Below are 57,671 nucleotides of genomic sequence, written 5' to 3' on the forward strand. Positions count from 1 at the left end.
GGCCTCGTAGCCGCCCCGGCCCGCGAGGCGGGCGCTCGCCCGCAGGATGCGGCGGCGGCGGGCCTCCTGGCGCGCGGTGAGCGGCGCACCGGACGGCGGCGGGGGCGAGGGGGCGGCCGCTCGCGCGGTCTTGGCTTGCGCAGGCATCGCGTGGGTCCCGTTCCGTGACGTTCGTGCGGCGGTTCGGCGTGAGGGCGGTGGAGGTGCCGGCAGCGTAGACCCGCGCCGTGGCGGGAATCACCTGATCCAACGCTCACCGGCGGGCTACCTGCCGGTAGATTCGATGCTCCTCGAACGATCAAGTCTGAAACTTGTTCTACATTACCGTCCGAAGTAATCTCGCGGGAAAATGCTGGGAGAAGGGGTCCGAGAGTGACCGCTGAGGCCATGGAGGCGGGCCCCCGGGCGGGCTCGGCCGCCGACCGCGGCAGACCGCTGCGCATCGCGCTCCTCACCTACAAGGGGAACCCGTTCTGCGGCGGCCAGGGCGTCTACGTACGGCATCTCTCCCGCGAACTCGCCCGCCTCGGCCACCACGTCGAGGTCATCGGCGCGCAGCCCTACCCCGTGCTCGACGTCCTGGACGGCGACCGCGTCTCGCCGCTCCTCACCGAGCTGCCCAGCCTGGACCTGTACCGCCAGCCGGATCCTTTCCGCACGCCCCGGCGCGAGGAGTACCGCGACTGGATCGACGCGCTCGAGGTCGGCACGATGTGGACCGGCGGCTTCCCCGAGCCGCTGACGTTCTCCCTGCGCGCCCGCCGCCATCTGCGCGCCCGGCGCGGCGACTTCGACGTCGTGCACGACAACCAGACGCTCGGCTACGGCCTGTTGGGCGACCTCGGCGCGCCGCTGGTCACCACGATCCACCACCCCATCACCGTGGACCGACGACTGGAACTGGACGCGGCCGAGAACCGGCGGCGCAGGATGTCCGTGCGCCGCTGGTACGCCTTCACCCGCATGCAGAAGCGGGTCGCGCGCCGGCTGCCGTCCGTGCTCACCGTCTCCGGCAGCTCCCGCAGGGAGATCACCGAAGACCTCGGAGTGCGGCCCGACCGCGTCCACGTGGTCCACATCGGCGCCGACACCGACCTCTTCTCGCCGGACCCGGCCGTCGCGCAGGTGCCGGGGCGCATCGTCACCACCTCCAGCGCCGACGTGCCCCTCAAGGGACTGGTGTACCTGGTCGAGGCGCTGGCCAAGGTGCGCACCGAGCACTCCGGCGCCCACCTCGTCGTCGTCGGCAAGAGGCCCGCGGACGGGCCCGTCGCGCAGGCCGTGGAGCGCTACGGCCTCGCGGGCGCCGTGGAGTTCGTGAAGGGCATCTCCGACGCCGAACTCGTCGACCTGGTGCGCTCGGCCGAGGTCGCCTGCGTGCCCTCCCTCTACGAGGGCTTCTCGCTGCCCGCCGCCGAGGCCATGGCGACCGGCACGCCGCTGGTGGCCACGACCGGCGGCGCCATCCCGGAGGTCGCGGGCGCGGACGGCGAGACCTGCCTGGCGGTGCCGCCCGGCGACGCCGGCGCGCTGGCCGCCGCGCTCGGCCGGCTGCTGGGCGACGCCGAGCTGCGGGCCCGGCTCGGCGCCGCGGGCCGCGCACGCGTCCTGGAGCGGTTCACCTGGGCCCGGGCGGCCGAGGGCACCGTCGGGCACTACCGGGAGGCGATCGCGCGCTCCGCCGCGGGCCGGGGCGCCCGCCCGGCCGTCCCCGCCGCACCCGACGACGTCCCGCAAGCAGGCGGCGACCCCGCCGGAACCCCCGACCGCGAAAGCAGGGCCACGTGCTGACCGTCGACTTCTCCCGCTTCCCCCTCGCACCGGGCGACCGGGTCCTGGACCTCGGCTGCGGGGCCGGCCGGCACGCCTTCGAGTGCTACCGGCGCGGCGCCCGGGTGGTGGCCCTGGACCGCAACGGCGAGGAGATCCGCGAGGTCGCCAAGTGGTTCGCGGCGATGAAGGAGGCGGGCGAGGCCCCCGAGGGCGCCACCGCCACCGCCATGGAGGGCGACGCGCTCGCGCTGCCCTTCCCCGACGAGTCCTTCGACGTCGTCATCATCTCCGAGGTGATGGAGCACATCCCGGACGACAAGGGCGTCCTCGCCGAGATGGTCCGGGTGCTCAGGCCGGGCGGCCGCATCGCGGTCACCGTGCCCCGCTACGGCCCCGAGAAGGTCTGCTGGGCCCTGTCGGACGCCTACCACGAGGTCGAGGGCGGCCACATCCGCATCTACCGCGCCGACGAGCTGCTCGGCAAGATGCGCCAGGCGGGCCTGCGCCCGTACGGCACCCACCACGCCCACGCGCTGCACTCCCCGTACTGGTGGCTGAAGTGCGCCTTCGGCGTCGACAACGACAAGGCGCTGCCCGTGCGGGCGTACCACAAGCTGCTGGTCTGGGACATCATGAAGAAGCCGCTGGCGACCAAGGCCGCCGAGCGCGCCCTGAACCCGCTGATCGGCAAGAGTTTCGTGGCGTACGCGACCAAGCCGCACCTGCCCCGGGTGGACGCTTCGTGACCACGCCCCGGACGGAGCACCTGGTCCTGGCCGGCGTGCTCACCGCGGAGCAGGCCGCGCGGACCGTCCGCGGCATCCTGGCCGTGCAGCGCGAGGACGGCGCGATCCCCTGGTTCCGCGGGCACCACCTCGACCCGTGGGACCACACCGAGGCGGCCATGGCGCTGGACGCGGCGGGCGAGCACGCGGCGGCCGAGCGGGCCTACGCGTGGCTCGCGCGCCACCAGAACGGGGACGGCTCCTGGTACGCGGCCTACGCCGACGGGGACGCCGGCGACGTCACCGACCGCGGGCGCGAGACCAACTTCTGCGCGTACGTCGCCGTCGGCGTCTGGCACCACTACCTGGCCACCGGCGACGACGCCTTCCTGGACCGCATGTGGCCCGTCGTGTACGCGGCCGTCGAGTTCGTGCTGCGGCTGCAGCAGGCGGACGGGCGGATCGGCTGGAAGCGCGAGGACGACGGCACCGACCGCGCCGACGCGCTGCTGACCGGCTGCTCCTCGATCCACCACGCGCTGCGCTGCGCGCTCGCGATCGCCGAGCAGCGCGAGGAGCCGCAGCCCGACTGGGAGCTGGCGGCGGGCGCGCTGCGGCACGCGATCCGGTGCCACCCCGAGCGGTTCCTCGACAAGGGCCGCTACTCGATGGACTGGTACTACCCGGTGCTCGGCGGCGCGCTGACCGGCGCCGAGGCCAAGGCGCGCCTGGACGCCGACTGGGACCGCTTCGTCGTGCCCGGCCTCGGCGTGCGCTGCGTGGACCCCAACCCGTGGGTCACCGGCGGCGAGTCGGCCGAACTCGCCCTCGCGCTGTGGGCGACGGGCGAGTCCGACCGGGCCCTGGAGATCCTGCAGTCCATCCGGCACCTGCGGGACGAGGAGAGCGGCCTGTACTGGACGGGCTACGTCTTCGAGGACCGGGCCGTGTGGCCGGAGGAGCTGACCGCGTGGACCGCGGGCTCGCTGCTCCTGGCCGTCGCCGCGCTCGGCGGCGACGAGGCCACCTGCGCCGTGTTCGGCGGCGACCGCCTGCCGTGGGGCCTCGACCCCGACTGCTGCGGGTGAGGGCCCGCCGCCGGTGAGGGGCTGAGGGCCGCGCCGGGCCGCTGCGCCGACGGCCGGGAGCGGCCCGCGTCCCGGTGGCCCGACGGGGCCGGTCACCCGGTGGCCGCGCGGGTCAGTGGCGCTGCATGCGGCCCGCGATCGCGTGGCCGACGAAGAGGTAGACCACCGCGGCCAGGCCGTAGCCCGCGACCACGCGCGCCCACTCCTCGTCGAAGGTGAACAGGTCACGCGACCAGCCGGCCAGCCAGGAGGCCGCGTCGTGGACGAACTGCACCAGGTCGTTGCCCCGGTTGGCGTCCAGCAGGTACATCAGGATCCAGAGCCCGAGTATCACCGCCATGACATCGGCCACGACGGCGATGACCCGGCCCGCTTGGTTGCCGCTGCGGTATCGAGACATGCCCGTCGTCTTGCCCCTCGCCTTCGCTTGAAACCCGAACGGCCGCCGTGCGCAAGGGAGATGGGGAGTCCGGCGGCGCCGAGTGTTCCTGACGCAACGTCAGGTGCGGGTGTGTCTCCAGGGGTACGGGAACGGCCCCCGCTCCTCGGAGCGGGGGCCGTGATGACCTCGGAACGGGAACCGCGGGTCAGCCGCGCTGGATGCCCGTGGTGTCCTGCAGGACGCCGCGGCGGCCGTCCTGCGTCTGGGCCACCAGGTGCGCGCCGCGCTGCTCGACGGCCAGGTACCAGGTGCCGGGCGCGAGTTCGGCGATCTGGCTGGCGGAGCCGTCCTCCGCGTACAGCGGGCGCGGCACCGGCACCGCGAACCAGAACGGCGAGAAGTCCGCGGCCGGCGGCTGCTGCTGCGCCTGCTGCGGGGCCTGGGCCTGCTGCTGCGGCTGACCGCCGTACGGCTGCTGCGCCTGCTGCGGGTGCGCGCCGTAGGGCTGGCCCGGCTGCTGCTGGGCGCCCGGGTAGCCGTAGCCGGCCGGGGGCTGCGCGCCGTAGGGCTGCGGGGCCTGCGGGCGCGGGGCGCCGACGAGGGCGGCCTTGAGCGCCGGGACCATGGGGGTGGCGATCGCGGCGGCGGCCATGAGGAGCGTGGCGATCAGGGCGAGGATCAGGCCGATGCCGGCGCTGATGCCGCCGTCGCCGCCGGTGCCGATGTTGTCCACGCCGCTCGGCGGGTCGACGACGTTGGCGAGGGCGCTCCACGCGGCGAAGACGGTGAGGGCGGTGCCGAAGGGGGCGAGCTCCAGGCCGGCGATCTTCGGGGCGCGCGGCAGACCGTGCGAGAGGACGACGAGGGCGGCGCCGACGATGCCCGCCAGGACGACGCCCATCAGGATCGGGCCGCTTCCCCAGGCGTTGGGGGTGTCGAGGCCGTCCGGGGCCGTGTCGATCGAGTAGATGTCGAGGAACGACGCGATGAACAGCAATACCGCTGCTCCGATCACCACGCCGTCGCCTCGAGTGAGGGAGCGGATATTCACTTCAGGTCCTTCGTCGGTCGTCTCGTCGTAGGTGGAGGCGTCGCTGTCACCGTGTCGCCCTCCGGGATCTCACCGTGTGATCTCACCGTCTGCCCTGGGCCGGGGGTTCGAAGCGCGGGGGTGGCCCCTCGTCGCAGGGATGACATTATCGTCCGGTCCGTGGGGGTGTCCGCCGGGTTCGACGGGCCGATCACTACCCTCGCAGGAAACTCACGATTCCCTCAGAGATCCCGTGCGCCGCTTTCTGCCGCCACGCCCCGCTGGTCAGCAGGGCGGCCTCCGCGCCGTCGCGCATGTTGCCGCACTCCAGGAAGACCTTGGGGACGGTCGACAGGTTGAGCCCGCCGAGGTCCGTGCGCACGTCGAGCCCCGTGCCCTCGCCGATGTAGTTCGACGGCGCCGCCCCGGTCTCGCGGCGGAAGCCGTCGGCGATGCGTTCGCCCAGGTCGCGGGAGGAGCCGACGATCGGCCGGGTGTCGGCGGCGCCCGCGTGCACCGGGCCGGGCAGGATCACGTGGAAGCCGCGGTTGCCGGCCGCCGAGCCGTCCGCGTGGATCGACACGACCGCGTCGGCGTGCGCCGCGTTGCCGATCCGGGCGCGCTCGTCCACGCACGGGCCCCAGTCGCGGTCGCCGTCGTGCGTCAGCCGCACGGTGGCGCCCTGCTCCTCCAGGAGCGCGCGCAGCCGGTGCGCCACGTCGAGGGTGAACCGCGCCTCGGCGTAGCCGTCGTTCGTCGACGTGCCGGTGGTGTCGCACTCCTTGCGGCCCGTCCCGATGTCCACCTGCTGGTTGATCTCGGAGGTGTGCCGGGAGTTGCCGGGGTTGTGGCCCGGGTCGATCACGACGACCTTGTGCGCGAGCGGCGACGGCGCCGAGTCGGACGGGGAGACCGGCGGCTCCGCCGGGTCCGGCCGCTTGCCGTCGTCCGGGCCGGCCGGGGAGGCGGGCGCCGCCTGCCGCGGCGTCTGCGGGGCGGCCCGCGCGGCACCGCCGTCGTCGCCGACCGCCTGCCACACCAGCCAGCCGGCCAGCGCCGTCGGCACGAGCGCGGCGGCCGTGACGGTCAGCGGCCTGCGCAGGAGACGGCGCGGCGGACGGGGAGGATCGAATTCCGGACCTGCGTACGACACGCCTGCGACTCTAACCGCGAGGCGGTACGGCCGTGCCCGTTCGGCGCAGGACGCGCAGCGTGTCGGTCGCCGAGACCTCGGTGAACCGCCCGGACTCCAGGGCCCGCAGGTACACCCGGTAGGGGGCCTGCCCGGTGAACTCGTCCAGCTTCTGCGGGAACACGTCGTGGATCAGCAGCAGGCCGCCCTCGGCCACGTGGGGCGCCCAGCCCTCGTAGTCGGCGCCCGCGTGCTCGTCCGTGTGGCCGCCGTCGACGAAGACCAGGCCGAGCGGCGTGCCCCACAGGGCGGCGATCTGCGGCGAGCGGCCGACGAGCGCGACCACGTGGTCCTCCAGGCCCGCCGCGTGCAGCGTCCGGCGGAAGGCCGGCAGGGTGTCCATCCGGCCCACCTCGGGGTCCACCAGCGACGGGTCGTGGTAGTCCCAGCCGGGCTGCTGCTCCTCGCTGCCGCGGTGGTGGTCGACGGTGAGGGCGGTGACGCCCGCCCGGCGCGCCGCGTCGGCCAGCAGGACCGTGGACCGGCCGCAGTACGTGCCGACCTCCAGCAGCGGCAGCCCGAGCCGTCCGGCCTCGGTGGCGGCCGCGTACAGCGCGAGCCCCTCGTGCACGGGCATGAACCCCTTGGCGGCCTCGAAGGCGGCGAGGATCTCCGGCTCGGGCGCGGCGTTCATGGGGTCCTCCGGTGGTGCGGGGTCGAAAGGCAGGGGACCGGGCGGTACGCGGCGGTCGGCGCCCATCGTGCCGTACGCCCCCGCCGCGGGAGGCGACGGGGGCGTACGGGAGGCGGGGCGCCGCGCGGCCGGACGGGCCGGCGGCCGGACGGGTCAGGCGGGGACGCCGCTCGTCTCGCCCGGGAGCTCCAGGTCCAGGTCGACCGGGAGGGCGCCGCCGGGGTGGGTGGCCGACGCGGCGAGCGGGGCGTGGCCCGCGGCGGTGGCGGCCAGCACGTACGGGCCGCCGGCGGGGATCGCGAGCGTGTAGCTGCCGTCCTCGCCGGAGAGGGTGGTGCCCGCCCGGCGGCCGCCGCGGTCGATCAGTGTGACCCTGGCGCGGGCGACCGGGGTGCCGCCGGCGGCGACGACCCGGCCGCGGAAACCGCCCCGGACGGGCCCGGCCGCGAGGTCCTGCCCGCTCGCCGGCTCCTCGCTGCTCGCGCGCAGCCGCGGCTTCTCGGCGCGGCGCGCGGGCAGGAACAGCGCGAGGACCAGGCCGACGAGGACCGCGCCCATGGCGATCAGGAAGGAGACGCGGAAGCCGTGCAGGGTGGGGACGGCGGTGCCGCCCATGTCCTGCGCGGTGTTCGCCAGCACCATGCCGATGACGGCGCTGGACACGGAGGTGCCGATGGAGCGCATCAGGGTGTTGAGGCCGTTGGCGGCGCCCGTCTCCGAGGCGGGCACGGCCCCGATGATCAGCGCGGGCAGCGAGGAGTAGGCCAGGCCGATGCCCGCGCCGAGGATCACCGAGACGAGGACCGTCTGCCAGGCGGCGCTCATCAGGCCGAGGCCCGCGCCGTAGCCGACCGCGATGACCAGCATGCCGACGATGAGCGTGACCTTGGGGCCGTACCGGGTGGACAGCCGGGCGTAGACGGGCGCCGTGAACATCATCGTCAGGCCGAGCGGCGCCACGCACAGACCCGCGACGACCATGGACTGCCCGAGGCCGTAGCCGGTGGCGGCGGGCAGCTGGAGCAGCTGGGGCAGGACGAGCGAGACGGCGTAGAAGGCGACGCCGACCATGATCGAGGCGAGGTTGGTCAGCAGCACCTCGCGGCGCGCGGTGGTGCGCAGGTCGACCAGCGGGGCGGCCACGCGCAGTTCCATCAGGCCCCACAGGAGGAGGACGGCGAGGGCCGCGCCGAACAGGCCCAGCGTGGTGGCCGAGCCCCAGCCCCAGTCGCTGCCCTTGGTGATCGGCAGCAGCAGGAGGACCAGCCCCGCGGAGAGGCCGAGGGCGCCCAGGACGTCGAAGGTGCCCTCGGCGCGCATCGGGGACTCGGGGACGAGGAGCAGGGTGAGGGCGATCGAGACGGCGCCCAGGCCCGCGGCGAGGAAGAACAGGGCGTGCCAGTCCGCGTGCTGGGCGACCAGCGCGGCGACCGGCAGCGCGAGTCCGCCGCCGACGCCGATGGAGGAGCTCATCAGGGCCATCGCCGAGCCGAGCCGCTCGCGCGGCAGCCCGTCCCGCATCAGGCCGATGCCGAGGGGGATCGCGCCCATCGCGAAGCCCTGGAGGGCGCGGCCCACGATCATCACCAGCAGATCGCTGGTGAATCCGCAGATCAGCGAGCCGACGACCATGACGGCCAGGCTCGCGAGCAGCAGCCGGCGCTTGCCGTACAGGTCGCCGAGGCGACCCATGATCGGTGTCGCGACGGCGCCCGCGAGCAGGGTCGAGGTCATCACCCAGGTGGCGTTGCTGGGCGCCGTGCCCAGCAGCTCGGGCAGGTCCTTGATGACCGGCACGAGCAGGGTCTGCATCACGGCGACAACGATGCCCGCGAAGGCGAGCACCGGGACCATGCCGGCGCCCGCGGTCCCGGGCTGCCGGTCCGTCGTCGTCTGCGTCATCGTGTGGGGCCTCCAGGCGGAAGTGAGAAGAAGCGAGAACGGAAACGAAAAAGGTTGAAAAGGTGCAAACAAGGTGGATGGAGCGTGGGAGCTCCGTGCGGGTCCGTAGATGACGAACCTCGTCGGCCAAGGCAACTATTCCGATGGTTCGCCGCCCTAACGATTTCTTGACCTTCTCGTTAAGGAGCGGGGCACGGCGCGCGGCACCGGCGGGGCCGGTGGGGCGCGAGTTCTCGACGGTACGTCAGGAGGCGGACCGCGGACGCTGTCGGCGAAGGCCGTCCGCCGACGGAGGGCCGGCGGCCGCGTGCGGACGGTCGAAGCCGTGGGACCGGTCGGGGGTGTGGAGTCGGCCGGTCGAAGTCATGGGACCGGGCGGTCGAAGTCATGGGACCGGTCGAAGCCGTGGAACCGGACGGTGGGAGTCCGGGGCGGGCGGTCGGGGTCCCAGGGCCCGGGACGGACCGGCGGGGCGACGAAAATCCCATGTACGCGGTGTCGGCCGGTTGAAAGTATGGCCCCCATGCTCGGAGCCGCCGCAGATCCCCGTACCGCCCGCCGGACCGCGTCGCCGCTCACCTGGCTGGTGGTCGCCCTCGCCTGCGCGGGCCAGTTCCTCGTCGTCCTCGACGTGTCCGTCGTCAACGTCGCGCTGCCGTCGATGCGGACCGACCTGGGCCTGAGCGCGCCGGGACTGCAGTGGGTCGTCAACGCGTACTCCATAGCGTTCGCGGGCTTCATGCTGCTCGGCGGCCGGGCCGGCGACCTCTACGGACGCAAGCGGATGTTCCTGGTCGGCCTCGCGCTCTTCACGTTCGCCTCGCTCGGCGGCGGGCTCGCCCAGGACGACTGGCAGCTCCTCCTCGCGCGGGCGGCCCAGGGACTGGGCGCCGCGGTCCTCGCGCCCTCGACGCTGACCATCCTGACCTCGGCCGTCCCCGAGGGCGCCGCGCGTGCCCGGGCCATCGCGACCTGGAGCGCCGTCGGCGCGGGCGGCGGCGCGGCCGGCGGCCTCGTCGGCGGCGTGCTGACCGACGGCCTGTCCTGGCGCTGGGTGCTGCTCGTCAACGTCCCCGTCGGCGCGGTCGTCCTGGCCGGCGCCGCGCGGTGGCTGCCCGAGAGCCGGGCGGGCGCCGGGCGGCGGCTCGACCTGCCCGGCGCGCTGCTGGTGACGGCCGGGCTCGCCACCCTCGCGTACGGCATCGTGCAGACCGAGGAGCACGGCTGGGCAGCCGCCGCGACGCTCGTGCCGCTGCTCGCCGGGGCGGTGCTCGTCGCCCTGTTCCTGGCCGTCGAGGCCCGCACCGCGGCGCCCCTGATGCCGCTGAAGCTGCTGGGGCTGCGGTCGGTCGCGTCGGCGAACGCGGCGATGTTCCTCAGCGGCGCCGCCATGTTCGCCATGTGGTACTTCATGACGCTGTACGCCCAGAACGTGCTCGGCTACTCGCCCCTGGGGGCCGGACTGGCCCTGGTGCCCAGCTCCCTGGCCGTGGTGCTCGGCTCGAAGGCCGCGCCCCGCCTGATGCGCGTGGCCGGCGCCCGCGCCGTCGCGGTGGCGGGTTCGCTGCTGGCGGCCGCCGGGTTCGCCTGGCAGTCGACGATGAGCGCGGACGGCACGTACGTCACCACCATCATGCTGCCCGGCGTCCTGATGATGCTCGGCGCCGGACTGGCCGCAACGCCGCTCGCCTCGCTGGCGACGTCCGGGGCCGCGCCCGAGGACGCCGGAGTGGTCTCGGGCCTGGTCAACACCTCGCGGACGATGGGCGGTTCGCTCGGCCTGTCGGTCCTGTCGACGATCGCCGCCGCCCGCACCGGCGGCAGCGCCTCGGGCACGGCCCTGACGGAGGGGTACGCCCTGGCCTTCCGCACGGGGGCGGCGGTCCTGCTCGGCTGCGCGGTGCTGATGCTGCTGTGGCTGCCCGGGGCGCGGACGCGGGAACCGGCGCGGACGCGAGCGGAGGCGGAGGCGCAGGCGAAGACGCAGGCATAGAGGCGGGCGCGGGGGCGGGGGCAGCTGTACGGGACGTACGGCCACAGGTGCCGGAGCCGCACGGGCTGTAGCCACAGGTGCCGGAGCCGCATGGGCTATACAGGTGGCACCGGAGACGGAACGCGTTCCACGGGATCGGGAGTTCGGACGTCCATGCCCATCGATGCAGCCGAGGCGCTCGCCGCCGGCCCCCGTTCCGCCGGGATCTCCTGGACCCCGAAGGACGTCCAGCTCTACCACCTCGGCCTCGGCGCGGGCGTCCCGGCGACCGACCCCGCCGAACTGCGCTACACCCTGGAGTCCCGGCTGCACGTCCTGCCGAGCTTCGCGACCGTCGCGGGCGGCGGGTCCGTGCTCGACGGCCTGACCGCCCCCGGCGTCGACGTGGACCTCGCCGACGTCCTGCACGGCGGCCAGCGCCTCACCCTGCACCGGCCGCTCCCGGTGCGCGGCGACGCGGTCGCCACCTCGCGGATCACCGCCGTGCACGACAAGGGCAAGGCGGCCGTCCTCGTCACCCTGACCGAGGCCGCCGACGCCGAGGGCCCGCTGTGGACGGCCGAGACGCGGCTCTACGTCCGCGGAGAGGGCGGCTTCGGCGGTGAGCGCGGTCCCTCCGGCCGCCTCCCGGCGCCCGCCGGCGAGCCCGACCTCACGGTCGACCGCCCGGTGCGCGAGGACCAGGCGCTGCTCTACCGCCTCTCCGGCGACCTCAACCCGCTGCACGCCGACCCCGCCTTCGCCGCCCGCGCCGGCTTCGCGCGGCCGGTCCTGCACGGCCTGTGCACGTACGGCATGACGCTCAAGGCGGTCGTCGACACCCTGCTCGGCGGGGACGTGGGCCGCGTCCGCTCGTACGGCGCGCGGTTCGCCGGGGTCGTCCTGCCCGGGGAGACCCTGCGGGTCCGGATGTGGCGGCGGGACGGCGCGGTCCGGGTGACGGTGGGGGCGGTGGAGCGGGACGACGCCCCGGTCCTCACCGACGCGGTCGTGGACCTCGCGGATGCCGCGGATGCCGCGGGTCTCGTGGCCCCCGCGGACGGAAGCGACCGCGAGGCCGGGGGCGACCGCGAGGCCGGGGCGGGCGGCGCGGCCGGGGCGGGCGGCGCGGCCCGCGTGTGAGGGGTTCTGTGCCCAGGGGCCGAAGGGCCGTGAGCCGCGTGGGCCGGGGTCCGGCGGCCGTGCGTACGGTTCCGGGCCGTTCGACGCGAAGGCCCCGCCCGGCGCGGTGGCCGGGCGGGGCCCCGGTACGTCGCCCGCCCGAGGTCACCGGGCCGGCGCGTCCGTCACGTCGTCCTGCGGCGGAACGGTCAGACCGTCACGTCCGGCTGGTCGGACGGTTTGCGGTGACGACCGTGCGGGATCGCCGCGTCGTTCTCCGCGCTCACCTCACCACGGTGCCTGCCGTGGCCGGTGTCCTCGGTCACCGCCCCCTGGGCGTCGGCGACCGAGATCTCCGTCGGGTTCATGTCACTCATGGAGAAATCCACCCCGTCAAACAAGATCCTCTTCGTACAGGCGGGCGAGTCTAACCGGTGGTGTCCCGCCCTCTTTCGGGCCGCCCGGGCTACCCGGCGGTCACTTCTCCGGGGCCGCGGACGGCGCCGGTGCGGAGCCGTTCCCTACGGCGTTCCCGGCGTCCGGACCGGCGTCCTCGTCGCCCTCGCCGCCCCTGCCGCCGCGTGCGGACGCGGGTGCGGGAGGGAAGACGGGGACGGACGTCGAGGGGACCACCCAGGTGAGGGTGGGCAGTCCCGAAGGGTCCGTCGCGGCGGCGGCTTCGGGCCAGCGCGTCGGCCCCGGTGCCGGTGCCGGTGCTGGTGCCGGCACCGGCATGGGCGCGGACGCGAGCGCGGACCCGGGACCGGGCGCGGCCGTGCCCTCCGGTGCGGGCGCCCCTTCGGGAGCGGTCCGTGACGACAGCGGCGGCAGGGGCACGCGCGTCCACCTCCCTTCCGCCGCCGACGACGCCGTCATCGACAGGGGCACAGGTGCCGCGGAGGCCGGGGGCGCCACCGGCTCCGGCGCGGACACCGGCGTCGGCAGGGGCGCGGGCATCTGCACAGGTGTGGACACCGGCGTCGGCAGGGGCGCGGGCCGGGGCATCGGTACGGATGCGGGTGCGGGCGGGGGCAGGGACGCCGACGCCGTCCTTCCGGCCGACGTGCCGCGGGCCATGCGGCGGCCCCGGAACGCCTCGGCGACGGCCCGGTTCCGCCGCGGGATGTCCCGCAGGGGAGCGTCCCGCGGAGCCGGTCCCCACGGGCCTCCCGCCGTATGCGGAGTGCCCTGCGCGCCCCGCGCATCCCCCACGGCCGAGACCGTCGAACCCGCCGGCTCCACCGGACCCGCAGGACCCGCAGGACCCGCCGGCCCCGCAAGGTCCGCCGGTCCCGCGGAACCTGCCGGAACCGTAGAGCCTGCCGGGTCCGTCGGACCCGCCGTGCCCTCCTGCTCCCCCTGACTTCCCCGGTCCCCCTGAAGCCCCTGTTCCCTCTGTTCCCTCTGGTCCCTCCGGCTTCCCCGGTCCTGCCGAGCCGCTCCCCGCGCCCCCGCCGTCACGTCGAGGTCCGCCCACGCGTCCCCCGCCCGCGCGGACGCCGTGACCTCGGCGATGCCGCACGGCACCGCCTCCGTCGCGTACGGCAGCCTCAGCACACCGTCCTTGGTGAACACCCCCGTGCCCGTCAGCCACCCCTCGGGCGCGCGCAGCCGGTGCACCTGGCGGTCGTAGGGGCGCCACACGCCGACCCGGCCGTCGCCGTCGTCGCCCCCGCCGTCGATCCACAAGGCCACCGCGCAGTGCTCCGGCGTCAGGACCTGCCCCGGCTGGATCGCGAACGGCCGTACCGCGGTGCCCGCGGGCCGCAGGCACTGCGGGAAGCGCACCGGGAGCGAACTGCCCAGCACGCCCCAGCCCAGCCGGGGCCGCCCGGGGGACGGCGCGTCCGAGCTGATCAGCAGCAGTCCGCTGGCGGCGTCCGCGAGGAGCAGGCGGTCGTCGCTCTCCTCGGTGATCTGCAGCAGGGGCGACACCTCCCCGCCCCGCCCGAGGTCGACGACCACCGACTTGGTCCGCCCGTCCAGCTCGCGGTCCAGCGCCAGCAGTCGGTCGCCGCCGCCCAGCCACACGCCGCCCGAGCAGCGCCCCGGCACCGTGGCCAGGTGCTCGGGCCCGAAGCTGCCGCCCGCCACCAGCCAGACGGCCGTCGACAGCGGGCCGACGGCGAGGGCGTACGCCCGTGTACCGCCCGGCGCGGGCGGCAGCAGGGCGAGCCGCGCCCCCTCGTCCGGGCACTCCACCGCCCCCAGGGGCACCTCGCCGGTGCCGGGCCCCGTCGGGTACAGCAGGGAGAAGGCGTGGTACTCGTCGAGGGGCCGGTGGACGAGCACGCGCCCGTCGCCCATCGGCAGCACCTCGGTGCCGGGGTCCTCGGTCCGGCCGCCCGGAAGCGGCACGGCGTAGGGCTCGGGGCCGTCGAGGGTCCAGCGCTCCGGGAACCGGGCGCCGCCGTCCGCCACGAGGCGCGCGGCGTAGGCGCCGTCCGCCGTGATCGTGCACCCGGGCCGGGCGGACGGGCCGTCCCCGCGGCCCGTCCCCGTCGCGGGCGGGGCGGGCGGTCTCAGGTCCGTCGGAGCCGGGACGCCGGGGGATGCACAGGCCGTCATCATTCGGTCACCTCCGGCGACGAAACTAGTTTTCGTACGTACGGCCGGGGCATCCGCAGGTGGTCACTTCACACGTACGGGTGGCCGTTTCCCGGATCTCCTTGAGGAGAAGGGGCGTATGTGCTCCCCGGGGCCGGGTGCACCGGGGACCGCGGACGGGCCTCGGGAACAGACGGGGAACAGGTGGGGGAGCGGGCGGACGGGGCCGCTGCGGGCGGGACCGGAGGGGCGCCGCCGCCGGGGGCAGGTAGCCTTCTGTCCGTGCCCCGTCTGTCTGAAGTCATCACCGCGCTCGACGCCCTCTGGCCCCCCTCGCGGGCGGAGGACTGGGACGCGGTCGGCACGGTCTGCGGAGACCCCGACCAGGAGGTTTCCCGCGTACTGCTCGCCGTCGACCCGGTACAGGAGACCGTGGACGAGGCGGTGGGCCTGGGCGCCGACCTGCTGATCACGCACCACCCCCTCTACCTGCGCGGCACGACGACGGTCGCGGCCTCCACCTTCAAGGGCCGCGTCGTGCACACGCTGATCCGCAGCGGCGTCGCGCTGCACGTCGCCCACACCAACGCCGACAAGGCCGACCCGGGCGTCTCCGACGCGCTCGCCGGCGCGCTGGACCTGCGCGTCGTACGGCCGCTCGTGCCGGACCCGACCGACCCCGACGGCCGCCGCGGCCTCGGCCGGGTCTGCGAGCTGGAGCACCCGGTGACGCTGCGCGAGTTCGCCGCGCGCGCCGCCGAGCGGCTGCCCGCCACCGCGCAGGGCATCCGGGTGGCCGGCGACCCCGACGCGACGGTGCGGACCGTCGCCGTCAGCGGCGGCAGCGGCGACAGCCTCTTCGGCGACGTGCGCGCCGCCGGCGTCGACGCCTTCCTCACCGCGGACCTGCGCCACCACCCGGCCTCCGAGGCCCGCGCCCACAGTCCTCTCGCGCTGCTCGACGCGGCCCACTGGGCCACCGAGTGGCCCTGGTGCGAGCTGGCGGCCGCCCAGCTCGACGAGATCTCCGACCGCCACGGCTGGGACCTGCGCGTCCACGTCTCGCAGGCGGTCACCGACCCCTGGACCCATCACTCCCCTTCACCTGGAGCCCCCAACTGAACGCCGCGCCCGCCGACCAGATCCGACTCCTCGACGTGCAGGCCCTCGACGTGCGCCTGCAGCAGCTCGCGCACAAGCGGAAGTCCCTGCCCGAGCACGCCGAGATCGAGTCGCTGACCAAGGACCTCACGCAACTGCGCGACCTGCTCGTCGCCGCGCAGACCGAGGAGAGCGACTGCGCCCGCGAGCAGACCAAGGCCGAGCAGGACGTCGACCAGGTGCGCCAGCGGGCCGCCCGCGACCAGCAGCGCCTGGACTCCGGCACCGTCACCTCGCCCAAGGACCTGGAGAACCTCCAGCGCGAGATCGTCTCCCTCGCCAGGCGCCAGGGCGACCTGGAGGACGTGGTCCTCGAGGTCATGGAGCGCCGCGAGTCCGCCCAGGAGCGGGTGAACGAGCTGACCGAGCGCGTCTCCTCCGTCCAGTCGAAGATCGACGACGCGACGGCCCGCCGGGACGCCGCGTACGAGACGCTGGACGGCGAGGCGGCCACGGTGACCAAGGAGCGCGAGGTCATCGCCGGCTCCGTCCCCGCCGACCTGCTCAAGCTGTACGACAAGCTGCGCGAGCAGCAGGGCGGCATCGGCGCGGCCAAGCTCTACCAGCGGCGCTGCGAGGGCTGCCGCCTGGAGCTGAACATCACCGAGCTGAACGAGGTGCGCGCCGCCGCCCCCGACACGGTCGTGCGCTGCGAGAACTGCCGCCGCATCCTCGTCCGCACCTCCGAGTCCGGGCTGTAGGGGCAGGGCCGCCGGGGACGAGACCGGACCGCGGGAAGAGAAGAGGGAGCCGCGATCGTGCGCGAGCTCATCGTCGAGGCCGACGGCGGGTCCCGGGGCAACCCGGGGCCGGCCGGCTACGGCGCCGTCGTCGTCGACGCGGAGACGGGACGGACGCTGGCCGAGCGGGCCGAGTACCTCGGCACCGCCACGAACAACGTCGCCGAGTACCGGGGCCTGCTCGCCGGCCTGCGCGCCGCGCACGAACTGGACCCGGCCGCCCGGGTCCACGTCCGCATGGACTCCAAGCTCGTCGTCGAGCAGATGTCGGGCCGCTGGAAGATCAAACACCCCGACCTGCGGCCCCTCGCCTCCGAGGCGAGCCGCGTCCTGTCGCCGTCCCGGGTGACGTACGAGTGGATCCCGCGCGAGCGCAACAAGCACGCGGACCGGCTGGCCAACGAGGCGATGGACGCGGGCGCGCGCGGCGAGCGGTGGTCGGCGTCGGCGTCGACGGCGGAGCTGGACACGGTCGCGGAGCGCGCCAGGGAACAGGTGCTGGACACGGTGGCCGAGGCGGAGGCGGAGGCGGCGGCCGCGGCGGACGCCGGGACCGCCCCCGGCGCGGGCGCCGCGTCCGGACCCGGCTCCTCCGGGACCGGGTCCGCCACCGCGCACAGGGCCGAGGCCGACGTACGGGCCGCCCGGAACGTGGCCTCGGCGGGCACGGGGCCGACGGCCGGCGCGGGGGCCGCCGGGGCCGCCGCTCCGGCGACCGGCGCGCGGCCCGCGGGAAGCACGGCTTCGACGGCGGACGCGCGGGCCATGGGGAGCACCGTCCCGGCGGCCGATGCGCGGGCCGCGGGAAGCGCCGCCCCGGCGGCCGAGGTGCGGGCCGCCGTGAGTGTCACCTCCGCCGGGGCCCCGCCGCCCGATCTCGGGGCGCCCGCCACCTTCGTCCTGCTGCGGCACGGGGAGACGCCGCTGACACCGCACAAGCGGTTCTCCGGGAGCGGGGGCAGCGACCCCTCGCTCTCCGACGTGGGCCGTCACCAGGCCGGACGGGTCGCCGCGGCGCTCGCCGCGCGCGGCACGGTCCAGGCCGTCGTCTCCTCGCCCCTCGCCCGCTGCCGCGAGACGGCGCGGATCGTCGCCGACCGCCTCGGCCTGGAGGTGCGGATCGAGGACGGGCTGCGGGAGACCGACTTCGGCGCGTGGGAGGGGCTGACCTTCGGCGAGGTGCGCGAGCGGTACCCGCGGGACATGGACGCCTGGCTGGCCTCGGAGGAGGCCGGGCCGACCGGCGGCGGCGAGAGCTTCGCCGAGGTCACCCGCCGGGTGGCGGCGGCCCGGGACCGGCTCGCCGCCGAGTACGCCGGCCGCACCGTCCTGCTCGTCTCGCACGTCACGCCGGTCAAGACCCTCGTACGCCTGGCGCTGGGGGCCCCGTCCGCGGCGCTGTTCCGCATGGAGCTGTCGGCCGCGTCCCTCTCGGCGGTGGCGTACTACGCGGACGGCAACGCGAGCGTGCGCCTGTTCAACGACACGTCCCACCTGCGCTGACGGCTCGCGCCGCCCGGCCGCGCGCCCGGAGCGGCGGCCGGTCACCGGTCCCGCGGGCCGGTCACCGGTCCCGCAGGCCGGCCGCCTCCCGGGCCAGGGACTCCACCCGGTCCCAGTCCTTCGCCGCGAGCGCGTCCGCCGGGAGCATCCAGGTGCCGCCCACGCAGGCGACGTTGGGCAGGGACAGGTAGGCGGGCGCCGTCGCCGCGTCGATGCCGCCGGTCGGGCAGAAGCGGGCCTGCGGCAGCGGGCCGGACAGCGACTTGAGGTACGCCGTGCCGCCCGCCGCCTGCGCGGGGAAGAACTTCATCTCGCGCACGCCGCGTTCGAGCAGCGCCACGACCTCCGAGGTGGTCGACACCCCGGGCAGGAACGGCACCCCGGACGCCCGCATCGCGTCGAGGAGCCCGTCGGTCCAGCCGGGGCTCACCAGGAAACGGGCCCCGGCCGCCACGGCGTCGGACACGTTCGCCGGAGTGACCACCGTGCCGGCGCCGACCACCGCCCCCGGTACGTCCCCGGCGATCGCCCGGATCGCGTCGAGCGCGGCGGGCGTCCGCAGCGTCACCTCGATCGCGGGCAGCCCGCCCGCGACGAGCGCCCGGGCCAGCGGCACGGCGTCGGCGGCGTCCTCCAGCACGACGACGGGGACGACGGGCGCCAGCTCCAGTACGGAACCGGTCGTGGACGGGGACGACGAGGGCAGGGGAGACGGGGGCAGCGGCGAAGTCATGGCCTCATCCTGCCTGCGGCAATCACCCTGCACAACGGTCGTTGCGCACAGTGCAACGCCAGGGTGGCGGCAGTGGTTACGGGCAGACCCCTCAGTGGACCTCGGTGACCAGCACGTCCAGCGTCCACGGCCTCCCGGCCTTCTCCGGCGCGGCCGCCTCCACCACGTACCCGAGGTCCCGCAGCGCCTCGACGAGACCGGCCGGGTCCTCCGGCGCGACGCCCTCCGTCAGCAGGCTGCGGACGATCCGCCCCTTGGTCGCCTTGTTGAAGTGGCTGACGACCTTGCGGGTCGGCGCGTGCAGCACCCGTACGCTCGCCGTCCGCTCCGCGACCTCCCCCTTCGGCTTCCAGGCCGCCGCGTACGCCGACGACCGCAGGTCCAGCACCAGTCCGTCGCCGGCGGCCTCGGGCAGCGCCGCGGCCATCGGCGTGCGCCAGTACGCGCCGAGCGCGCCCAGGCCCGGCAGCTTCACGCCCATCGAGCAGCGGTAGGAGGGGATCCGGTCCGAGACCCGGACGGCACCCCACAGCCCCGAGAAGACCAGCAGGGAACGGGCCGCGCGCTCCCGGGCGGCCGCGTCCAGCGTGGCCAGGCCGAGGGCGTCGTACAGCACGCCGGTGTAGATCTCCCCGGCCGGCCGCGCCCCGGCGGTCCGCAGTCCCGCGTTCTTGGCGACCTCACCCCGCAGCCCCTCGCTGAGCCCCAGCACCTCGCGCGCCTTGTCCTCGTCGGCCGCGCACAGCTCGACCACCTCGTCGAGGACGGCCCGCCGCGCCCCGGCCAGCCCCGGCAGCGACAGCGACCCGAGCTCCAGCGGGGCACCGTCGCCGGAGGGCGCCTTTCCTTCGGAGGGGGGCAGCAGGACAAGCACGGGGGACTCCTTCGGTCGATCTCCGGGCCAGGTTACGGCGCACCGCACGACGCGGACGTGCCGTGGCCCGCGTCAGCGTCCATGATCCTGTGTCACGGTCGTGGGAACGGCTCCCGTCCGACGAACGGCAGGTGCACGGATGTCCCAGTCCGATCGGCGACCGAGGAAGGAGCGTGACATGACCGCTGTTGCGCACGAACCGCTCGCGCAGGCGGACGTCCTGCTGGAGGGCTTCCTGGCGCTGGAGACCCCGGAGGGCTTCCGCGCCGAGCTGATCGAGGGGGAGATCGTCGTGACACCGCCGCCGGACGGGGACCACGAGAAGTACATCAGCCGGATGGTGCGGCAAGTGATCGAACGGTCCCGGACCGACATGGACTTCTCCGGGAACAAGGGGCTCAAGCTCAGGAGTGCGGATGCCGGCCCGAGGAGTCATACGATCCCGGACGTCACGTTCGCTCCTGTGGAACTCGACCTTTTCGCCGCCGCTGAATCCTGGATGCCGTGCGACGGTGTGGCCATGGTGGTCGAGGTGACCTCCACCCGGCCGCAGGCCGACCGTGAGGCCGAGCGGCGCTGCCACGCCCGCGGCGGCATCCCGCTGTACCTGCTGGTCGACCGCGGAGCCTCGTCGGTCACGCTGTTCAGTGACCCGCAAGGACACGACTACCGGCAGCACTGCACGATGCCCCTCGGCAAACCGATCGCCCTCCCCGAGCCCTTCGCCTTCGACCTGGAGACCTCGGACTTCCTCTGAGCCCCGCCGCACGGCCGGGGAGGAGCCGGTGGCGGCCGCCGGGTACCATGTCCAGCACGGCAGACGAGCCGGGCGGACGGCCGCGTGAGGATCTTCGGACCCTCCCGAGGAACGTCCGGGCTCCACAGGGCAGGGTGGTGGCTAACGGCCACCCGGGGTGACCCGCGGGACAGTGCCACAGAAAACAGACCGCCGGGGACCTCGGTCCTCGGTAAGGGTGAAACGGTGGTGTAAGAGACCACCAGTGCCCAGGGTGACCTGGGCAGCTAGGTAAACCCCACCCGGAGCAAGGTCAAAAGGAGCGCCGTGAAAGGCGCTCTGCGCGGACGATCGAGGGCTGCCCGCCCGAGTTCGCGGGTAGACCGCACGAGGCCGGTGGCAACACCGGTCCTAGATGGATGGCCGTCTCCCCGGCCGCCGCGAGGCGACCGGGCGACAGAACCCGGCGTACAGCCCGACTCGTCTGCCCCTCAGCTGTAGTCGGGCCGAAGTGCTAGACCTGCGGGTCGAGCGAGCGGAGCAGCTCCAGCAACCCCTGAGCCGGAACCAGCTGTTCGTCGGTCACGGGGTCGGGGCTGAAGTGCATCAAGTCATTGCGGAAGTTGCGGCATTCCTCCAGGGCTGTCAGGAAATACTCCTGGTCGATGCTCCACGTAAGAGCGGCCCAGTTCTCGGGAACCTTCAGCAGGTGCTTGTACGCCCCGAAGCTGAGGTCCGCGGCGGATCGCACTCTGGCAGCTAGTCCCTTGGGCACCGCGGCTCTGATCCGGTCGAGCGGAAGACACCTGTCGACCACCCGGCGCAGGCGCTGTTCAATCTCCTCGACCAGAACGAAGGGGCGCACGCGGGTACCGAACTGGACCGTCAAATCGGCGGCGGTGATCAAGCCGCAGACCTTGTGCTCGTGGTCGCGGACGACGACGTAGCCGGACTGCTGGATGGCCCCGATCCAATCGAGCAGGTCGTCGGAGCGGTCAGCCTCCTGTCCCCGTGCCGTCGCGGCGTCGAGACCGGCGTTCGAGTCAGCCATCCGGGCCCGCCCGATCGACTCCCAGCTGACGACGCCGCGCAGCCGCCCGTCGGGGTCCAGGACGGGCAGCTGACTGTAGCCGCGCAGGACCATGAGGGTGATAGCGGTCTGGAGGCTGTCTCCGACGCGAACGCACTCGGGCATGCGGTTGGCGGAGTCGAGGTTGCTCACCCGGTAGGCGACGGTCTCGGCCTCGGTCTCGTCCTCCGGCAGATGACCTGCGGCATGTGCGGCGCTCTGTACTGCGGGCGACTGCACCGCGCTGCCGGACAGCCGGCTCACCGCGCTCGTCCCCGACTCGTCCGGCTCGGCCCCTCCTGCCAGGACGGCGATCTGGCTGTCCAGCGTGCCTTCCGTGAACGGAGGGACGGTGACCAGGCCCCGGGCTTGAAGGTCGTTTATGATCTGCTCGCTCGCCGCCGGATGACGTCGCTGGACGCCCCATACGGCGAGGAAGTCCCGGATGGAAAGGGTCAGCGGCTCCTCAGCGCCGCGCCTGCGCACCTCCTCGTACAGCTTGGTGGGCTCGGTGAGGGTGGCGGCGAACTCGTCCGCGTCGGGCCGCCCCGGGTCGGGCTTTCCCTCGGCCAGCGCGGCCACGCGCTCCGCCGCCCCGAACCGGCTGAGCTCGAAGACGGTGAGTAGAGATCCCATGCTGTCCAGCAGATCGGATTGGAACATCTGCCGGTCGAGGTCCTTGACCAGCCACTGCACCCGCCGCACATGCCGCATGCCGTCGGGGGCGGCGGCCCGGTACTCGTAGTGGCCGCTCACCCGGCCGATGGCGACGCGCAGGGACTTCAGCGGCAAGACGACGAGATCACCGGGCCGAATCTCGTGGACGAAGCGGTAGAGCTGGCCGGCCCAGTTTCCGATCGTGTACGGACCTTCGTCGGGATAGGCGGCGGCCACGGCCGCCTTGATCGAGTCGCGGGTGGCCGCACCGGCGAGATCCTCACTCCGGAGCCTGTCCCAGCCGGCGACGAGAAGACCTTCCTCCAGAGCCACCCGCTCCCGCTCCCCGTTCGCTCCCGCACGCACTACCCAGGCCCGCATGCCGTCCCTCCCCGTGAATACCGCTGAACCAGCGATCGCGTGGCGCGACCCTATAGCAGAGTCGATCAACCGCCGGTGCATATCGGCCACTTGGCCTGTCTTAAGCAGTGCTTTCCAGACGCCTGTCCGGCTCGTGTGCAGCCCGTAGACTGATCGACAGCACGGGTACTGAGGTGCAAGACGTGACGTATGGGGTGGGGGTACGAGAGCGCCGATGAAGCCGCTGGACACCGCGACCGACCCGCGGGTGGTGGGCCCGTTCGAGCTGCTGGGCAAGCTCGGTCAGGGCGGCATGGGCGTCGCCTACCTGGCGCGCAGGATCCCGCTGGAGGGCTACTCGAACCAACTGGCCTCGGCGTACAACATGGTTGCGCCGGACGAGGCCGCCGAAGGCGAGGTGTCGCGCCTTGTCGTGGTCAAGATGATCCAGCCGCAGTTGCTGGAAGGCGACCCTCAGTACCGGGAGCGGTTCGGCCGGGAGATCGACGCCGTGCGGGCCGTGGTGAGCGACCGGGTGCCGGCGTTGATCGCCTTCGACGAGGTCCCGGCGGACGGCCGGCCGTGGTTTGCCATGGATTACATCAAGGGGCCGTCCCTGACCACCGTGGTGAAGGAGGCCGGCACCTTCGGCCTGGGCCCCTACGTCGCGCTCGGACTGGCTCTGGTGGACGCCCTGCGCGCGATCCACGGAGCCAACCTGCTGCACCGCGACCTCAAGCCCGACAACGTGGTCCTGGGCCCGGACGGTCCCGTCGTGCTCGACTTCGGGCTCGCCGTCCTGATCGAGCGGGCGTCCAGCGAGGCTCTGACGAAGACCGGGACCAGGATGGGAACCCGTGCCTACATGCCGTGGGAGCAGTACCGGGACGCCAAGCGCGCCAGCCGGCCCGCCGATGTCTACACGCTCGCTGCCACACTTTTCTTCGCCCTGACCGGCAGGCCGCCCTACCCCCACGGGCCGACCACCTCGGAGCCCGTGTGGGACGGGATCGAAGCACGCTTTCTGCCTCTGCTCGCCAAGACCCTGGTGAGCGTTCCGGCTCAGCGCCCCAGCCTGGACGCTGTCGAGGACAGCCTGATGACGCTGCTCAGCGACGCCGACCTGCCGCCCGAGACCGCGGCGCAACAGCTCAGGGAGCTGGTCGGGTCCGCGGAACTGGCCCCGGAGCTGCCCGCCGGAGCCCTCAGTGACGACGTCGATCCGGAGGTCCAGGAACTGGCCCGGCAGGCGATCGAGACCACCCTGCCCGAGATGGACCTGGGTTTCTTCGGCATCGTCACCACGGACGAGATCGAGCGGGCGGCAGAAGCCGCGGACCGCACCGACGGCTACACACCGACCCTTGCCGACCCGGCCCCCGGCCCGGCACCGGAACCGGAGCCCGCGCCGGCGAGCTACCGCATCCCGCCCCCGCACCCGGCGGATCAGAACCCGGAGCCGCAGCCTTCGATTCCGAAAGCGCCACCGCGCACCGCGCAGAAGGTGGCAGTCGGCCTACGGCAGCGCTACGCCCGCCGAGGAGATCTGTAAGCAACGGGCACGCTTGCCCGCTCACAGAGCACGGGGTTGAGGTGACGAGCCGTGACGGATTCACAGACGGCTCCCTCGGCCCCACTCACACAGCGCTACCCTCGACACGACCCGTACCACCTGAGAGGACCCTCCATGCCTGCCCTAGACGGCCCCCCGCCCGTCGGCTCGGTGATCGAGGTACGGGACGAGGAATGGATGGTCCGCAACCACAAGCAGGTACGTTCCGGAGAGTTTCTGGTCGAGGCGGTCGGCGCCTCCGATCTCGTCCGCGGTCAGGAGGCGAAGTTTCTCGTCCCGACCATGGACACCCCGCGCGTCCTCCTCCCCGAGAACACCGAACTCGTCGCCGACAGCTCCCCGCACTTCCGCCGCGGTCGTCTCTTCCTCGAGGCCGTCCTCCGCAAGACGCCGCTGCCCCAGCGAGAGCGGCGCCTGGCGCTCACGGACGGCTTCCTCCTCGACCGCATGGACTACCAGCTGCGCCCGGCGGCCAAGGCCCTGGCCAACCCGCTGCGCCCGCGCCTCCTGATCGGCGATGTCGTGGGCCTCGGCAAGACCCTGGAGATCGGTGTCATCCTCGGTGAGCTGATCCGGCGCGGGCGAGGCGAACGCATTCTCGTCGTCACCCCCGCCCCCGTCCTGGAACAGTTCCAGCACGAGATGTGGACCCGCTTCTCCCTCCCTCTGGTCCGCCTTGACAGTGCCGGTATCGCCCGTATCGAGCGGAAGATCCCCGCGGGCCGCAATCCGTTCACGTACTACAAGCGCGTGATCATCTCCATGGACACGCTCAAGAACCCCAGGCGCTACCGTCCGTGGCTGGAGCACATCCGCTGGGACGCGGTCGTCATCGACGAGTCCCACAACCTCATCAACCAGGGCAGCGACCGCCGCGCCCTCGCCGACCTGCTCGCCGAGAACACCGACGCGCTGATCCTGGCGAGCGCTACCCCGCACAACGGTGACATGCCCGCCTTCACCGGCCTGATCCGGCTCTTGGACCCCATGGCGATCCAGGACTCCCGCAAGCCCAAGCCGGAAGAGCTCAAGCCCCTGATGATCCGCCGCACCAAGGTCAGCGCCGAGGTCGCGGACCAGCTCTCCGGGCACTGGGCCCCGCGTGGTGGCTCCCACCCTCTGCGCTGCCGGGCGAACGCGCTGGAGGAGGAGGTCTTCCAGGAACTGGCCGACCACTGGCTGGTTCGGCCGGACAAGCACGTGGCCGCCGACGACCGGCTCTTCCCCTACGTCCTGCTCAAGTCCTTCCTCTCCTCCCACCGAGCCCTCTTCGCCACGGCCCGCAAGCGTCTCACCCAGACCGGCCACACCCTTCCCGAGCGGCACCGGATCACCGACTCCCTGCTTTCCGACATCGAGGAACGCACCGCGGAGGCCGCCAGCCTGCTGCGCCTGATGGAGCTGGCGCGCGCCATCGAACGCGCGGCGAAGGGGCCCGAGGGGATGAGCGCCACCTCCAAGCTCAAGGGGCTCGTCGACGAACTGCGCCGTATCAAGGTGCGCCCCGGCAGCCCCACCCGGGCGGTCGTCTTCTCCGAGCGCCGCGAGACCCTCGACTGGCTCGGCGAGGTGCTTCCGCCGCTGCTCGGCTGGACCGACCCCGACGACGCCAAGGCCGCGGTCAAGGTCCTGCACAGCAGCGGCGTCTCCGACCGGGTCCAGCAGGAGTACGTGGACGAGTTCGCCCGCGCCGGCGGTGACATCCGGCTGCTGCTCACCGGCGACGGCGCCTCGGAGGGCGTCAACCTGCACCGCCAGTGCCACCACCTGATCCACTGGGACCTGCCGTGGAGCCTGATCAGGGTCGAGCAGCGCAACGGCCGTATCGACCGGTACGGACAGACCCGCCCGCCCGAGTTCCGGGCGATGATCCTCCAGTCGGCGGTCGAGGGCGCGCTGGACGACACCCACATCGCCGAGAAGGTCCTCACCCGCGAGGAGCGGGTGCACGACGTCCTCGGTGCGGTCGAGGCGGCGACGAGAATGAACGACGGCGCACTGGAGGAGAAGCGCGTCATGGAGGCGCTTCTCAAGGGTGAACCGCCCCAGCAGGCCCTGGACGGCCTTCAGACCGTGTCGATGGACGACCTGGACGAGCTGGAAGCCGGGCGGACGCCCGCGGACCTGCCGCTCGCCCAGCAGCTGAACGCCGAGTTCGGCACGGGCGGCGACCCCTACGACGACGTGGAGGCCGCCTTCGACTTCGACGACGCGTTCGAGGAGGACGCGGGCTTCTCGTTCGATGACGACCCCGCGGACGAAGCCCCGGCCGTGATCCCGGACGGGGACACCGACACCGGGGAGGCCGAGGACCCGGACCGCGCCCCCCTCCGCGTCGTGGAGGAGCTGCGCCTGTTCTCGGACCGCCGCGACTACGTCCTCGCCGGACTGGAGGAGCTCGCCGATCTGGAGGCGTTCCGGCTGGACACCACCGTCGCGGGCCACGACCTCAGTTTCGACACCCCCGAGGACCTCGCCGACCGGCTCGACGTCCTGCCCACCGGCTATCTGCGCGACCACGGCATCACCCGCCGTATGAAGCTCACCTTCAGCCGGGAGGACGCCGCCGACTCCCTGCGCCGGGCCAGGGAGGACGCCGACTCCACCTCCCTGTGGCCGGACGCCCACTACGTGGGAGAACTCCACCCCGTCCTGGAGTGGATCACCGACAAGGTGCTGGTGCAGCTGGGCCGCCAGCGGGCCTACGTCATCCAGGCGGACCGGGCCCGGGTGCCGGAGCCCGTCTTCCTCACCCAGGGCGTGTGGTCCAACGAGGACGGCCGACCGACGGTCGTGGCCTGGCTGGCCGTCGACCGGCTGGACCGGCCCGGGGAGAAGCCCCGGGTCCGCGAGCTGACGAGGCCGCTCCTCGACGAGTTCGGTCTGCGCCCGGACATGCCGGACCACTTCGCCCAGGGCGACCCGGCCGCCCTCCAGCGGCTCGTCCCCGAAGCCGTGGCCGCCACCCGCCGTGAGATGGACCGGCTGCGGGCCCAGGCGGAGGAACACGTCGACGAGCCGCTGCGCAAGTACGAGGCGAAGGTCGGCCGTTGGCTGGAACAGCCACTGCCCGGCTTCACCGGCGGACGCAGCGCCCGCGAACGGGCCGCCGAGAACCTCGAAACGGCCGCGACCCGGCTGCGCACGACCGGCGACCCGATGATCCGGGTCCTGGCCGCTCTGGAGCCGAGCTCATGACCACAGGAGCCAGCGTGAAGTTCGACGCTCTGATCAACGAGGGCGAATACTTCCCGCCCTTCTACCTCGACGAGATCCTGCCCAAGCAGCTGAAGGGCGGACGGCTCAAGGAGTGGGCGGCCGAGGAGCGCCAGGGCCGCCCCACGCCCCGCCAGGGCCTGCGGGACCTGACCGGCCCCTATCTCGACGTACGGCTCACCGTGGGCGGCGAGGCGGAGAAGTTCAACTCACTGCCCGACCCGCAGGGCATCGCCGCCCAGCAGGCGGCGACCGACGCGCTGAAGGCGCACAGCGGCATGGAGGAACCACCGGCCTTCCAGCCCGGCCCCGCCGCGCGCACCTTCGGCGACGACCCCGAGGGCCAGTGGCGGGCGGGCCTGCACGCCTGGCACGTACGCGCCCTCGATGCGCTCGGCTTCGCCCCGCACCGCCCCGGGCACCTCACCGTGCACAGCGCCGCCGGCCCCGTCGCTGTGCCCGTCCTCCACAGCGAACCGGGCATCGCTGTACTCACCGGTGGCTTCGCCGACGACATCGCCGGCACGCGCGGCGACGGCTCCGCCAACCGCCTCGCCGTGCCCGTCCGCGTGGCCTCCGGTAAGACCCTGACCACGGTCACCGACCTCGCCGCCTGGCTGCTGGCCGCCGACAACGCGCCCCGCTATCTGCTGCTCCTCTTCGGCGGCGTCATGGTCCTCGCCGACCGGGAGAACTACGCGCGCGGCCGCCATCTGGCGGTCAGCCTGGAGACCGCCCTGCCCCGCAAGGGGGTCAAGGGGGCGACGGCCGGCGAACTCGACGTCATCGCGGCCCTGTTCGGCGCACCGTCCCTGCGCCCGGCCCGGGACGGCGGCGACGACGACATCGCGCGCCTGGTGGCCGAGTCCCGCGACCACTCCGTGGGCGTGACCAGCGATCTGCGCGAGGGCCTGAAAAGGTCCGTCCAGCTCATCGCCAACGAGGTCCTGGAACTCGCCGACAAGCAGGGCGTCAAGCCCGACGACCTGCCCGAGTGGCTCCCGGACGCGCTCGCCGAGCGGGACGCCCTGCCGCGCCTGCTCACCAAGGAGTCGCTGCGCTACCTCTACCGCATCCTCTTCCTGCTCTACGCCGAGGCCCGCCCCGAGCTGGGGATCCTGCCGATGAAGAGCGAGGAGTACGTCCAGGGCTACAGCGTCGCCCGCCTGCGCGAGCTGGCGGTCCAGGAGAAGCTGTCCAGCGCCTCCCGCGACCGCCACCACTTCCACGACTCCCTGGCCCTGCTGTGCGAGAAGGTCTTCACAGGTCACCCGGTGGCCGACACGATCACCTCCCGCGATGCCCTGCACGACGCCCCGGCCGAGAGCGCGGAGCTGTCCGAGGACGACGGCTACCAAGGCGTCCGCATCGAGGCCCTGAAGTCGCGGCTCTTCGACCCGAGGTCGATAAAGCTCGTCGACCAGGAGATCACCCACCCCGACGACATCGCCTCCGACGGCACGGTCGCCGACCAGCCCCGCCGCCTGGACCTGCGCCTGCGCAACAAGGTCCTGCACCAGGTGCTGCGCAATCTGACCGTCGTCGAGGGCCGGCGCGGCGGACGCGGCGGCTTCATCTCGTACGCCAACCTCAGCATCAACCATCTGGGCGCCGTGTACGAGGGTCTGATGTCGTACACCGGGTTCATCGCCGACGAGCCGCTGTACGAGGTCGCCAAGGGCGGCGACCCCAGCGGTGGTTCCTGGCTGATCCGCGCCAGCCAGGTCGCCTCGGGGCGCTACCCGGACGGTCCCGACGACAGCGTGTTCGTCAGCACGGAGATCAACCCCGAGACCGGTCGGCCCGTGCCGGTCCCGCACAAGGTCGGCTCGTACGTCTACCGTCTCGCCGGCCGTGACCGTCAGACCAGCGCCTCCTACTACACGCCCGAGTCCCTCACCCAGGCCACCGTCGAACAGACGCTGCGCTTCCGCCTCGACGAGCGGGGCGAGGTCGACCCGAAGGAGCCGGAGAAGGCGTGGGTCAACGCGGCCGACGTGCTGCGCTGGCGGGTCTGCGAACCGGCCCTCGGCTCCGGCGCGTTCCTCAACGAGGCCGTCAACCAGCTCGCCGAGCTGTACCTGCGCCTCGCCCAGCGCGAGCGGGGCGTGGAGCTCGACCCCGAGGACTACCAGCGCGAGCTGCAGAAGGTGAAGGCGTACATCGCCCTGCACAACGCGTACGGCGTCGACCTGAACGAGACGGCCGTCGAGCTCGCCGAGATCTCCCTCTGGCTGAACACCATGTACCAGGGGATGAAGGCCCCCTGGTACGGCCTCCACCTCCACCGGGGCAACTCGCTGATCGGCGCGTCCCGCAAGGTCTACCCCGGCAACCCCCTGAGCAAGGGCGGCTGGCTGACGTCCAAGGACCCGCAGAAACCGCGGCACGTGCCGCTAGGCGAGAAGCTCAGGGCCCGCGAGGTGCACCAGTTCCTGCTCCCCGCGGTGGGCTGGGGTTCCATCGGTGAGAAGGTCGGCCTGCGCACGCTGAAGAAGGGCACGCCGGAGGAGACCGTCAAGGCCGTCGTCGACGGCGACGTCGTCGACTGGCTGGAGCCGGAGCTGGTCGAGGCGCTGCGCAAGTGGCGCTCGGCGATGCGGCGCAATCCCAAGGGCGGTCCGAAGAGGACGGGGACGGCGAAGCCGAAGGTCGCCCCGACGCTGGAAGAGGTGGCCGAGAGGGACGCCGAGTCGGGGCAGGGGACGTTCGATCTCGGGCTGGAGATCTGGGAGCCGCTGTCGTTCGACTTTGCCTTGGCGGACAGTGGTGGTGCCGACCGTACCGGTCGCGGTGCTGACTCGGGCAAGGCCGCAGTTACGTCCGACGGCGATTGGGAGCCGGGGAAGACGACGCAGACAGGGCGGCTGATTAAGCTCGCCCGACGTGTCGAATACCTGTGGGGACTGGTCGTTATGCGGCTGAAGCTCTCCGAGCAAGAGATCGCGCGGCACGTGGACGTGTGGGGTGCGGCGGTTCCGCAGGACGGCCAGCGCGGTCGTGCGCCGATGGACCGGGACGCGGTCCTGGAAGCCCTGCACCGCAAGGGCAGCCCCTACTGGCGGCTCAAGCAGCTCATGGACGCGTGGTGTGCGCTGTGGTTCTGGCCGCTTGAGGAAATCGGTCTGCTCGACGGCACGGACCAGTTCGAGTACGCCCCGCACGGCGAGGACCTCACCGCGCTGCAGAAGGGCCACCCCGACCGGCGGGTCGCCCTCAAGTCCCTCGACGACTGGATCGAGTTCGCGGAGGCCGTGGTCGGGAACGAGGACGCGTTCGCGGAGGAGGGCAAGCAGGTCTCGATTGTTTCCTTCGAGGGCGTCGAAGATCTTGAGGAGCTGGACGAGAAGGAGCGTGAGCTCGACCGCAAGATGATCACGGGCCTGGCGTGGACCCGGCCGGCGGACCTCGGGCATACGTTCCCGTGGTACGGGACCGTGGAGCGGGTCGCCAGAGAGCGGGGCTTCTTCCACTGGGAGCTGGACTTCGCGCATGTTTTCGTGGAGGGCGGCTTCGACCTGATGGTGGGGAATCCGCCGTGGGTCAAGCAGGAGTGGAAGGAGAGCGGGGTCCTCGCCGAGTTCGAGCCATGGTTCGAGCTGGCCGAGAAGCCGAGCAACGAGGCCTGGGACGAGCGCAAAGCCGAGGTGATGGGGCGGCCTGGAGTCCGGTCGGCGTTCTTGGGTGAGTTGGCGGGGCATGCGGCCATGACCGGCTATTTGGCGTCGGCGGATACCTATCCGGAGCTGTTGGGGACTCAGCCGGATCTTTATCGGGCGTTCATGTTGGTGGGGTGGAGAGCCGTCGGCGAACGGGGAATCGCGGGGCTGATCCATCCGTCAACGCACCTGACGGGAGCGAAGGAAGGACAGCTTCGACGCGCGGCCTACCGGCACCTGCGGTTTCACGCTGACTTCACCAACGAGCTGCTCATTTTCGCCAATCCGGTGGGCAACAGCAGTCACTTCAGTGTCAACGTGTACGGGAAGGACAAGGAGGTCATCCACTTCCAGCACATGAGTTGGCTGTTGCATCCGAGCGTGTTGGTCAAGTCAGTTCGCCATGACGGCAAGGGCTCGCTGCCGGGTGTGAAGGACGGCGGTAAATGGGACCTGCGCCCGCACAGCAAGCGCATCGTAACGGTGGACCAGGCACGTCTCACCGAGTGGCGTGCCCTGGCGGGGGAGGAGAATCCGCCACCGATCGAGCAGGCCAAGTTGCTGTATCCGGTCACGCAGGCAGAAGAGGCGGCTATCCGGGCGCTCGCGAGGTGGCCATACCGTCTTGCCGAACTTCAACCGCGCATCAGCCGGGGCTTCGATGAGAAGAATGACCGCACTGCTGGTTACTTCACCTGGGCGCCTGGGCCAGTCGACAGTTGGCATGACGTCATACTCCAGGGCCCGTTGATCAGCGTTGCGACGCCGTACCACAAGCAGCCCCCCGAGGGTGGCTCGAAGAGCATGCGTGACTACGAGTCCTGGGACCACCTGAGCCTGGCGGAAGACGCGGTGCCACGTACGAATTACCGTCGTTCTGCCACTTGTTCGGTGAGCGACTACTATGCGGCTCTCGCTCGTCGCACTTGGACCGATGCGGAGCTGCATGGTGATTTGCGGAAGGACGAACGAGTGGCTGACGTCCTCCATGAGATCACCGACGAGGAGGACGAACGCGAGGCGCTTCTTTGGAGCTGGGCGAGTCGGCCGTACTCCCGCTTCTACCGGGTGGCCTGGCGGCGGCAGATCGCCTCAAACACGGAGCGCAGTCTCTTCGCTGCCTTGATCCCGCCTGGACCGGCGCACGTGCACATGATGCACAGTGCCGTGCTGGCCACCAGTCGGGAGACCGCACTGATGGCTGGTTTCTGGGCATCCTTGCCGCTGGACTACTTCCTGCGGGCCACCGGCCGTTCAGACCTGCAAAAGGGCGAGGCCGAGGTCATGCCCGCGCCCACCTCGGACCATCCCTTGGAGCGGGCTCTCCTCCTCCGCACCCTCCGTCTCAACTGCCAGACCAACGCCTATGCCCGACTTTGGGAGGAGCTGTACGATCCCGCCTGGCAGAAGGACACCTGGGCTGCGGGCAAGGCCTGGCCCGAAGACACGCCCCCGCTCACCCAGGGCGTCGGGCCCACCTGGACCCGTGACACCCCTCTGCGGACGGAGTTCTCTCGTCGCGCCGCCCTTGTCGAGATCGATGCCCTCGTCGCAGTATGGCTCGGCATCACTGCCGTTGAGCTGGTGGCCATGTACGACGCCAGGTTTCCCGTACTTCAGCAGTACGAGGAGAACATGTGGTTCGACGCCACGGGTCGGCGTATCGCGAAGGCACACCAGCAGCACGGGTACGGCCAGCCCAAGGACGCATGGAAGCAGCTGAGCTCAGCGGAGAACTTCCCGGAGGACTACAAGGTCCCGGACGGTTACACGGGTCCCCTCTACCGGGCCCACCGCAGGGCCGAGATGCGCGCCGCCCACGACGAGTTCAGCCGTCGCCTGCGTGAGGCGAGCTGACCGCGTGTACACACGAGAGCCCCGCCGTCCTCTGGAAGGAAGCGGCAGGGCTCTCGCGCACGTACGACTATCAGACGCGCGACTCCGACACCGCCAAGCCGACGAACCCCGCCCATGCCTCACGCGACACCGTGAGGACAGGCCCGGCGACGGCCTTGGAGTCCCGGACGAGCACGGCGGCCGTACTGGCCGCGACCTCTACGCACTGCCCACCCTCGGTTCCGCTGTAGCTGCTCTTGAACCAGGCGAGGCCGGATACGACGGTCGAGGACTCAGCGTTGTTCATAGCGCTCCCAGCAACCCTTCAATAAAATCCAGTGACTCTCGCGGGGTGAGAGCCTGTGATCGGATGATCCCATAGCGAGCGGCGGCGAGAGCCGTCTGTTCTGGGTCGGTATCCAGAGTGCTGTTCGCATGATTCTCGGCATACACGAACTTCTTGCCGTCCTTGCGGGTGACTACCGTGAACGGCCCATTCACGCCCGCGTTGTCCTCACACTCCAGTGGCATGACCTGAATCTCAACGTTGCGCTTGTGGCCGACCAACAGCAGATGCTCCAGCTGTCCCCGCAGCACTCCCTTGCCGCCGTACCGATGCCGCAAGACCGCCTCATCCATCACGAAACTCAGCAACGGCGCGAGGCGCCGGTCGAAGATGTCCTGCCGAGCCAGTCGTGCGGCCACGCGCTGTTCGACGGTGTCCTGGTCCAGAGGCGGACGGCGCATGGCGAGCAGGGATCGCATGTACTCCTCGGTCTGAAGCAGGCCGTTGATGACGTGGGCGTCGTACATGAGCAGCTCAATGCACTCCTTCTCCAACGTCGCCATCCCCTGAAAGAACACCGGATACTGCGCCCGCTCCACCTGCTCCTTCCACAGGCACAGCAATCCCTCCGCCCCCAGCACCTCATCCGCCCGGTCGATCGTCCGTGAGGACGGGATTCTCCGCCCTTGCTCGAACGACGCGATCGTCGCCGCCGAGTACCCGAGCCGCTTGCCGAACTCCGCCCGGTCGAGACCGGCCCGCAACCGCAGCGTCTTCATGGTCTGCCCGAACGCCGTGACGACGCCCTGACTGGTTTTGTCCGCCGCCCGAGGGCCGGAGCCGTCGTCGCTCGCCCACCCGTCCCCGAGACTCACGCCCGCCTCGATCTCCAGCCGTTCCGTCATCGCTGACCACCCGCCTCCCCGGCCCAACGCCCTCACAGGGAGAACCGTCACGCCACGCGCCTCGTACACGTCACCGCACCGCGCGTACACCCCGGCCGCGTCAGTGCGTCACCGCTGTTCACGCTACGCAACCAAAGGGATCGTTGGCGGCATGACGAGTGAACCCGCCAACCCCACAAGTACCTCTCGACTCAGCTCGCCCGGAGATCACTTGGCTACCAGCGCTGCCCCCGGCCCAGGTCGCACCTTCGGCATGCGCTTCACCTCCTCCCCGCGCGGCGCCCGCCTCGCCCGCCGTCTCGCAGCCGTGCGCCTCGACGCCTGGGGCATCCCCTACGGCACCCGCTCCCATGACGACCTCACGTTGATCGTCGCCGAGCTCACCGCGAACGCCGTCCAGCACGGACACGTCCCCGGCCGCGACTTCCACTTCCGCCTGGACACGGCACCCGACGGCCGTACGGTCCGGGTGGAGGTCACCGACACCCGCGCCGAGCGGCCACTGCGCCGCACCGCTCCCGCCGTACTCGCCCAAGGCCGCGCCGGCCTCGATGAGGGAAACCGCGGCCTGCTCCTCGTGTCCCGCCTGGCCGTCCGCTGGGACTGGCAGCCCCGCCCCGACGGGCCGGGTAAGACGGTCTGGGCGGAATACCTGCTGGACGCCACCGTGCTCTCCTGAACGCTCGACGGGTACGTACCCGTACCCATATCCTTGTGGAGGCGAGCGCGATCCCGTAACTCGTACAAGGAGACCCCGCATGTCCGACGCCAACATCCGCATCCCCGTCGAAGCCCGCGACAGGCTGGCCCGGATAGCGTCCTCCGAGGGACTGTCCCTGCGCGGTTACCTCGCCCACCTCGCGGAAACGCTCCTCACCCCGGAGGAGCGCACAGCTCGTGCGGAGCAGGCGCGTGCCGCCCTGCGGGAGTGGAACGGGTACGACCCGAGCGCCACCGAACAGGCGGCTCTCGACGCCGAGCTGGACCGGCGCCTCGGCGAGGCGGGGGTACGGTGACCGAGGCTCTGCACATCGTCCTCGACGAGACGGCGATGATCGCGGCCGGGAAGGGCAACGTGCTCGCGTCCCGGCTGATCCACCGAGCGCATGCCGAGGCGGGCTGGTTCCTCTATGCCCCGGCCTGCGCCCTGGTCGAGGCGGACCGGGTACGGCCCGGCACCGCGGAGCACCTCGCCGCACTCCCCGGGATCACGGTGCTCGATCTGGACCTACCCGCCGCGCTCGCTGTGGCGCAGGAGACGTCGTGGGGTTCCGCCCACACGAGATACGCCGCCGAGCCCACGGCGGAACGGCCGAGCGGGGCGGTGATCGCCACCGCCGCCCCCGAGGTCTGGGAGGGACAGCCCGTACGAGTCATCGACCTCGGTCCTTGAGCCTCCCATGACCTGTTGAAGGCCTCCCGTCCACCGATCCCGCCGAACGCGGCGGTGTTGTCGGACCTCCGCCGTAGAGTGGAACGTGATCGATTCTGATCGGTCGACGGGACGGGAACGGAAGACGGGGGCCACAGCGCGTCATGAGACCCACACTGGCCGCGCAGACACTGCGCGACACCACGGTCGAGTACCTGACCACGACCTTCGCGCTGGCCGAGCCCGACACCCAGGACGCCCTGGAGGCCTTCCTCACCGACCCGGCGGACGGCCTCTTCCGGGGGCCGTACCTGCGCCTGCGGCGGCCCTTCCGGCCCGCGGCAGACGGCTGGCAGCAGCACCTGGACTGGTATCCGGCCGACTTCCCGGTGCCGTACGCGCACCAGGCCGAGGCGTTCGCCCGGCTGACGAGCAAGGACGGGCACCGGCCGCAGCCGACCCTGGTCACCACCGGCACGGGATCCGGCAAGACCGAGTCCTTCCTCATTCCCGTCCTCGATCACTGCCGGCGGGCGAAGGCGGCCGGGCGGTTCGGAGTCAAGGCCGTCCTGCTGTACCCGATGAACGCGCTCGCCGGCGACCAGGCGGACCGGCTCGGCGACCTGCTCGACAAGGACCCCCGGCTGAGCGAGGTCACGGCGGGGCTGTACATCGGCGAGGCGTCCGCGCGGGGCAGCTCGCCGTACGGGCGCGTGGAGGTGGACCGCGCCGAGATACGCCGCAACCCGCCGGACATCCTCATCACCAACTACAAGATGCTCGACCTGCTGCTCCAGCGGCAGCAGGACGCCCCGCTGTGGCGGGACGCCGACCTCGCGTACGTCGTCATCGACGAGTTCCACACGTACGACGGCGCCCAGGGCACGGACGTCGCCATGCTGCTGCGACGCCTCGCGGCCGTCGTGGGCGCCGCCGAGAAGGGGCGGCCGCTCGGGTCCATCTGCCCCGTGGCGACCTCCGCGACCCTCGGGTCGGGCAGCTCGGTCGGCGGCACCCGGGCCATGCTGGGCGTGGCCTCGCAGGTGTTCGGGACGCGGTTCCCGGACGACGCGGTGGTGGGGGAGGACCGGCGGGACCTCGAGGAGTTCCTGTCCCCGGTCGACCACTCGCTGCCGCTGCCGAGCCCGCAGGAACTGGTCGGCCTGCCCGACCCGGCGCGGTCCCCCGACGGGCTGGACGCCGTCGCCCGTGCCACCGTCGACTGCGACACATCGGATCCGCGCGAGCTGGGGCGACGGCTGCTGGCCCACCCCTATACCCATGCGCTGCTGCGGGCGAAGGACGGTCCGCTGACCGCCGCCGAGGCGCTGGAGGCGTTCCCGGACGCGTCCGCCTGGCGAGCCGTGGCCGTACAGGACCCGCAGACCGCCGCCGCCGCTCTCGCCAGGTTCGTGGCGCTCGTCTCCGTGGCCCGCGAGCCGAAGTCACCGGACGGGAAGGACCGGCCGCTGCTGCTGGTGGAGACCCATCTGTGGTTGCGCGCGCTCTCCCGCGTGCTGCGGTTCGTCGCGCCCGAGCCGGTCTTCTCCTGGGCGGACACCGAGCAAGCCGCACTCGCCGAGGGCAACCGTGCCGGGCAGGACCGTGCCGACGCAGAGCAGCACGCCGTGGCCGTGGCCGCGCAGACCGAGCGGCGGCGGCGTGTGCAGCGCTCCGGGCGGCTGCCCGCGGCCTACTGCCGCCACTGCGGGCGCTCCGGCTGGGCGGCGATCTGCCCCGACCGCAATCCGCAGAACCTGGTGCACGATCCGGACGAGATCTACCGTGCCAGCGTCGCCCGCGGCGCTGCAAAGGGCCGGGTGCGGGCGATGATCGCCGCCACCCCGGCCGAGGCGGCGGAACAGGCCCGGGCCACGCTGGCCCGCCGGGCCGCCCGACGCGCCCGCCGGGGCGCCGCGCACGACGCGACGCTGCTGGTCCTGGAGGACAACGGCAGGGCCCTGCGGCGACTCGACCCCGACGAGGTCCTGCGCGCCGACGACAGCATCGCGCCGGCGCCCGAGAACGGCGTGTACGTGTGGACCTGGTTCGACAACCAGGAACAGAGCGAGTACGCCCAGCAGGACCGCTGCCCGGCCTGCGGGCAGTCCCAGGGCATCCGCTTCCTCGGTGCCGGTGTCGCCCCGCTCGCCTCGGTGGTCGTCACCCAGCTGTTCACCGGCAAGGAGCTGCCCGACCGGGACGAGCAGCAGCGGGACCGCCGCAAGACGCTGATCTTCAACGACTCCGTGCAGGACGCGGCCCACCGCGCCGGCTTCGTCGCCAGCCGCTCATGGAAGTTCTCCCTGCGTTCCCTCATCCATGAGCAGCTGTCCGCACGCATGCGGGACAACGAGGCGTTCACGGCCGACGGTGTCCCGCTGAACGAGCTGATCTCCTCCCTGGTGAGCCGGGCCGCTGTCCCCGAGGAGCGGCTGCTCGCCTCCGTCGTACCGCCCGACCTGCACGACATGGACCCGGTCAAGCGCCTCCTCGCGGGGCGCAAACGCATCCCGGAGTCGACCTGGGAGCTGGTCGGTGAGCGCCTCGCCTTCAACACCCTCCTCGAATTCGGCCTGCACTCGCGCCTGGGCCGCACACTGGAACTCACCCGCACGGTCGCGGCCGAGGTGCATCTGCCCAACCCGAGGGCCGCTGCCGAGGCAGCCGAGGCCCTCTTCGAGGTCCAGCTGGGGAAGGCGCTGCCGGGGACCGCGGACGCGGATGCCGGAACACCGGGCGTCGTCCTTCCGGAGAAGAACAGCCCGGAGCGCCTGCGCTACTTCGAGGGCTACGTGCGCGGACTGCTGGAACACCTCCGGCAGACCGGTGGCATCCACCATGTCTGGCTGGACACGTTCATAGACGAGGAAGGCCGCGGCCGTTACCCGCACCTCACCACCCTCCGCGCTCCCGGCATGCCAGCCTTCGGCGGCAACTCCGAAGCCCCCGCCTTCGTCCTCGCCGGAGCCCGCAGCGGGCGCACCGACTTCGAGCGGGCCGACAGCCGGGACAGCTGGTACGTGGACTTCACCCAGCGGTGCCTCGGCCTGGACCGGGACGCGGCACAGGAGTATGTGCCGGTCCTGCTGCGGGAACTGTCCCGCGAGAACATCGGCGCACTGGCCCGGCGGCGGACCAATCAGGCGGACAGGTCGGACACCGCCGGGGTCTACGGACTGACCCCCGGGCACATCCGGGTGCGCCCGCTGGACGACGAGCAGACCGCGCGCGCCGCCCTCACCTGCCCCGAGTGCGGCTGGACCCAGACCGTGCCGCCGGAGCGGGCCGCGGTCTGGCAGGGCACACGCTGTCCGCTGAAGCGCTGCGAGGGCACCCTCACCCGCCCCTCACCGGACGTGGGCGGGCGCGCCACCCGCGACTACCGCTCCGACTACTACCGGCGTCTGTACCGGGAGACCGAGCCGTACAGCGTGGTCGCCGCCGAACACACCGGCGTTCTCACCCGCAAGGAGCGGGAGCAGGTGGAGAAGGGCTTCCGGCGCGGTGTCCTGCACACCGACCCCAACGTCCTGTCCTGCACACCGACCCTGGAACTCGGTATCGACATCGGACAGCTGGAGGCCGTCATCCTCGCCTCCCTGCCGCCGTCCACGGCCGGCTACGTCCAGCGGGTCGGCCGCGCGGGGCGCTCCACCGGCAACGCGTTCATGGTCACGCTGGCCGACACCAGCCCCCGCGCGCTGTACCACCTCGCCGAACCGAAGAACCTCATCGCCGGTCCCATCCTGCCGCCCGGCTGCTTCCTGTCGGCCGGTGAGCTGCTCTGCCGCCAGTACACCGCCTACCTGATCGACCGGGCGGCCCGTGGCGCACTGGAAGGGGTGCCGCCCCTGCCGGACAGAGTGACCCAGCTGGTGGGCCGCACCGGCTGGTTGAAGGTGTTCCGGGACGCCACGAAGGGACGCCTCGACCTCGCGGACACCTTCCTGGACCTGTTCCCCCAGATCGAGGGCGTGCCCGGCTCCGGAGCCTCGTCCGACGCGCGGAAGACGCTCCGGCGCTACGCGGCCGAGAAGCTGGCCGAGCGGCTGGACGACGCCCGGAAGGCATGGGAGGCCGAACGGGCCGAACTCGCCCGGCGCCGCGCTCTGATCAACGACGCGGCCGACTCACTCCAGGAGCCCGTGCAGGACGAGGCACGCGAGCGGCGCAATCTCATCCGCGAGGCGAAGGGCGTGTCCCAGCTCCTGCAGAAGATGAGCCAGGCGGACGCCCAGAGCTTCCTCGTCGAACACGGTCTGCTGCCCAACTACAGCCTTGTCGAGGACGGCGTCCGGCTGGAGGCCCAGCTCACCTACAAGGAGCCACCGCGCAAGGCCCGTACGCCGGATGCGGCCCAGGCGGACGGGACGGAGAAGCCGAAGGTCCGCTGGAACAACGAGCCCCGCGTCTACGACCGGCCCGCCGAAGCCGCGCTCACCGAACTCGCCCCGGGCAACGCCTACTACGTCCGCGGCTACCGCCATGTCGTCGACGGCTTCGAACTGGGCCCCACACGGAAGGACTCCGCCGACGGCATGCCGGTGGGGCTCCGCACCTGGCGGGTGTGCAAGGAGTGCGGTCACGTACGCACCGGTGAGGGCGCCGCGCAGGACACCTCGCCCTGCCCGCGCTGCGGCGGCCCCGGCATCGGCGGACGGAACGCCCTGCACCGGGTCGTCGTGCCCCGTAAGGTCACCGCCCATGACAAGCGGGACGATGCACGAATCGTCGACGACCACGACAGCCGCAACCAGACCCCGTACACCACCGTCACCGCCGTCGACATCGCCCCCGGCAACATCAAGAAGAGCTGGCGGCACCACAAGGCCACCTTCGGCGTGGACCACGTCCGCGAGGCGGTCATCCGCCGCTTCAACCTGGGCAGGCGGCGGCACGGCAGGCCGAACGGCACCTACTTCGCCGGTACCGAGGTTGCTGCCATCACCGGCTTCACCGTCTGCCCGCGCTGCGGCGGCGCCACCGACCGCGAGCCCGGCCGCGCCCCGGTCCAGGAGTCGCTGAGCCAGTCCCTGCTCGGCCGGCCCGAACTGGCCCACCACCGTCCTTGGTGCCCCACCCGGCGCCGCGACAAGCAGGCCGAGCCGGAGGACATCCCGGTCATCACGGCCACCGAGCACCGCACAGAGGCCCTGCGTATCCTGCTGCCTGCCGCCACGCTGAACGTGCCGGAACGCCTCGCCTCCTTCGCCGCCTCCCTTCACCTCGGCCTCGCGCTGCGCTACGGCGGCGACCCGGCGCACATCCGCTCCGCACCCGCCACCGAACCCGACCGGGAGACCGAGCTCACCCGCAACTACCTCGTCCTGTACGACGCCCTGCCCGGCGGCACCGGCTATCTCCAGCGCCTCGTCGAGCGCGACGGCGAGGAGGTCAGGCTGGTCCTCGCCGAAGCGCAGCGGGCGCTGCGGGAGTGCCCGTGCCGGGACACCGCACGGCGCGCCTGTCATCGCTGCCTGCTCGGCTATGCCCCGGAGCGGGAGTATCCCTTCCTCGACCGGCAGGAAGCCCTGTGGATGCTGGACAATCTGCTGGGCGCCGACGGCCGCAGTGGGTGGGACTTCCACAAGGAGGACAAGGACGCGGCCGATGCCCGACTCCGTTTCGCCGAGCAGGCGGAGAGCGATCTCGAACGCCGCTTCATCGAATGCCTGGACCGCTGGCTCGCGAGCCAGGACAACGGCGCTGCGGCGGACCACGCCTCGACGCCCACTGGCCGACCCGGCAAACAGTTCACGCTGACCAGGCCGGACGGCAGCCAGGTCCGCTGGGAGGTGGTGGCCCAGAAGGACCTGCACGGCTACCGCACCCGCCCGGACCTGCTGTTCCGACCGGTCGCTGGAGACAGGACGAGTGACGGGGCGGCCCCGCTCCCGGTCGCCGTCTACCTGGACGGCTACCGTTGGCACGCCTCCTCCCACGCCAACCGGATCGCCTCCGACGCAGCCAAGCGCGCCCGGCTGCGCGCCGACGGGATACTCGTCTGGCAGATCACCTGGGACGACGTCGTCGTCTGGGACCGTGCTCTGAAGGGCGCGGGGACACCGGGCCCCGATGCCCCCGCCGACCCGCTCGCCGCCGTCATCGCGGGCGACGCGGCCGATGCTGCCTGGCCGCCGTACGATGTGACGTCGGTCGGTGGTCCTGGCGCGATGGTGCGCGAGCAGTGGCGCAAAGCACGGCGCGATCCCGCCGACGTGGACCGGCTGCTGTTCGCCGGTGCCGTACCCGCCCTGCTCGGTTTCCTGCGCGATCCCCATCCGGGCAAGTGGCAGCAGCTCGCCCAGCTCGCGGTGAGCGTGCCCGCCGTGCTGCGCAGGCGGGAACTGGTCGACGCGGACCCGGCCTCGGCGGTGCCGTGGATCGAGGCGGCCCTCCGCGGTGACACCGTTCCTCCGACCTCGGGTCAGGGGTTGAAGCTGCTTGCCTTCCGGGACGATTCGGGGCTGCCGCTGGTCGCGGTCGGGGCGCGACGGGCCGACGGCAAGGCGTGGCGGTGGAGTGCCCTCGCCGTGCTCGACGACCGGCCGGAAGCCGTCGCCGGGGACCGGGCCGAGCATCGCCGGCGCTGGAAGGCGTGGCTGTGCTGGGGGAACATCATCCAGTTCCTCGACCCGGCGGGGGCGGGGCTGGCCGACGGGCTGGCGCTCGCCCGCACCACGCTGGACCACTTCGATGCCGGACTGCTCGCGGTGACCGCGGGGCCGGTGAGCGGGTTGCTCGCGGCAGTGAGGAACGAGGCCCCGGGCACGGGACTGGTTCTACCGGACGACGAGCCTGAGCCGATCGCCGCCACGCCCCCCGAGCTGGTGGAGAACCGGCCTGCCGTTGGGGTGGCCCGTGAGGACATGACTCCGGTGGAGCGCACCACATGGGAGCTGCTCCTGGGAGAACTGACCAAGTGGGGCGACCCGGAGGTCGCCGCCCTGGCCGCGCGGCTGGCAGCGCTGGGTGATGCCCCACCGGGCAGGGCGAGTTGGGACGTCGACGGCCTGCCTCGCACGGTCGAGCTGGCCTGGCCCGGACCTAAGATCGGCATCGTCCTGGCGGAGGACGCCGAGGACACCGAGTACATGGCGCAGTGCGCGGTGGCCGGGTGGCAGGTGCGTGCACCGGACGCCTGGGACGTGGAGGAACTCGCCCGCATGCTGGGTGAGGAGGGGGGCGTGCGATGAGACACGGGGCGGGGCGTCCGGCCGGGCGTGGCAGAACACGGGTCCAGGTGAACCGGCAGGCGCACGCGGACGCGGAACGCCGAGGCCCGGCCGTGGCGGAGGCCGTCACCGATCTCGTCCAACGCCTGCGCGCCGACCGGAACAACCGCGCCCTGCGGCTGTCGTTCCTGCGGGAGGCCGGGGACAACGGGGACTTGCATGTCGCGCGCGCCGACAGCCATTGCATGGTGCTGCTGCTGTCGACGGACGGCGGGGACGAGATGCGGGTCCTGGCGGTGCGAGACGGGGCACGAGCCCGTGACGAACTCGCGCGGCTCACTGTGGAGATCAACCCGGTCTCGGGCGGGGTCGAAGTCGTCGACCAGAGCGAGGTCAGCGCCAACGTCGTCGCTCTCACCGAGCGGGCCACCCCGCTCTTCGCCAGGTACGGTCACCGCACCCTCGTCGACCTCGGTGTCGTCCCCTCCCTGCTGTCGGCACTCGACAAGGTCACCACCGACGAGCAGCTGGACGAGCTGCTCACTCACAACCTTCCCGAACTGACCCGCGACGTCCTCCTCGCCCTGCGCGACCGTATGGACCCGGAGGACGTACGGCGGCACATCACGGACCAGTGGCGCGCGGACGAGGAGGTTAACACCGACGACTGGGCGCGGGCGGCCAAACGTGCCGTGTCCCAGGCGGAAACCGACGACGATGCCGTTCTCGACGCGCTGGGCAGGAGCTTCGACGCCTGGCGACTGTTCCTCCACCCCGAGCAACACCGCATCGCCTCAACGAACTTCAAGGGGTCGGCGAAGGTGACCGGCGGCCCCGGCACCGGCAAGACGGTCGTCGCCCTGCATCGCGTCCGCCACCTCGTCGACAGACTGCCACCCGGGCACACGCGTCCGGTACTGCTCACCACCTACAACACCAACCTCGCCCTCGATCTGAAGGAGAGACTGCGTCAGCTGGGCGAGGACCTCTTGCGCCGGGTCGACATCAAGTCCGTCGACGCGCTCGCCCGCGAGGTCGTCCAGGAGTCCAGCTTGAACGTGGGCCTGCCCCTGGACGACGACGCTGCCATGGACCTGTGGCACACCGTGCGTACCGAGACGGACCTGCTGCAGTACGAAGCGGACTTCCTCGACGCCGAGTTCAAGCACGTGATCCTCGCCCACCGATGCGGTTCCTGGGATTTCTACCGGCGTGTCACCCGTGCGGGACGCCCGCGCATCAGCACCGGCCAGCGCCACGACGTGTGGCAACTCGTACAGGCTTACCGGGCCCAGTTGGACGCCGAGCGGCGAACCACGTACGCGCTCATCGCCGACCAGGCGGCCGGACTCGAGCAGCACCGCATGGCTCGTGTTGAGGAGCAGGCCCGCTACAAGGACGAGCACGGCGGCCTGGACCTCGTCCACCGGGAGGCGGGCAGCGGGATGTGGCTCAAGCCCCGCTATCAGCACATCGTGGTCGACGAGGCGCAGGACCTGTCCGCCTCGCACTGGCGGATGCTGCGTGCGATGGTCCGCAAAGGCCCCAACGACATCTTCTTGGCCGGGGACGCCCATCAGCGCATCTACGGCAGCCGCGTCGTCCTCAGCCACCACGGCATCGAGATCCGCGGCCGCGCCTCACGCCGTCTCACTCTCAACTACCGCACCACCCGGCAGATCCTGGGCAGCGCCAACCGTCTCATCGAGGGTGAGTCCTTCGACGACCTGGACACAGGCAGTGACACCCTCGACGGCTACCGATCCGTACTGACCGGTCTCGCACCCCAGTTCTGGCGTGCTCCGGACCGGCGGACCGAGATGCGAGCTGTCGCCACCCTCATCAGAGAGCGTCACGACACGTACGGCACGCTGTACTCGGCGATGGCTGTCGCCGTTCCGGACGGTGCTTCGGCCCAGGAGTTCGCCAACGTCTTCGTCAGCGAGTTCCGCTTGCCGGTCGTGGAACTCGGCAAGGACGGTGTCCGGTCGGACATCGATGCGGTTCGTATCGGCACCATGTACCGCTTCAAGGGACTGGAGTTCCAGCGTGTGTTCCTGACCTCGGTCGGCGAGGGGCAGGTGCCACACCAGCGCATCGAGCAGTACAAGCTCGCGAACGCGGACCGCTACCGGCAAGAGGAGCAGCGAGCCCGTTCCCTGGTGTTCGTCGCAGCCACACGGGCCCGGGATGAGCTCATCGTCACCTGGAGCGGCAAGGCCAGCCGTTTTCTCCCGCCAAACGCCGACGAGACCGCTTACCGCAGCACTGATCTGCTTAGACCAGATGAACCGCCATCCGGATCTTCAGGGTCCACCGCTGCCTGAGCTGGCCTGGTGCCTATCGGGGCTCTCAAGGATGGCTGTCGTGGACACCTTTTTGGCCACCTGGCTCCACCGGGAGCAGGCGTCCCCATGGCAGCCCGCGCGAAAGCGGCAGTCGTGCTATCAGAGCTGTGAGATGTCGATCACATGGCCGCGGCCCTGCCACGAAACCGCTTTCAGCCGCCGATGTGGCGCACTGGAGCCTGTCCTCGTCACAGACATTTTCCTGTTTACGGTCAGCGACAGCCTCAACCCGGGTCGATCCAGAGTCGAACCAGGGTTTTCCTCTAACTACCTCCGGCCGCCTCTGCGGCCCGTTCTAGCAGGCTACGGTCGACTCATCTGCAAAGCCGCAGGTCGAAAGAGCGCTTCTGGGACCCCGGCGTACAGCCCGACTCGTCTGCCCGCTATCCGCCCAGCGAGCGCTCCACCACCCGGTCCAGATGGGCCGTGAACACCTCGCGGGCGTCCGGAGTGAGGGTCCTCAGGCCCACCAGGGCCGTGATCACGACGTCGCACAGCTCGGACTGGACGTCCTCCCAGGTGTGGCTCACGCCCTTGCGCGGGTTCTGGCCCACCGCGCCTATCACCGCCTGCGCGGTCTCGCCGATCTCCTCGGACAGCTTCAGCACCCGCAGCAGCAGCGTCTCCTCTGGGGTGCGGGCGTTGTGCTCGTCCAGCCAGGAGCGCAGGCGGTCGACCGACGTCCAGAGGGCGTCGGCGGTGTCCTCGTGCGGCCCCGGCGCGGGCGGGGTGGTGGCGTGGTCGGTCATGGGGACAGCGTGTCATGCCCCTCTGACGGCGCCGTCCTCGTGACGGCCACGACGCCGCCGCCCTGCGGCGACGCCGTCTCCACGCCGCCGCCGTCCCTGCGGCAGCGCCGCCCCTCGACGGCGCCGTCCCTACGACGTCGCCGCGTCCTCCTCGCGGAACAGCGCCTCCTGCTCGCCCTCCTGCCGCTCGCGCAGCCGCCTGCTGCGGCCGCCGATCACGGCCGCGGTCGCCGCCGCCGTCACGCCCAGCGCCGCCGGGACCATCCAGCCGCGGTTGACCAGGTGGCCGAGCGCGTGGTCCAGCGAGAGGCGGCCGGGACCGGTGATCGCCAGGACGGCCGACGTCAGACCGAGGTAGCCCGCGTACTCGTAGCCGCCGCTCTGGGCGAAGAAGCCCTGCGGGGCGTGGACCGCCGCCGCGCCCGCCATCGCGCCGGCGGCGGACGCCCCGGCCGCGGGCGTCGCGAGCCCAAGGGCCAGCAGCGCGCCGCCGCCCGTCTCGGAGAGCCCCGCCGCCAGCGCGCTCTGCCGGCCGGGCGCGTACCCGATGGACTCCATGAACTCGTCCGTCCCCGCCAGGCCGCCCCCGCCGAACCAGCCGAACAGCTTCTGCGCGCCGTGCACGGCCAGCACACCCCCCGTTCCCAGGCGGAGCAGCAACAGCCCAAGGTCACGTCGGTCGAAACAGGTCACGGTGGCTCCTCGGAGGGTGAGCGGACGTCTCGGTCGTCCCCCCTCGTCCACCGTCGCACCGATCGGCCCTCCCGGGCCCGGGGCGGGCCGCTGTTCGAGTGGCGGGGCCCGCGGAGCGGTGTGAGTCTGGCGGACATGACGATCGAGGTGACACGCCTGCGCAACCCCGCCGTACGGGGTTTCGTCGGCGCCGTGAACGCCCATGACCGCGACGCCTTCCGCGCCGTGCTCGCGGGGGACGCGACCATGTCCGACGACGGTTCCGACCGCGACCCGCACGAATGGGGCGAGCGGGAGGTCTTCGTCCCCCACGGCTGGATGGACGTCGACGAGGAGACCGACGGCGGCCTCTGCCTCGTCACCCGCTACCGCAACGACACCTGGGGCGAGACGCGCAGGCGGTGGACCTTCCGGGTCGCGGACGACGGCAGGATCTCCCGCTTCGAGACGCGGCAGATCTAGGCGCGTCGGCTCCGGACCCGGCGGGCCGGCAGGTCCACCGCTCGGTCGCCTTGACGTAGATTCGTCCCGGTGGTGCCCGGCCCTCCCCCCGGCCGGGCCCCGCTTCCACGCGGACGGGGAAGGGCCCGTCGCCTCGACGGCGACGGGCCCTTCGTGCTTCCGGCCGTGCGGCAGCCGTCGCACGGCCGGGCCGGTCCCGCGGTCTCCCGCGGGCTTCCCCCCTGCCCCTGCCGCACGACGGCTGCAGTCCCCCCCTCGGAGCGGCAGCGGTGAGGCTGTGCTCCAAGTGTGAAGCTCTGGTGGAGAAGAGTTGAGCACACGGCTGCCATCGGGCGCAACGGCGCGGAGAGGTTTGTTCCGTTTGTGCAACCAGGTGTTGTGGGGCGGTTGCTCGAAGGGTGCGACGCCCGGGGCGAGCACCCCCAAGAGGGGTTGAATCGCCGCAGAGTTCGTGCGGGGGGTGTATTCGCGCGTGCGGCGGGGGCGGGGCGCGTGGGGCGAGGCCGTGTCCGGGTGTGCGGCGGGCCGGGGCGCCGCGGGCGCCGGAGTGCGGTCCGGCATCCGGAACTCATCCGTCCGACATCATCCTGTTGTGTACGCGACAGCCAGCCGTCGACCCCGCCCACTCCAATGCGTGGTGCCACCAACCACCAGGGGAGAGGGCCAGATGACACCCGCCGCCCGTTCGACGCAGCCGACGCCGCAGCACGCCCCCGAACTCCGCGCCGCAGCCCGCCACTTGGGGCGCCGCCGCTTCCTGACCGTCACCGGCGCCGCCGCCGCGCTGGCCTTCGCCGTCGACCTGCCCGCCGCCGGCGCGGCGAGCGCCGCCGAGCTCGACGCGGCGCGGATCACCGAGGACCCCTTCACGCTCGGCGTCGCCTCCGGCGACCCGCTGCCCACCTCCGTCCTGCTGTGGACGCGGCTCGCGCCCGCCCCGTACCAGCCCGACAGCGGTCTGCCGCAGCAGCGGGTCACCGTCCAGTGGGAGCTGGCCCACGACGCGGGGTTCCGCCGGATCGCCAGACGCGGAAGCACCACCGCGCACCCCGAGTTCCACCACGCCGTGCACGTCGAGGTGGGCGGACTCGCCCCCGACCGCGTCTACTACTACCGCTTCCGCACGGGCACGTGGGTCAGCGGGACCGGCCGCACGCGCACCGCGCCCGCCCCCGGCGCCCGCGTCTCCGGGCTCACCCTGGCCGCCGTCTCCTGCCAGGCGTACCACGACGGCTACTTCACCGCGTACGGGCACCTCGCCGAGGACGACGTCGACGTGGTCTTCCACCTGGGCGACTACCTCTACGAGTACGCCGTGAACTCCGTCGGCGGCGCCCGCAACTACACCGACCGCACGCTGCCCGACCTGTTCAACCACGAGACGGTGACGCTGGAGGACTACCGGCTGCGGTACGCCCTCTACAAGAGCGACCCCGACCTGATCGCCGCCCACGCCGCGCACCCCTTCGTGGTCACCTGGGACGACCACGAGACCGAGAACAACTACGCGGACGACGTGCCCGAGAACTCGGTGCCCCCCGAGGAGTTCCTGCTGCGCCGCGCCTCCGCCTACCGCGCGTACTGGGAGAACCAGCCGCTGCGCCGCCCGCAGCTGCCCGACGGCCCGGACATGCGGCTCTACCGCCGCCTGCAGTGGGGCCGGCTGGCGCAGTTCGACATCCTCGACACCCGCCAGTACCGCTCCGACCAGGCGTACGGCGACGGCTCGCACGTCCCCGGGCCCGAGTCCGAGGACCCGTCGCGCACCATGACCGGCGCGACGCAGGAGCGCTGGCTGATCGACGGCTGGCGCCGCTCGAAGGCCCTGTGGAACGTCGTGCCGCAGCAGGTCACCTTCTCCCAGCGCAAGCTGGACCTCAACGAGGTCGCCAAGGTGTCCATGGACGCCTGGGACGGCTACCCGGCCTCCCGCGACCGGGTGCTGGCGGGCGCCAGGTCGGCCGGTGTCGACAACCTGATGGTGCTCACCGGCGACGTCCACGTCGGGTACGCCTTCGACATCAAGGACGACTTCGACGACCCGTCGTCGCGGACCCTGGGCACGGAGATCGTGGCCACCTCGATCGCCAGCGGCAAGGACGGCGCGGAGAGGCCGTCCACCTGGGAGACGTACACCAGGGCCAACCCGCACCTGAAGTTCTTCGACGGGCGGCGCGGCTACGCGACCGTCGCGCTCGGGCAGCACGCGGCGCGGGCGGACTTCAAGACGGTGTCCGCCGTGACGACGCCGGGGGCGCCGATCACGACGGCCGCGTCCTTCGTGACCGAGGTCGGGGACCAGGGCCTGAAGCCCGCGTAGGACCCCGGGGGGTTCAGGCCCCGCGCACCTCACCGGGGTAGCGGACGCCGACGCGGTCCCGTACCGCGTCGAGCGTCCGCATCACGGCGAGAGTGCCGTCGAGCGGGACGCGCGGCGACTCCCGCTCACCGGCGCGCAGGCACCGCATGACCTCGGCCGCCTCGTGCCGGAACGTGCCGTGCGGGCCGTCGGCCGGGTCCAGGGCGTACTCCTGCGGCTCGCGGCCGTCGCGGTGCAGCACGAACCGCTCGGGGCTGAAGAAGCCGCCCGGGACGTCGATGCGGCCGGCGGACCCGGTGACCGAGGCGGTGACCCCGGTGCCGCCGACGATCGAGCAGTGCAGCAGCGCCTGGGCGCCGCTCTCCCAGGACAGCAGCATGCCCGTCTGGAGGTCGACGCCCTCGGCGGAGAGCGCGGCGTGCGCGGTGACGCCGGAGGGCTCGCCGAGCAGCAGGTGCGCGAACGAGACCGGGTAGACGCCGAGGTCGAGCAGCGCGCCGCCGCCGAGGGCCGGGTCGCGCAGCCGGTGCGAGGGCGGGAACGGGCCGGAGAGCCCGAAGTCGGCCTGGACCGTGCGCACCTCGCCGATCGCCCCGTCGTCGACCAGCCCCTTCAGCCGGCGGACCAGCGGGTTGCAGTACATCCACATGGCCTCCATGAGGAAGCGGCCGCGCTCGCGGGCGAGCGCGACCAGCTCCGCCGCCTCGCGCACGTTCAGCGTGAACGGCTTCTCGCACAGCACGTCGCGCCCGGCCTCCAGGCAGAGCCCGGCGGCGGCGCGGTGCGCCACGTGCGGCGTCGCCACGTACACGACGTCCACTTCCTCGTCGCGGGCGAGCTCCTCCCAGCTGCCGTACGCCCGGGGTATCCCGAACCGCTCCGCGAACGCCTTCGCCGGCTCCGCCGTCCGCGAGGCGACCGCCACCACCTCCGCGTCCGGCAGGTCCACCAGGTCCGCGGTGAACGCCGCCGCCATCCCCCCGGTCGCCAGCACGCCCCAGCGCATCTTCTCGGCCATCCTCGCCCGCCCCTCGTCGTCTTCGCGATCCCGAACCGCAATGTCGAGCTGAGAGCATAGGTGGCGGATTCAACGACAGGGAGGGGCACATGGCCGAACGCGGCCGCAGCGAGGGGGACCAGGCCGGACCGGAGAGCCGCACACCGCGGACGCCGGGGGCCGGTTCCGGGACCGTGGGGCGACAGGCGGCGGCCGCCGGCCGGCCGGGGGCTGTCGTCCAGCAACCACCGGCGATCACCGGCCGGCCGGCCGGCGCGGAACGGACGGCCGGCGCGGGGGAGACGACGGCCGCCGACGGGCGCACCGGCGCCGGGCCGGAGGAGCCCGCCGGCGGGGAGCCCGTACCCGGCGGGAGGGCCGCCGTCGGTGACGGGGGAAGCGCCGACGGCCTGAGGGACGCCCTCGGCAAGGGGAGTGCCCGCGGCAAGGGGAGCGCCGGCGGCAAGGGGAGCGCCGGCGAGAAGGTCGTGGCCCGCTCCGTGCCGGGCTCCCCGGCGCGGACCACGAGGGCCGCGAGTGCCGCGCAGGCCGCGCCGCCGGCCGCCCACCGTTCCGTGGGCCTGCTGGTCACGCTCGTCCTCGGCGGGCTCACCGCCGTGCCGCCGCTCTCCATGGACATGTACCTCCCGGCGCTGCCGGAGGTCACCGACTCCCTGCACGCCGGCGCCTCGACCGTGCAGCTCACGCTCACCGCCTGCCTCGCGGGCATGGCGTTCGGACAGCTCGTCGTCGGGCCGATGAGCGACCGGTGGGGACGGCGCCGCCCGCTGCTCGCCGGGCTCGCCGTCTACATCGCCGCCACCGTCGTCTGCGCGCTCGCGCCGACGGTCGAGCTGCTCGTCGCCTTCCGGCTGGTGCAGGGTCTGGCCGGGGCGGCCGGCATCGTCATCGCCCGGGCGGTCGTCCGCGACCTGTACGACGGCGTGGCCATGGCGCGGTTCTTCTCCACCCTCATGCTGATCTCCGGGGTCGCGCCGATCGTGGCGCCGCTGATCGGTGGCCAGGTGCTGCGCTTCACCGATTGGCGGGGCGTCTTCCACATCCTCACCGGGGTCGGCGTCGTGCTCACGGCCGTCGTCTGGCGGTTCCTGCCCGAGACGCTGCCGCCGCGGGAGCGGCAGGGCGGCGGCACCGCCGACGCCCTGCGCACCATGCGCGGGCTGCTGGCCGACCGCGCCTTCACCGGCTACATGCTCGCGGGCGGCTTCGCCTTCGCCGCGCTGTTCGCGTACGTCTCGGCCTCGCCGTTCGTCGTCCAGGAGATCTACGGCGCCTCCCCGCAGACGTACAGCCTGCTCTTCGGGGTCAACTCCGTGGGGCTCGTGGCCGTCGGCCAGATCAACGGCAAGTTCCTCGTCGGCCGCGTCGACATGGACAAGGTGCTGGCGGCGGGCCTGGCCGTGATCACCGTCGCGTCGGCCGCGCTGCTGCTGATGACCGCCGGCGTCTTCGGCGAGGTGGGCCTCGCCCCGGTCGCCGCCGGCCTGTTCGTCCTCATGTCCGCCATGAGCCTGTGCATGCCCAACACCAACGCGCTCGCGCTGATGCGCACCAAGCACGCCGCGGGCTCGGCCTCCGCGCTGCTCGGCACGTCCTCGTTCCTCGTCGGCGCGGTCGCCTCGCCGCTCGTCGGCGTCGCCGGCGAGCACACGGCCGTGCCGATGGCGGTGGTCCAGCTGGTGTGCTCGCTGGCCGCGGTCGCCTGCTTCGCGGGACTGTGCCGGCCCTTCGGCGGCCGTACGGCGACGGAGGGGGAGGAGAGCTGAACACACCGAGACTGCGTCCCGGCACGGCGGAGGGTGCCGGGCTCGACCCCGAGGAGATCGGGCACCTCGTACGGGAGGTCCGCGCCCTCACCGAAGGGGAGCGGCCCTGGGCGCCTGGCGTCGTGGTGGTCGCCGGGCGCGGGCCCGTCGTCGCCGTGGCGGAGGCGGCGGGCTGGGCCGTGCGGTACGCCTCGTACGACGAGGGGACGGACAGCGGCGTGGAGCTGCCGCCGGAGGCGCGCGTGCCCATGACCGTGGACACCCCCTTCGACCTGGCCTCCCTGACAAAACTGTTCACCTCGGTCGCGGCGGTGCAGCAGCTGGAGCGGGGCACCCTCGGCCTGGACGCCCCGGTGGCCGCGTACCTGCCGGAGTTCACGGCGGCCGCCGAGCACGGCATCACCGTGCGGCAGCTGCTCACGCACACCTCCGGGCTGCGGCCCGAGCTCCCGCTGCACGACCTGCCCTCCGCGGCGGCCCGGCTGGCGGCGCTGCGCGCGGAGGCGCCGCTGACCGGCCCGGGCACCGCGTACCGCTACTCGGACCTCAACCTGCTGCTGCTCCAGCACGTCCTGGAACGGGTCACAGGGCGCCCGCTCGACGCCCTGGTCCGGGACGGGATCACCCGGCCGCTGGGGATGGCGGCGACCCGGTTCGGGCCGTGCCCTGGCGCGGCCGCCACGGAGGACCAGCGGCGGCCGTGGGGCAAGGTCAACCGCGGGATGCTGCGGGGCGTCGTGCACGACGAGAACGCGTGGGCGCTCGGCGGGGTCGCGGGCCACGCGGGTCTCTTCTCCACGGGCCGCGACCTGGCCGTCCTGTGCCGTGCCCTGCTCTCCGGCGGCGCCTACGGCACCGCCCGCGTCCTCGGCGCCGACCACGTCCGTCTGATGCTGGCCCCGCCCGGCCTGGGCTTCGCGGTGGACCAGCCGTGGTTCATGGGGGACCCGGCCCCGGCGGGCACGGCCGGCCACACCGGCTTCACCGGCACGTCCCTGCTCCTGGACCCGACGACGGACACGTTCCTGGTCCTCCTGGCGAACACGGTGCACCCGCGCCGCCGCCCGCCGGACAACGGCCCGCGCGCGGCGGCGGCGACACGGCTGTTCCGGGCGGCACGGGGGCGGTGAGCGGCCCGGTGGCCGCCGCTCCGGCGGTCACCGGACCGGCGGCCGGACGGCCGGGGGACCGCCCCGCGCCCGTAGAATCGCGGGGTGAACCCCCCTTTCTCCCCCGACGAGGGCCTGCGTGACGCGCTCGCCGGGCTGCTCGACGGGCTGCCGCCCACCCAGGCCGCCCGGGCCGTCGACCGGCTGATCGCGAACTACCGGGGCGCCACCCCGACCGACGCCCCGATCCTGCGCGACCGCGCGGACGTGGTCGCGTACGCCGCGTACCGGATGCCCGCGACCTTCGGGGCGGTGCGGTCCGCGCTCGCCGCCCTCGCCGCCGCCGCGCCCGGCTGGACGCCCGGCGACCACGTCGACGTCGGCGGCGGCACCGGCGCGGCGACCTGGGCCGTCAACGCCGTCTGGCAGGACGAGCGGCCGGTGACGGTCCTCGACTGGGCCGAGCCCACCCTCGCGCTGGGCCGCGAGCTGGCCTCCCGCAACCCGCTGCTGAAGGCCGCCGAGTGGCGCCGCGCCCGGATCGGCCCGTCGCTCGCCCTGGACGCCGCCGACCTCGTCACCGTCTCGTACGTCCTGAACGAGCTGACCGCCGAGGACCGCCGCGCGGTCGTCGACGCGGCGGCCGCCGCCGCCCGGACCGTCGTGATCGTCGAGCCGGGCACCCCCGACGGCTACCTCCGGGTCGTCGAGGCCCGCGACCGGCTGGTCGCCGCCGGCTTCCGCGTCGCGGCCCCCTGCCCGCACAGCGGCACCTGCCCGATCGTCCGCGGCGAGGACTGGTGCCACTTCTCGGCCCGGGTGAGCCGTTCCTCCCTGCACCGCCGGGTCAAGGGCGGGTCCCTGGCGTACGAGGACGAGAAGTTCAGCTACGTCGCCGCCACCCGGCTCCCGGCGGACCCGGCGCCGTCCCGCGTCGTGCGCCGCCCGCAGATCCGCAAGGGCCAGGTGCTGCTCGACCTCTGCGAGCCGGGCGAACGGCTGCGCCGCGAGACGGTGACCAAGCGGCACGGCCCGCTGTACCGCGCCGCCCGCGACGCCGAGTGGGGCGACGCCTGGCCGCCGGCCCAGGAGGGCTGAGGGCGGGCGGCCGCCCACCCGTACGGGCGGGGAGGGCTGCTCGTCCTCCCCGCCCGTCTGCTCCTCCCGTGCGCCGCCCTCCGGACCCGCCTCTCCCGGGCCCGGGGAAGCGTCTCCCCGGTCCGGTCCGGCCGGTCCCTCCCGCGCCGCCCGCTCCTCCGCCGGCCTGCGCAGCAGTTCGCGTTTCCCCGTCTGCGGGTCCCGGGCGCCGCCGCGCAGCGCCCCGCGCCCCGGATTGCCGCGGGTGCCGCCGACTCCGAGCAGGTTCCCCGCTCCGCTCCTGGCCATGGCCCTCCGCCTCTCCTCCGGCACGACAGGAAAAGGGCACTTGCGAGACGATGCGTCTCGCAAGTGCCCTTCGCTCCCACCGTCAGGCGAGACGCCGCGTCTTGTCAACTGGTAGATTCGTCCCCATGGCAGCCCAGAAGTCCGCGCAGTCCCCGCAGCGGTCCCTCCGCAGGAACGCCCCCGACGCCGCCCGCCGCAGCGAGCGCTCCCGCCGCGCGATCTACGACGCCGCCCTCGCCCTCGTCTCCGAGGTCGGCTACCCGCGCACCACGATCGAGGGCATCGCCGCCCGCGCGGGGGTCGGAAAACAGACGATCTACCGCTGGTGGCCGTCGAAGGCCGACGTGCTCCTGGAGGCGTTCCTCGACCTGAGCGACCAGGCCTCCGAACTGGTCGCGGGGCCCGGCGGGGAGCGGCAGGACGACATCCCGGACACCGGCGACCTGGCGGCCGACCTCAAGCTGGTGCTGCGCGCCACCGTGGACGAGCTGCTGAACCCGAAGTTCGAGGCGCCCTGGCGCGCCCTCGCCGCCGAGGGCCTGGTCAACGAGCAGATCGGCACCGAATTCGTCGCCAAGCTGCTCGAACCCTCGCTCCAGCTCTACGTCCGGCGGCTGCGCGCGGCCCAGGAGCAGGGCGCCGTACGGCCCGGCGTCGACCCGCGCATCGCCCTGGAGCTGTTCGTCGCCCCGCTGGCCCAGCGCTGGCTGCAGCGCACCGGCCCCCTCTCGTACGAGTACACCGACACCCTCGTCGACTACGCCCTGCACGGCATCGCCCCCCGCTGAGGGCGGGCCGGCCGGGTGGCCGGGGGCGGGTGGGACGAAATGAGAGAAAGGTGCGCCGAGTCCCGATCGCGGTCCGGGGTACCCATGGTCCCGGCCATCCCGGTTGTCCGCTCCGGCCCCCCGGGGCGCACGATGATGGGACGATAAGGCATGCTGTCCGCACAACGGCGAGGCGAGGGGACAGATGAGCGCAGAGTTCGGACGCCGCACGGGCGGGCAGGGCAGGATCTCGCAGTGGCTGCGCGGCCGCCGACCCCGGACCGAGGCCGCGGACGACTCGGGGCGTGAGGCCCTGCTGCTGGCCGCGGCCGGCGCCGGGCTGCCGCTCGCGCCCGCCGCCCACCCCGCCGGCTACCGCTGCTCGTGCGACCGCGTCGGCTGTCCCACACCGGCCCGGCACCCGGTCTCCTTCGCCTGGCAGACCCAGTCGACGACCGACCGCGCGCAGGTCGAGCGCTGGGCGCGGCACCAGCCGCAGGCGAACTTCATCACCGCCACCGGCATGGTCCACGACGTGCTCGACGTCCCGCTGGACGCCGGCCGGGAGGCCCTGCGGCGGCTGCTCGACGCCGGCGTCGAGGTCGGCCCGGTCGCCGGGACCGGCGACGGCCGCATGCTCTTCTTCACCCTCACCCGCGGCACGCCCGAGGACGAGGACGAGTGGTGGCCCTGCGAGCTGGACTGCCACCCCGAGACGATGGACGAGCACCCGGGCCTGCGCTGGCACTGCCGAGGCTCCTACGTCCTCGTACCGCCGGCCAGGCTGCCCGGCGACCTCACCGTCGACTGGGTGCGGGGCCCCGAGCACCCGCTGCCCGACCCGCTGTCGCTGCTCGAGGTCCTCACCGACGAGTGCGCCCGGTACGCGGGCGAGGAGCCGGACCAGCTGTCGCCCTGGCCCCTGCGCCACTGACCCGGACGGGGAGCCGTCCGCGGGACCCGCGCGGCGGCGGCCCGGGAGCACCTCCCCGCGCCGCCGCGGACCCTACTCGCCCTTCGCCCCGGTCAGCCCCTGCACCCGGCTGAGGAACTCGACCCCCTGCTCGCCGGCGCTCTTCGCCGGGTCGAGGACGGCCTGGTTGGAGACCCACTGCAGGGTGAGCGACTGCTTGGGCTCGCCCGTCATCAGGGCCTTGACGTTGGCGTCCGAGACCGTGAGCGAGACGCCCTTGGCGGCCGTCTGCTTCTCGAAGTGGCGCGTCGCGAAGAACACCAGCGCCCCGCCGTCGGCGGTGCGCAGCCCGAGCGGCGCGTACTCGCCCGAGGTCAGCGGCTCGTCGACGTACTGGCGGACGAGGCCGGGCCGCTTCGCGTTCTTCTGCCGGGTGGCCCGCCACTGGGAGGTGTGCGTGCCGTCCGCGAAGGCGTCGCCGCCGTCCTGGAGGTAGTCCGCGTACTCCTCGCTCAGGTCCCGCGGCGCGACCGCGAGGTCGGCCTGGTCCGCGGTGACCGGCTCGGCCCAGCCGTCCTCGTCCTTCTCGAACTCGGGGACGTCGCCGGGGGAGAGCAGCGTCAGGTACGACACCTCCCACACCTCGTCCGCGCCGCCCCGGGTGAACACCAGGACCCAGCGGACGTCGCCGCCCTTGTTGCCCCTGGCGTCGGCGACGAACCAGCGCGGCCAGCCCGCCTTCTTGGGGATGGTGTACTCCGCGTCGCTCAGCTCCAGCGGCACGTAGTCCGGGTTGCCCTCGGGCCGGTTCTTCTCGCCCGCCCGCAGCTTCGCGCCGTCGATGTCGGCGAGCGGCCCGGCGACCCGGCCCGCGTCGAGCGACCGGTCGTTGGCCGCGTTGGCCTTGTTGTACGCGGTGGTGAAGTCCTTCAGGGCGCGTGCGGCCTCGGCCTTCGTGGCGGCCGGGAGCACCACCCGCTCGCCGTGCACGGTGACGCATGCGCTCGCGGTCATGGACAGCACGGCCGCCGACGCCGCCAGCAGCGTGCCCCGGCCGAGCCTACGCGGCCTCCGAGGGCCGTGATCCCTGCTCATCAGGTGCCTTCACCTTCCCCTTCCCGGAGGCGAACCCTACCGGTGCGGAACACGGCGCGGACGCCGGGACCGGGTACAGCGACCGCACCGTGACCCGGCCGTCCGGCCTGTCCCGGTCCGCCGCCCGCGCACGCCGGGGCGAAGGATGCCGACGGGCCGTCAGGCGTCCCGGCGCGGGGCGACCAGGACGGCCCCCGTGCGCGGGTGCGGGAAGACCTCGACCGGCTGCGCGTACACGTCGGTGAGCCGTCCCGCGGTGAAGACCTCGCCCGGCGGGCCGTCGGCGACGACGCGCCCGGCGCGCAGGATCGCGACCCGGTCCGCGTACGCGGCCGCGAGCCCCAGGTCGTGCAGCACCACGACCACCGCGTCCCCGGCCCGCGCCCGCTCCCGGCAGATCCGCAGCACCAGTTCCTGGTGGCGCAGGTCGAGGGCGGCGGTCGGCTCGTCGAGCAGCAGCAGCCGGGTGCGCTGGGCGAGGACGCGGGCGAGGGCGACCCGGGCCCGCTCGCCGCCGCTGAGCGCGGGGAAGGGCCGGTCCGCGAAGGCGGTCACCTCCGTCGCCGCCATGGCCTCGGCCACCGCCGCGTCGTCCTCGGCCGCCCGCTCGGTGCCCGCCCAGGGCGCCCGGCCCATCCGGACGACCTCCTCCACCGGGAAGGGGAAGGACAGGGCGGCCGACTGGGGCAGCACGGCCCGGCGCAGGGCGAGCGCGGGCGCGGACCAGTCGCCGGCGGGGCGCCCGTGGACGCGGACGACGCCCTCGGCGGCCGGCAGGTCGGCGGCCAGCGCGGCCAGCAGGGTCGACTTCCCGGCGCCG

At 72.9% G+C, this 57,671-nt stretch carries 42 protein-coding genes, 1 other RNA gene and 1 pseudogene (2 of these 44 only partly in view); 25 read left to right on the forward strand and 19 right to left on the reverse strand.

Annotated elements, in window-relative coordinates; genetic code table 11:
* Positions 1-147: the beginning of a TetR family transcriptional regulator gene (locus IE271_RS01375; protein ID WP_190188220.1), read on the reverse strand. The gene continues 498 nt to the left of window position 1, outside the view; 147 of the gene's 645 nt are visible here — the first part of the coding sequence; its start codon is at positions 145-147; the stop codon falls past the left edge of the window.
* A 225-nt stretch (positions 148-372) separates the two neighbouring features.
* Here IE271_RS01375 and IE271_RS01380 point away from each other — a divergent pair, with 225 nt between their 5' ends.
* Genes IE271_RS01380 through IE271_RS01390 form a run of 3 tightly spaced genes read left to right on the forward strand, consistent with a single transcriptional unit; the run spans position 373 to position 3,586 of the window.
* Positions 373-1,791, forward strand: a complete 1,419-nt coding sequence (locus tag IE271_RS01380) for a glycosyltransferase family 4 protein (RefSeq protein ID WP_190188221.1) — start codon at positions 373-375, stop codon at positions 1,789-1,791.
* Positions 1,785-2,519: a class I SAM-dependent methyltransferase gene (locus IE271_RS01385; RefSeq protein WP_190188222.1), complete on the forward strand. Its 735-nt coding sequence runs from the start codon at positions 1,785-1,787 to the stop codon at positions 2,517-2,519. Before IE271_RS01380 ends, IE271_RS01385 begins: the two co-directional genes overlap by 7 nt.
* Positions 2,516-3,586 carry a prenyltransferase gene (locus IE271_RS01390; protein WP_190188223.1) on the forward strand — a complete coding sequence of 357 codons (1,071 nt, stop codon included), beginning with the start codon at positions 2,516-2,518 and terminating at the stop codon, positions 3,584-3,586. The genes IE271_RS01385 and IE271_RS01390 overlap by 4 nt, the downstream gene beginning before the upstream one ends.
* A 112-nt stretch (positions 3,587-3,698) precedes the next feature.
* On the opposite strand, the gene IE271_RS01395 is transcribed toward IE271_RS01390, so the two are convergent.
* From IE271_RS01395 to IE271_RS01415, 5 genes are all read right to left on the reverse strand, one after another.
* Positions 3,699-3,986, reverse strand: coding sequence for a hypothetical protein (locus tag IE271_RS01395; RefSeq protein ID WP_190188224.1), 288 nt, complete (start codon positions 3,984-3,986; stop codon positions 3,699-3,701).
* A 187-nt stretch (positions 3,987-4,173) separates the two neighbouring features.
* Positions 4,174-5,019, reverse strand: coding sequence for a DUF5336 domain-containing protein (locus IE271_RS01400; RefSeq protein WP_190188225.1), 846 nt, complete (start codon positions 5,017-5,019; stop codon positions 4,174-4,176).
* A 193-nt stretch (positions 5,020-5,212) separates the two neighbouring features.
* On the reverse strand, positions 5,213-6,151 hold the full coding sequence (locus IE271_RS01405) for an N-acetylmuramoyl-L-alanine amidase (protein ID WP_190188226.1): 939 nt from the start codon (positions 6,149-6,151) through the stop codon (positions 5,213-5,215).
* 10 nt (positions 6,152-6,161) lie between these two features.
* Positions 6,162-6,824, reverse strand: coding sequence for a class I SAM-dependent methyltransferase (locus IE271_RS01410; protein WP_190188227.1), 663 nt, complete (start codon positions 6,822-6,824; stop codon positions 6,162-6,164).
* Positions 6,825-6,977: 153 nt separating this feature from the next.
* Positions 6,978-8,726 carry an MFS transporter gene (locus tag IE271_RS01415; protein WP_190188228.1) on the reverse strand — a complete coding sequence of 583 codons (1,749 nt, stop codon included), beginning with the start codon at positions 8,724-8,726 and terminating at the stop codon, positions 6,978-6,980.
* 523 nt (positions 8,727-9,249) lie between these two features.
* On the opposite strand from IE271_RS01415, the gene IE271_RS01420 reads away from it, so the two are divergent.
* On the forward strand, positions 9,250-10,719 hold the full coding sequence (locus IE271_RS01420; RefSeq protein ID WP_190188229.1) for a DHA2 family efflux MFS transporter permease subunit: 1,470 nt from the start codon (positions 9,250-9,252) through the stop codon (positions 10,717-10,719).
* A 153-nt stretch (positions 10,720-10,872) separates the two neighbouring features.
* Positions 10,873-11,841 carry a MaoC/PaaZ C-terminal domain-containing protein gene (locus tag IE271_RS01425; protein ID WP_190188230.1) on the forward strand — a complete coding sequence of 323 codons (969 nt, stop codon included), beginning with the start codon at positions 10,873-10,875 and terminating at the stop codon, positions 11,839-11,841.
* 188 nt (positions 11,842-12,029) lie between these two features.
* On the opposite strand, the gene IE271_RS01430 is transcribed toward IE271_RS01425, so the two are convergent.
* Positions 12,030-12,197 (reverse strand): hypothetical protein, encoded by a 168-nt coding sequence (locus tag IE271_RS01430; protein ID WP_190188231.1) that lies wholly within the window; start codon positions 12,195-12,197, stop codon positions 12,030-12,032.
* Between the two features lie 100 nt (positions 12,198-12,297).
* Positions 12,298-14,391 carry a hypothetical protein gene (locus tag IE271_RS43810; RefSeq protein WP_373308683.1) on the reverse strand — a complete coding sequence of 698 codons (2,094 nt, stop codon included), beginning with the start codon at positions 14,389-14,391 and terminating at the stop codon, positions 12,298-12,300.
* A 258-nt stretch (positions 14,392-14,649) separates the two neighbouring features.
* On the opposite strand from IE271_RS43810, the gene IE271_RS01440 reads away from it, so the two are divergent.
* From IE271_RS01440 to IE271_RS01450, 3 genes are read left to right on the forward strand one after another with little or no spacing between them, the layout of a single operon-like run.
* Positions 14,650-15,489 carry a Nif3-like dinuclear metal center hexameric protein gene (locus IE271_RS01440; RefSeq protein ID WP_190188232.1) on the forward strand — a complete coding sequence of 280 codons (840 nt, stop codon included), beginning with the start codon at positions 14,650-14,652 and terminating at the stop codon, positions 15,487-15,489.
* Positions 15,486-16,229, forward strand: a complete 744-nt coding sequence (locus IE271_RS01445) for a zinc ribbon domain-containing protein (RefSeq protein WP_190188556.1) — start codon at positions 15,486-15,488, stop codon at positions 16,227-16,229. The genes IE271_RS01440 and IE271_RS01445 overlap by 4 nt, the downstream gene beginning before the upstream one ends.
* 57 nt (positions 16,230-16,286) lie before the next feature.
* The gene (locus IE271_RS01450; RefSeq protein WP_190188233.1) at positions 16,287-17,771 is read left to right on the forward strand and encodes a bifunctional RNase H/acid phosphatase; all 1,485 of its coding nucleotides are present in this window, start codon (positions 16,287-16,289) and stop codon (positions 17,769-17,771) included.
* Positions 17,772-17,832: 61 nt separating this feature from the next.
* Here the strand turns inward: IE271_RS01450 and eda are convergent, their stop codons facing one another.
* Together eda and yaaA are read right to left on the reverse strand one after the other, a co-directional pair.
* Entirely contained in the window at positions 17,833-18,504 is a 672-nt protein-coding gene (gene eda, locus IE271_RS01455) for a bifunctional 4-hydroxy-2-oxoglutarate aldolase/2-dehydro-3-deoxy-phosphogluconate aldolase (protein ID WP_190188234.1), read from the reverse strand.
* Positions 18,505-18,595: 91 nt separating this feature from the next.
* Entirely contained in the window at positions 18,596-19,378 is a 783-nt protein-coding gene (gene yaaA, locus IE271_RS01460) for a peroxide stress protein YaaA (protein WP_190188235.1), read from the reverse strand.
* Positions 19,379-19,556: 178 nt separating this feature from the next.
* On the opposite strand from yaaA, the gene IE271_RS01465 reads away from it, so the two are divergent.
* Both IE271_RS01465 and rnpB read left to right on the forward strand, forming a co-directional pair.
* Positions 19,557-20,135 carry a Uma2 family endonuclease gene (locus IE271_RS01465; RefSeq protein ID WP_190188236.1) on the forward strand — a complete coding sequence of 193 codons (579 nt, stop codon included), beginning with the start codon at positions 19,557-19,559 and terminating at the stop codon, positions 20,133-20,135.
* 64 nt (positions 20,136-20,199) lie between these two features.
* An RNA gene (gene rnpB / locus IE271_RS01470) (RNase P RNA component class A) lies at positions 20,200-20,601 on the forward strand.
* A gap of 27 nt (positions 20,602-20,628) precedes the next feature.
* On the opposite strand, the gene IE271_RS01475 is transcribed toward rnpB, so the two are convergent.
* On the reverse strand, positions 20,629-22,302 hold the full coding sequence (locus IE271_RS01475) for a CBS domain-containing anti-phage protein (protein WP_268256166.1): 1,674 nt from the start codon (positions 22,300-22,302) through the stop codon (positions 20,629-20,631).
* A gap of 133 nt (positions 22,303-22,435) precedes the next feature.
* Here IE271_RS01475 and IE271_RS01480 point away from each other — a divergent pair, with 133 nt between their 5' ends.
* From IE271_RS01480 to IE271_RS01490, 3 genes are all read left to right on the forward strand, one after another.
* The gene (locus IE271_RS01480; RefSeq protein WP_190188238.1) at positions 22,436-23,752 is read left to right on the forward strand and encodes a serine/threonine-protein kinase; all 1,317 of its coding nucleotides are present in this window, start codon (positions 22,436-22,438) and stop codon (positions 23,750-23,752) included.
* A 135-nt stretch (positions 23,753-23,887) separates the two neighbouring features.
* The gene (locus IE271_RS01485; RefSeq protein WP_190188239.1) at positions 23,888-26,971 is read left to right on the forward strand and encodes a DEAD/DEAH box helicase; all 3,084 of its coding nucleotides are present in this window, start codon (positions 23,888-23,890) and stop codon (positions 26,969-26,971) included.
* Positions 26,968-32,505 (forward strand): Eco57I restriction-modification methylase domain-containing protein, encoded by a 5,538-nt coding sequence (locus tag IE271_RS01490; RefSeq protein ID WP_190188240.1) that lies wholly within the window; start codon positions 26,968-26,970, stop codon positions 32,503-32,505. Before IE271_RS01485 ends, IE271_RS01490 begins: the two co-directional genes overlap by 4 nt.
* A gap of 70 nt (positions 32,506-32,575) precedes the next feature.
* Here the strand turns inward: IE271_RS01490 and IE271_RS01495 are convergent, their stop codons facing one another.
* Together IE271_RS01495 and IE271_RS01500 are read right to left on the reverse strand one after the other, a co-directional pair.
* A complete protein-coding gene (locus tag IE271_RS01495) occupies positions 32,576-32,791 on the reverse strand; it encodes a DUF397 domain-containing protein (protein WP_190188241.1) in 216 nt (71 codons plus the stop codon).
* Positions 32,788-33,675 (reverse strand): helix-turn-helix domain-containing protein, encoded by an 888-nt coding sequence (locus IE271_RS01500; RefSeq protein WP_190188242.1) that lies wholly within the window; start codon positions 33,673-33,675, stop codon positions 32,788-32,790. Before IE271_RS01500 ends, IE271_RS01495 begins: the two co-directional genes overlap by 4 nt.
* A gap of 151 nt (positions 33,676-33,826) precedes the next feature.
* On the opposite strand from IE271_RS01500, the gene IE271_RS01505 reads away from it, so the two are divergent.
* From IE271_RS01505 to IE271_RS01525, 5 genes are all read left to right on the forward strand, one after another.
* Positions 33,827-34,354 carry an ATP-binding protein gene (locus IE271_RS01505; RefSeq protein WP_190188243.1) on the forward strand — a complete coding sequence of 176 codons (528 nt, stop codon included), beginning with the start codon at positions 33,827-33,829 and terminating at the stop codon, positions 34,352-34,354.
* A 79-nt stretch (positions 34,355-34,433) separates the two neighbouring features.
* Positions 34,434-34,691: a hypothetical protein gene (locus IE271_RS01510; protein WP_190188244.1), complete on the forward strand. Its 258-nt coding sequence runs from the start codon at positions 34,434-34,436 to the stop codon at positions 34,689-34,691.
* The gene (locus IE271_RS01515; RefSeq protein WP_190188245.1) at positions 34,688-35,068 is read left to right on the forward strand and encodes a PIN domain-containing protein; all 381 of its coding nucleotides are present in this window, start codon (positions 34,688-34,690) and stop codon (positions 35,066-35,068) included. Before IE271_RS01510 ends, IE271_RS01515 begins: the two co-directional genes overlap by 4 nt.
* Positions 35,069-35,211: 143 nt before the next feature.
* Positions 35,212-42,246: a DEAD/DEAH box helicase gene (locus IE271_RS01520; RefSeq protein WP_190188246.1), complete on the forward strand. Its 7,035-nt coding sequence runs from the start codon at positions 35,212-35,214 to the stop codon at positions 42,244-42,246.
* A gap of 92 nt (positions 42,247-42,338) precedes the next feature.
* A complete protein-coding gene (locus IE271_RS01525; protein WP_190188247.1) occupies positions 42,339-44,552 on the forward strand; it encodes a UvrD-helicase domain-containing protein in 2,214 nt (737 codons plus the stop codon).
* 404 nt (positions 44,553-44,956) lie between these two features.
* Here the strand turns inward: IE271_RS01525 and IE271_RS01530 are convergent, their stop codons facing one another.
* On the reverse strand, positions 44,957-45,322 hold the full coding sequence (locus IE271_RS01530) for a MazG-like family protein (protein WP_190188248.1): 366 nt from the start codon (positions 45,320-45,322) through the stop codon (positions 44,957-44,959).
* Positions 45,323-45,451: 129 nt separating this feature from the next.
* Positions 45,452-46,015 (reverse strand): DoxX family protein, encoded by a 564-nt coding sequence (locus IE271_RS01535; RefSeq protein WP_190188249.1) that lies wholly within the window; start codon positions 46,013-46,015, stop codon positions 45,452-45,454.
* Positions 46,016-46,150: 135 nt separating this feature from the next.
* On the opposite strand from IE271_RS01535, the gene IE271_RS01540 reads away from it, so the two are divergent.
* Both IE271_RS01540 and IE271_RS01545 read left to right on the forward strand, forming a co-directional pair.
* The gene (locus IE271_RS01540) at positions 46,151-46,477 is read left to right on the forward strand and encodes a nuclear transport factor 2 family protein (RefSeq protein ID WP_190188250.1); all 327 of its coding nucleotides are present in this window, start codon (positions 46,151-46,153) and stop codon (positions 46,475-46,477) included.
* Between the two features lie 667 nt (positions 46,478-47,144).
* Positions 47,145-48,797 (forward strand): alkaline phosphatase D family protein, encoded by a 1,653-nt coding sequence (locus IE271_RS01545; RefSeq protein WP_190188251.1) that lies wholly within the window; start codon positions 47,145-47,147, stop codon positions 48,795-48,797.
* Positions 48,798-48,810: 13 nt separating this feature from the next.
* Here IE271_RS01545 and IE271_RS01550 read toward each other — a convergent pair whose 3' ends face one another.
* A complete protein-coding gene (locus IE271_RS01550) occupies positions 48,811-49,815 on the reverse strand; it encodes a Gfo/Idh/MocA family protein (protein ID WP_229919076.1) in 1,005 nt (334 codons plus the stop codon).
* A 479-nt stretch (positions 49,816-50,294) separates the two neighbouring features.
* Between IE271_RS01550 and IE271_RS01555 the strand changes: the two genes are divergently transcribed.
* The 3 genes from IE271_RS01555 (at position 50,295) to IE271_RS01565 (ending at position 53,788) form a co-directional block, all read left to right on the forward strand.
* On the forward strand, positions 50,295-51,581 hold the full coding sequence (locus IE271_RS01555) for a multidrug effflux MFS transporter (protein WP_373308695.1): 1,287 nt from the start codon (positions 50,295-50,297) through the stop codon (positions 51,579-51,581).
* Positions 51,533-52,711, forward strand: coding sequence for a serine hydrolase domain-containing protein (locus IE271_RS01560; protein WP_190188252.1), 1,179 nt, complete (start codon positions 51,533-51,535; stop codon positions 52,709-52,711). Before IE271_RS01555 ends, IE271_RS01560 begins: the two co-directional genes overlap by 49 nt.
* An 84-nt stretch (positions 52,712-52,795) precedes the next feature.
* Entirely contained in the window at positions 52,796-53,788 is a 993-nt protein-coding gene (locus IE271_RS01565) for a small ribosomal subunit Rsm22 family protein (protein WP_190188253.1), read from the forward strand.
* Between the two features lie 138 nt (positions 53,789-53,926).
* Here the strand turns inward: IE271_RS01565 and IE271_RS43815 are convergent.
* Positions 53,927-54,076 (reverse strand): annotated as a pseudogene (locus IE271_RS43815) (DUF6243 family protein); the annotation flags it as partial.
* Between the two features lie 125 nt (positions 54,077-54,201).
* Here IE271_RS43815 and IE271_RS01570 point away from each other — a divergent pair.
* Both IE271_RS01570 and IE271_RS01575 read left to right on the forward strand, forming a co-directional pair.
* A complete protein-coding gene (locus tag IE271_RS01570; protein WP_190188254.1) occupies positions 54,202-54,864 on the forward strand; it encodes a TetR/AcrR family transcriptional regulator in 663 nt (220 codons plus the stop codon).
* Between the two features lie 184 nt (positions 54,865-55,048).
* A complete protein-coding gene (locus tag IE271_RS01575) occupies positions 55,049-55,777 on the forward strand; it encodes a bifunctional DNA primase/polymerase (RefSeq protein ID WP_190188255.1) in 729 nt (242 codons plus the stop codon).
* A 72-nt stretch (positions 55,778-55,849) separates the two neighbouring features.
* Here the strand turns inward: IE271_RS01575 and IE271_RS01580 are convergent, their stop codons facing one another.
* Together IE271_RS01580 and IE271_RS01585 are read right to left on the reverse strand one after the other, a co-directional pair.
* Complete coding sequence (locus tag IE271_RS01580) at positions 55,850-56,851, reverse strand: SCO2278 family lipoprotein (RefSeq protein WP_190188256.1); 1,002 nt, start codon at positions 56,849-56,851, stop codon at positions 55,850-55,852.
* Positions 56,852-57,010: 159 nt separating this feature from the next.
* A protein-coding gene (locus IE271_RS01585; RefSeq protein WP_190188257.1) for a heme ABC transporter ATP-binding protein crosses the window boundary here: on the reverse strand, positions 57,011-57,671 show its 3' portion. It continues 179 nt past the right edge of the window; only the last 661 of its 840 coding nucleotides appear in the window; its start codon lies beyond the right edge, outside the window; the stop codon is at positions 57,011-57,013.

Source organism: Streptomyces minutiscleroticus (genome assembly GCF_014650875.1).
GTDB classification, from domain to species: Bacteria; Actinomycetota; Actinomycetes; order Streptomycetales; family Streptomycetaceae; genus Streptomyces; species Streptomyces minutiscleroticus.

Excerpts from the sequence above, each read along its gene's own strand:
- IE271_RS01395 (WP_190188224.1), bottom strand. The coding sequence starts at position 3,986 with ATGTCTCGATACCGCAGCGGCAACCAAGCGGGCCGGGTCATCGCCGTC.
- IE271_RS01410 (WP_190188227.1), bottom strand. The coding sequence starts at position 6,824 with ATGAACGCCGCGCCCGAGCCGGAGATCCTCGCCGCCTTCGAGGCCGCC.
- IE271_RS01415 (WP_190188228.1), bottom strand. The coding sequence starts at position 8,726 with ATGACGCAGACGACGACGGACCGGCAGCCCGGGACCGCGGGCGCCGGC.
- IE271_RS01420 (WP_190188229.1), top strand. The coding sequence starts at position 9,250 with ATGCTCGGAGCCGCCGCAGATCCCCGTACCGCCCGCCGGACCGCGTCG.
- IE271_RS01425 (WP_190188230.1), top strand. The coding sequence starts at position 10,873 with ATGCCCATCGATGCAGCCGAGGCGCTCGCCGCCGGCCCCCGTTCCGCC.
- IE271_RS01430 (WP_190188231.1), bottom strand. The coding sequence starts at position 12,197 with ATGAGTGACATGAACCCGACGGAGATCTCGGTCGCCGACGCCCAGGGG.
- IE271_RS43810 (WP_373308683.1), bottom strand. The coding sequence starts at position 14,391 with ATGATGACGGCCTGTGCATCCCCCGGCGTCCCGGCTCCGACGGACCTG.
- eda (WP_190188234.1), bottom strand. The coding sequence starts at position 18,504 with ATGACTTCGCCGCTGCCCCCGTCTCCCCTGCCCTCGTCGTCCCCGTCC.
- IE271_RS01465 (WP_190188236.1), top strand. The coding sequence starts at position 19,557 with ATGACCGCTGTTGCGCACGAACCGCTCGCGCAGGCGGACGTCCTGCTG.
- IE271_RS01475 (WP_268256166.1), bottom strand. The coding sequence starts at position 22,302 with ATGCACCGGCGGTTGATCGACTCTGCTATAGGGTCGCGCCACGCGATC.
- IE271_RS01480 (WP_190188238.1), top strand. The coding sequence starts at position 22,436 with ATGAAGCCGCTGGACACCGCGACCGACCCGCGGGTGGTGGGCCCGTTC.
- IE271_RS01485 (WP_190188239.1), top strand. The coding sequence starts at position 23,888 with ATGCCTGCCCTAGACGGCCCCCCGCCCGTCGGCTCGGTGATCGAGGTA.
- IE271_RS01490 (WP_190188240.1), top strand. The coding sequence starts at position 26,968 with ATGACCACAGGAGCCAGCGTGAAGTTCGACGCTCTGATCAACGAGGGC.
- IE271_RS01495 (WP_190188241.1), bottom strand. The coding sequence starts at position 32,791 with ATGAACAACGCTGAGTCCTCGACCGTCGTATCCGGCCTCGCCTGGTTC.
- IE271_RS01500 (WP_190188242.1), bottom strand. The coding sequence starts at position 33,675 with ATGACGGAACGGCTGGAGATCGAGGCGGGCGTGAGTCTCGGGGACGGG.
- IE271_RS01505 (WP_190188243.1), top strand. The coding sequence starts at position 33,827 with ATGACGAGTGAACCCGCCAACCCCACAAGTACCTCTCGACTCAGCTCG.
- IE271_RS01510 (WP_190188244.1), top strand. The coding sequence starts at position 34,434 with ATGTCCGACGCCAACATCCGCATCCCCGTCGAAGCCCGCGACAGGCTG.
- IE271_RS01520 (WP_190188246.1), top strand. The coding sequence starts at position 35,212 with ATGAGACCCACACTGGCCGCGCAGACACTGCGCGACACCACGGTCGAG.
- IE271_RS01530 (WP_190188248.1), bottom strand. The coding sequence starts at position 45,322 with ATGACCGACCACGCCACCACCCCGCCCGCGCCGGGGCCGCACGAGGAC.
- IE271_RS01540 (WP_190188250.1), top strand. The coding sequence starts at position 46,151 with ATGACGATCGAGGTGACACGCCTGCGCAACCCCGCCGTACGGGGTTTC.
- IE271_RS01545 (WP_190188251.1), top strand. The coding sequence starts at position 47,145 with ATGACACCCGCCGCCCGTTCGACGCAGCCGACGCCGCAGCACGCCCCC.
- IE271_RS01550 (WP_229919076.1), bottom strand. The coding sequence starts at position 49,815 with ATGGCCGAGAAGATGCGCTGGGGCGTGCTGGCGACCGGGGGGATGGCG.
- IE271_RS01570 (WP_190188254.1), top strand. The coding sequence starts at position 54,202 with ATGGCAGCCCAGAAGTCCGCGCAGTCCCCGCAGCGGTCCCTCCGCAGG.
- IE271_RS01575 (WP_190188255.1), top strand. The coding sequence starts at position 55,049 with ATGAGCGCAGAGTTCGGACGCCGCACGGGCGGGCAGGGCAGGATCTCG.
- IE271_RS01580 (WP_190188256.1), bottom strand. The coding sequence starts at position 56,851 with ATGAGCAGGGATCACGGCCCTCGGAGGCCGCGTAGGCTCGGCCGGGGC.